We start from the raw sequence: 42,441 nt of genomic DNA, 5'->3' as shown, positions 1-42,441 counted from the left end.
CCGCCCCCCCCCCCCCCCCCGCCCGCCCCCCCCCCCCCCCCCCCCCCCCCCCCCCCCCCCCCCCCCCCCCCCCCCCCCCCCCCCCCCCCCCCCCGAGCCACCGACCGAGGACTCCCCCGTGACCACGCCCGGCCCCCGCACCTCCCCCGAGACCCCCGTCCCGCGCGCCGGCGCCCGCCAGTGGGCCGCGCTGGCGGTGCTGATGCTGCCGGTGCTGCTCATCTCGGTGGACACCACCGTGCTGAGCTTCGCCGTCCCGCACCTGAGCACCGCCCTGACACCCACCGGCACGCAGCTGCTGTGGATCGTGGACGGCTACTCCCTGGCCATCGCCGGGCTGCTGGTGACGATGGGCGCCCTCGGCGACCGCTCCGGCCGGCGCCGGCTGCTGCTCGTCGGCGCCGCCGGGTTCGGCGCCGTCTCCGCGCTCGCCGCGTTCGCCCCCTCCGCGGAGACGCTCATCGCCGCCCGCGTGGCCCTCGGCGTCTTCGGCGCCACCCTCATGCCCTCCACGCTGGCGCTGCTGCGCAGCGTCTTCCCCGACCGCGAGCAGCGGCGCACCGCCTTCGCCGTGTGGGCGGGTGCGTTCGCCGGTGGCGCCGCGCTGGGGCCCGTGGTCGGCGGGCTGCTGCTGGAGCGGTTCTGGTGGGGCTCGGTGTTCCTGGTCAACGTGCCGGTGGTGGTGCTGGTGCTGGTGCTGGTGCCGCTGCTGGTGCGCGAGTCGCGCTCGTCCGCGCCGGTGCGGCTGGACCCGCTGAGCGCCGCGCTCGCCACCGCGGCCATGACGGGCGTGGTCTACGGCGTCAAGGCGCTGGCCGACCACGGCCCGGGCGCCGCACCGCTGGCGGCGCTCGCGGTGGGCGTCGCGCTGGGCGTCGCCTTCGTGCGGCGGCAGACGACGCTGGCCGAGCCGCTGCTGGACGTCGGGCTGTTCCGGCTGCCGGTCTTCCGCACCGCGGTGCTGGCCAACCTCATGAGCATCTGCGGCATGACGGGGATGCTCTTCGCGGTCTCGCAGTACCTGCAGCTGGTGCTGGGCCTGTCGCCGGTGCGCGCGGGCCTGCTGCTGCTGCCGGGCGCGGTGGTCTCGGTGGGCGCCGGGCTGCTCGCCGCCCGGCTGGCCCGGCGCGCCCGCCTGGACGTGCTGATCGCCACCGGGCTGCTGCTGGGCACCGCCGGGTACGCCGTGGCCGCCACCCTGGGGCCCGCCGACGACGGGGCCGCCACCCGCAGCGCCGTGCAGCTGGCCGTGGCGTTCGTCGTGCTGTCCGCCGGCGCGGGCCTGGCCGAGACCCTCACGAACGACGCGATCCTGTCCACGGCACCCGCCGACCGCGCCGGCGCCGCCTCGGCGATCTCCGAGACGGCCTACGAGGTGGGCGCGGTGCTGGGCACGACGGTCCTGGGCAGCCTGCTCAACGCCGTCTACACGGCGCAGGTGCGGGTGCCGGCGGCCGCCGACGCCGGGCAGGCCGGGGCCGCCGCCGAGACCCTCGGCGGAGCGGTGGAGGTGGCGGGGCAGCTGCCGGGCGCTGCCGGCGCCCAGCTGCTGGACTCCGCCCGCGAGGCCTTCGCGCACGGCCTGGACACCACCGCCGTGGCCGGGGCGGTGCTCACCGCGCTGGCCGCGCTGGTGGTGCACCGGCAGCTGCGCCCGAGGGCGCGGGGCGTGCGCGAGGTGGGCGCCGGGGTCGTCACCCGCTCCGGGTCGTGAGCGCGGGCCCCGCGCCCCGCACGCGCAGGGCGAGCAGGACGACGTCGTCCTCGGCGGTGCCGGCGACCTGCTCGAGCAGCGCGTCGCACAGCGCCGCGGGGCCGAGGCCGGCATCGGTCAGGGCGCCCGCGGTGCGCGCCAGCCACGCCAGGCCGGCGTCGAGGTCGCTGTCGCGGCGTTCGACCAGGCCGTCGGTGTACAGCAGCAGCGTCGCACCGGGCGCCAGGTCGGCTTCGTGGTCCGAGCGGGGGGTGTCGGCGTCGACGCCGAGCAGGAGCTCGGCCTCGCTGCGCAGCAGCTCGGTGCGCCCGTCGGGGTGGATCAGCAGCGGTGGCGGGTGCCCGGCGTTGGACCAGCGCAGCCGGTGCGCCCAGGGGCCGCCCCGGCTGGCGTCCCGCTCGACGCTGACCACGACGGCGCTGGCCGGGGCCTGCACGACCAGGCCGCGCAGCGCCGCGTCCAGCAGCCTCAGCACCCCGGCGGGTGGTTCACCCACGGTGTAGGCGAGGGCGCGCAGCATGCTGCGCACCTGACCCATGGTCGCTGCCGCCTCCCGGTCGTGGCCGCACACGTCGCCGACGACCAGGGTCGTGTCGCCGCGGGGGGTGACGAAGCTGTCGCACCAGTCCCCGCCGACCCGGGCGTGCTGCGCGGCGGGGCGGTAGCGGGTGACCACGTCGAGCCCTTCGGCGTGGACGGGCTCGCTCAGCAGCGCCCGCTGCAGCGCCTGCGCCAGTTGCGCGGTCTGCTCCGCCTGCACCCGCTGCGCCTCGCGCGCCCGGATGCGGGCCAGGGCCTGCGCGCACTGCGCGGCGAAGGCGTCCAGGACGTCCAGCTCGGCGGGGGTGAAGGCCTGCGCCCGGCTCCAGCCGATCAGCAGCGAGCCCAGCACCACGCTCCTCGCCGCCGCGGGACCGGGGCCGGTGGTGGTCAGCGGCAGGCAGGCCCAGGCCTGGCAGCCGCTGTTGACGACGATCTCCTCCGCGCCGTGCCCGTAGGCCACGGTCTGCGCCCGGTCGCGCAGCAGGATGCGGCGACCGGTCGCGGCGCTCACCGCCGCCGGGAGGGGGCTGTCGAGGGGCAGGGTGGAGTACAGCACCTGGATCCGGTCGCCCAGCGAGGCCGTGATGGACAGGCGGACGACGTCGCCCTCGCGCACGGCGACGGCTCCCCCCTGGGCGCCCAGCGCCGCCAGGGCGCGGTTGACGAGCACGTCGGTCAGCTCGTCCACGTCCTCGGCCGCGGCCACGCGCACGGCGGCGTCGGCCAGCGCCGCCAGCTCCCGGGCCCTGGCGCGCTCGGCCTCGCGGGCGGCCCGCGCCTCGCGGACGCGGGCGAGGACCTCGGACTCCGCGACCATGGCGCGGGTCCGCCACCGCTCCTCGGCGCGGTGCCGCCGCCGGCGGGCCCGGCGGTCGTGGACGTGCTCGGTGGTCTCCTCCACGCGCTGGAGGATCAGTTCGACGTCCCCGGACTCGTCGAGGACCGGCACGGCGAGCGAGGACCACCGGCGCTCCGCGGCCCGGCCGTCGCGCGGGTCGGCGACGGCGTAGGGCTCGCCGGGCGGCACCTCGGGGGCGCCGGTGGCGAGGACGTGCTCGAGGCAGCGCTGCAGGCGCTGCGCACCGCCCCGGCCCAGCACCGCGGGACGGGGTGGGAAGGCCTCGAGCACGTGGCGGCCGGCCAGCTCACCGGCGCTGACGCCCACCAGGCGCGCGTAGGCGGGGTTGACCTGCACGACCACCAGGTCCGCGTCGAGCAGCAGGTGCGGGGTGGGCAGGGCGTCGAACAGGCGCAGGTCGTCCGGCTGCACGTCCACCCCTACCCGCCGACGCTCAAGCACTCACTCCCAGCGAACCACTCACCCTCAGTGAACCCGCCCGTGCCGCGGACCGCACGCGCGAGCCCGGTCGGGCAGCTCCCCGGACCGGGCCGTCACCGGGGGCCGGGGCCGGCGGGGCGCGGCAGGAGGGTCGCGGCGCGGCGGCGGTGCAGCTCCTCGGCGGCGCGCAGCTGCTGCTCGGCGCGGCGGGGCAGCTCCCGCACGGCGCGGGCCCGCTCGTCCTGCTCCCCGGTGGCCGCACCGACCGTCTCGACGACGTCGGCGAGCACCCGCGCGGCGACCTGGCGCCGGTGCATCCCGGCCAGCAGGTCCTCCAGCTCCAGCAGCGCCTGCACGGCGTCCTGGCGGGCGGAGGGCGGGGTGGGCAGCCGGTCCACGACGGGCAGGCGGTGCAGCAGCGGCAGCAGCCGGGAGGCGCGCGAGGAGGCCCACCCGAGGCCGAGCACGGCCCAGTCGGTGGGGACGCCCAGGCGGCGCACGGCCGCGCGGACGGTCGCGCGGTCGGCGGCGACCTGCCGGCGCAGGTCGGCCAGCACCGTGCGCTCGGCGGCGAGGTCGGGGTCGCGGGAGGCGCGGCGCAGCTGGTCCAGCAGGGCGCTGCTGCGGGCGAGCTGCTCGTTGAGGTAGGCGGCCAGCGCCGGGTCGACGGCCGGGCGCGGGGTCCGCAGGCGCATCAGCACGCGGGTGACGCTACGGGGGTGCGGCCGGGCGGTCGAGCGCGGGGGCTGAGCAGGGCTGAGCAGGGCTGAGCAGGGCTGAGCAGGGCTCAGCGGGGCCCAGTGTGGCTCGCGAGGGGGCTCGGTGACCTTCACCCATCCGGGTGGCGGAGCCCGAACGGGTGGAAGCACACCCCAGCAGTAACGTAGCGTGCATTTATAGTCACTAACAGCTGACACAGGGGGACGGATGGACAGCGCCCAGGGCGGTCTGCTCATGACCGAGGGACCCGCGGTCGACACGACCGTGACGCTCATGACCACGACCGGCACCACCGACACCGGGCACCGGGTCCACACCGGCACCGTCCGCTCCTGGACGGCCGGGGTCGCCGGCCTCGTGGTCACCAGCCACGTCGCCGCCGACCCCGGCACCGTCGAAGCCCTCGACGGCCAGCGCGTCTGGGTGAGCACCGAGGCCGGTGAGCCCGGCGCCGTCGTCCCGCACGCCGTCTTCCAGGCCGTCGCCCAGGCCCACCGCACCGACGAGCTGGCGCTGACCGGCGTGATGCTGCTGGCCGCCGAGACCCGCCGCGGCGCCGTGCGCGTGCCCGCCTCGCTGCCCGTGCACCTGACGACCACCGAGGGCGTCGCCGACGCCCGCACCGTGGACCTCTCGCGCAGCGGCCTGCGGCTGGAGACCGACGACCTCCCCGCCGAGCGCACCGAGGTCGACATCGCCCTCGAGCTGGGCACCGGGCTGGAGGTGCACGCCCGCGGCGAGGTCGTGCGCGTCGACGACGAGGCCCGCGAGGCCGTCGTGCGGTTCGTCCAGATGGACCGGAGCACCGCCGAGGTCCTGGAGCGCAGCGTCCTGTCGCAACTGGCGAAGCGGAACCCGGGTTCCTGACCCCCCACGCGCGCCGGTGGCCGGGCGGCCCCTCCCCCACCCGGCCACCGGCGCACCCGGGACGGGCACGGGACCCGGCCGGGACGACGGCGTCCCGCAGCGGGACCGCCGGCCGGTTTGGCGGGACGACCAGGGGGTAGCGGACGAGTGCGGCGCCGACCGCGCCGCGACACCGACGCGCGATCCGACCAGGAGGCGACGACCAGTGGCCAACGTCCCGCAGCCCGTCAACGACAACACCATCAAGGTCCGTCAGCTCAGCCACTACCAGTTCTCGTGGGTGGCCGGCGAGCCCGGGCAGAACGGCACCTACACGCTGCAGCTCGTGCTCGACGAGGGCGCCTGGGAGGAGGTGCTCACCCTCACGGCGGACGACGCGGACGCGCTGCAGGACCTGCTGGAGAACACGAAGGTCGTGCACTACGACATCGAGCGCCGGACGCTGATGTTCGGGGTGACCCCGGCGGGTGAGTGAGCCGGACCGCGCCTGAGGCGGCGGCCCGGGGAGTCCGCGGGCGTTCTTCCCCAACACTCGAAGCCCCCCGGGCCGCCGACCCCAGTCCACCACGGACCCGCACCGACGGCCACCCCCGCCGGGCGCGGCCGTCGGGGCGCGGCCGTCAGTGGGCGACGGTGAACCTCCGGCGCCGGTGCGCCGCCCGCTCCACCTCGTCGGCCACGGCGATCGCGAAGTCGTCGCCGGAGATGGACGAGACCCCCGCCTCGTCCGTCAGCAGCACGTCGCCGCCCGTGCGGTACGACCCGGTGCGCTCGCCCGGGGCGAAGGCGCCGAAGCCGGCGGCGGGGCTGACGTAGAACCAGTCCAGGGCCTCGTCGGCGCCGCGCAGGTCCTCGAGCACCTCGGCGGCCTCCTGCGCCTCGGGCTTGAACTCCTCGGGGAACGCTTCGGTGTCCAGCAGGCGCGGGCCGTCCTCGGACACGCGCAGCGACCCCGCACCCCCCACGACGCCCAGGCGCACGCCCTTGCGCTGCGCGAGCGCGGCCACGTCGCGCAGGACGCCGCGCACCTCGCCGGCCAGCTCCCCGCGCGGCGCCAGCGCCGACACGACGACGTCGCCGGCGACGACCCGCTCCAGGAAGTCGCGGTCCAGCACCGAGCCCGCGACGTGCCGGACGCCCTCGCTGGCCCGCTCGGGGACGGTGCGGCTGACCGTGGTGACCGCGTGACCGCGCGCGGCGAGCTCACGGGCGATGCGGCTGCCGGCGTACCCGGTGCCGCCCAGGACCGTGACCCTTGCCATGCGTGCGCCTCCTCGTCCGGGTCCACGGTGGACCCGCACGGCCACCGTAGGAGAACGCGTCCGCGCCGGGAAGGACGCCCGCGCCGGTGGCCGCGGGAGCGTCGGCTCCCCCGGCCACCGGGGTGCGGGGCCTGCGGGAGGGGTCAGGCGGGGGTGGAGGCGTCCGCGTAGCGCAGCACCGCGCCGATGCCCTCGACGAGGTCGGGGCGCTCGGCGACCAGCTCGATCTCGGCGTCCGAAGCCGCCAGGGCCCGCACGATCGCCGAGTCGGCGCGCACCTCGACCGGTTCGCCGTCGCCGCCGAGGGCGCGCACCTCGTCGGCGGTGGTGCCGATCTCCAGCGGCGAGGCCCCCACCCACAGGGTCCGCGAGTCCGCACCGGGGTCGGGGTCGTCGCGCAGCAGCACGGTGCGCACCTGCCCGCGGCGCAGCGCGTCCACCACGGGTGCCAGGCCCTTGACGGCGCGCCCGCCACGGCCGACCTCCTGCTCGAACTCGTCGACGACGGCGTCGCGACGGCGCCGGCGCACCTCCTCCAGCGCCTCGGCGACCGCCGCGTTGAAGGACTCCTCGTGCACCCCCGCGTGCCGGCTGCCGCCGGGCACGTCGACGAGCAGCTCCAGCACCGGCTTGCCGGCCTTGCTGCGCAGCGACGCGGCGGCCTTGGTGTCACCGGTCAGCAGGACCACCTCGGGGTGCTCGCGGCGCACGATGTCCCCGAGCTCCTCGGCGACCGCGGCGGCGTTGTGGTCCCAGGAGTCCTGCACGGCGTGCTGGTAGCGCAGGTGGGCCCAGCCGCCGCCGGGGATCTTGTGCAGCAGGTCGTGGCCGGCGGTGACCTCGCGCACCTCCTCGCTGCCGCGGGGCGCGTCGGAGCTGGTGACGGTGATGTCGGCGCCGGCGCGGTCCAGCTCCACGAGCACGTACCGCACGTCGTCGGCCAGCGAGCGCACCAGCGGCATCAGGTGAGCCACCGGGCCGGTGACGGCCTCGTCCTGCGCGGGCGGGTCCGGCAGCAGCACGTCGATCTCGAGCCCGGCGGCGGAGGCGATGAGCCCGCGCCCCACGGGGCCGCCGACCTCCGGCGGGGTGGTGGCGACCCCGTCCAGGACCGCCAGGGCGGCCTCGGGGGCGCCCTGGCCGGCGAGCGAGTCCCGCGCGTCCTTCCAGCGCAGGTCGATCTCGTGAGCGCCCTTCTCGCGCGTGCGTGAGACGTCGACGTAGACGCACACGTGGGGGCCGGGATCGGTGGCGACGGGCTTGAGCCAGTCCAGCTTCACGGACGTGTCCTCCTCAGCGAGCTTCGACAGGACGTGTTACCCGGTCTTACCCAGCGTGGCGGGGGTCAATCCCCCGACACGCCCCCCGCGGGCCCGGTGTAGAACCACCGCCCGCCGGCGCGGCGGAACGCGGACACCTCGTGCTGCACGTCGCGGCGGCCGCCGGCGCGGGCGTGGGCCTCGAACTCCACGGTGCCGGTGTCGTCGAACGGCCCGCCGGCGGTCGTGGCGAGCACGAGCAGGCGCCGCCAGCGGGTGCCGCTGCCGGTCAGGTCCAGAGCGGCGGGGCGGGTCGCCGGGTCCCAGGTGCGCAGCAGGTACGGCTCGTCCTCGCGCACGAAGGCGCTGTAGCGCGAGCGCATGAGCGCCTCGGCGGTGGGGGCGTGCTCCCCGGTGAGCTCACCGGCGTGGTACCGGCCGCAGCAGGCGGCGTACGGCTCGCCCCAGCCGCACGGGCAGGGCGCCTGGGCGTCGACCTCGCGCACGGGCGGTCAGGCGCAGATGTCGTCGGTGGCGACGCGGGCGGCGATGGTCGGGCTCGGGGCGGCCGGGGCGGCCGGGGCCGCACCGGTGACGCGCGGGCGCACGTCCACCACCGAGTACGCCGCGCTGGACACCTCCACGACGACGGTGCGCCCGAGGCCGTCGTCCACCTCGGTGGGCGCACCACCGAAGGCGGCCGCCACGGTCGCGGCGCTGTCGGCGCGCTGGGGGCCGTGGCGCACCAGCACCGGCGCGGACGGGTCGGTCGCCTCGCCGTCACCGGCTCCGGCCACCGCGAAGCCGACCCCGGCGAGCGCCTCGGAGACCGCACCGGCCGTGCCGGCGGGGGCGCCGACGTTGAGCACCTGCACCGTCACGTCGCCCGGCGCCACCACCAGCTGCGAGGTCGCCGACGGGTCGGCCGTGGCGGTGGGGGTGGCCTGCGCCGCGCCGGCGGTGTCGGTGCGGATGCGCTGCCACAGGTCCTCGGCCGCCGCGGTCCACTGCACGCGCGCCTCGTTCGGCGGGTACGGCTCGGTGGGGACGGTGACGAAGCGGACGCCGCCGGCGGGCAGGTCCCGCAGGCTCTGCGCCAGGTCCACCAGCTGGCCGAGCTCGGCCAGCTCGGGGTCGGTGGTCACCGACTCGGTCGCCGCGTCCAGGAACGAGTACAGCCGGTCCGGGCGCAGCAGCATCTGCGAGCTCGTGACCTGCTGCACGATCGAGGACATGAGCGCCTGCTGGCGCTCGATGCGGGACAGGTCGGAGCCGTCGCCGATGCCGTAGCGCACCCGGGCGTAGGCCAGGGCCGTCTCGCCGTCGACCCGGTGGGTGCCGGCCTCCAGGTGCAGGTTGGCCCTCTCGCTGTCGATGTCCTGCGGCGTGCAGATCGTCACGCCGCCCAGGGCGTCGATCATGGAGCGGAAGCCGCTGAAGTCCACGACCGCGTAGTGGTGGACGTAGACGCCGGTGAGCGCCTCCACCGTCCTGATGGTGCAGGCCGCCCCGCCCTCGGAGAACGCCGAGTTGAAGATGTCGACGTGCGCCTCGACGGTGCTGCCGTCCGGGGCCGTGCACTCGGGGATCTGCACCACGGAGTCGCGGGGGATGCTGACGAGGGTGGCGCTCTCGCGGTCGCCGGCCAGGTGCACCAGGACCGTGGTGTCCGAGCGGGCCCCCGGGTCGGCCTCCACACCGCCGTAGACGTCGCCGGTGCCGTCGGCCAGGGCGCGGGTGTCGCTGCCCATCACGAGGATGTTCACGGGTGAGGTCTCGTCCGCGCCGGCGCCCTCGTCCGGGCGCTGCCCGAGCAGCCCGGTGACGTCCTGCGCGGTGATGTTGCCCTGCAGCCGCTGGTAGGCGTAGACGCCGCCGGCTCCCGCGGCCAGCGCCAGCACCACGAGCGCGACCGCCGCCACGCGCAGCACGCGCCGGGCCGTGCCGTGCTCGTGGCTGGCGTGCCGGCCCCGCGGGCGCAGGCCCGCACCGGGCACGTCGGCGCGCGGCGGGGTGGGGCCGGTCGTGGTGGGCACGCCCCCACGGTACGGCGAGCACCGGACCGTCGCGGTCCTGATCCCCGGGCTCACGCAGCGCGTGCGCAGCGCGTGCGCCACGTCTTCACAGGGCGGCCCCGCGGGGGCGGCCCGGCGGGACGCGTCAGGCGCCGCCGACGGTGCCGTCGTTGATGGCCAGCCGGTCGGCCAGGAACGGGAAGACGACGGTGAAGCACAGCAGCACCAGCCCGGCCGCCGCCAGCAGGCTGATCAGCAGCCGCAGCCACCACGGGCCCGGCAGCAGGCGCCACCACCACGCGTACACCCCGGCCCCCTCAGCCGACCGCGGCCAGCGAGGCGGGCGGCCCGGCGGTGCGGTCCTGCACCGACTCCAGCAGCGCGTGCACCACGTACCGCTCGCGCGCGGAGTGCACGGGGTGGCAGGCCGTCATGGTCAGCCACGCCTCGGTGGGCTCGGCGCCCGGCCGGCCCGGCACGGGCGCGATGACCTCCACCTGCTTCGGGGTGACGACCCGGTGCGAGCGCACCCGGTACGTGTACCAGCGGTCCGCGGTGGCGACGACGACGGCGTCCCCGGGCTGGAGGTCCGCGATGAGGTGGAAGGGCTTGCCGTAGGTGACGCGGTGCCCGGCGAGCGCCAGGTTGCCCGCTTCGCCGGGCATCGCGGTGCCGGCGTAGTGGCCGATGCCGCCCTTGAGCTCCTCGGTGCCGGTGCCCTCCACGACGGGCACGGCGTAGTCGGCGCCGAAGCGGGGCACGTAGACGACGGCGAAGGCGTCCCCGGCGGGCGGGGTCCGGTCCACGTCCGGCACGGCGGGCTGCGCGGGAGCGCTCGCCGCCGGCGCGGGCGCGGCGGGCGCGGCGGGCGCGGCGGCCCACTCCTGCTGGAGGTCCGCGACGGTCGCGGCCTGGGCCCGCGCGCTGGTCAGGTCCGTCCAGTGCAGCTGCCAGACCAGGAACAGCAGGGTCAGCACGCCGGCGGTGACCAGCAGCTCGCCGAGGACGCCCACGGCTCGGCGGATCACGCGGCGACCCGCGCGGTGTCGAAGCCGGTGGGGCCGTCGAAGGCGGGCAGCACCAGGGCGCCGGCCCCCTCGCGGGCGTCGACGGACCAGCCGAGGCCGTACGCGTCGACGTACTGGCGGTAGACCGCGACCTGCGGGCTGGCGGCCAGCGCGGCGGTCAGCGCGGCGGGGTCGCCGATCGCGGAGATCGCGTAGGGCGGGGAGTAGGTGCGGCCCTGCAGGACGAGCACGTTGCCCACGCACCGCACGGCGGAGGTGGACACCACGCGCTGGTCCATGATCGACATCGCTTCGGCGCCGCCGGCCCAGAGGGCGTTGACGACGGCCTCGACGTCCTGCTGGTGCACGACGAGGTCGTCGGGGCTCGCGGAGGCGGGACGCACGTGGTCGGGGGCGTCGTCGAGGGTGACGGTCACGCCCGGGCCGGTGACGGCCAGCGCACCGGAGGCGGTGCCGAGGGCCGGGTCGGCCAGCGGGTCGACCAGCGGGCCCGCCGGCGCGGCGGCCGCGTCGCTGCCGGTGCTGAGCGCCTCGACCTCGGCGCGCAGGTCGCCGACGCGGGCGGCGCGCTGCTCGTTGAGGCGGGAGCGCTCGGCGACGAGCGCGCCCAGGTCGGCGGTGTCGGAGCGCAGGTCGGTGCCGCGGGAGGTCAGGGCGCTGGTGGTGAACAGCAGACCGGCCAGCGCGAACACGCCGGCGACGGCCGTGCGGGCGCCCGCCCTGCGCAGGGTCCGTACGCGCACCTCTCCCCCTCCCCCACCCCGCTCACGCGCCGCACCCGTGGTGCGACCGTCCGCGAGGCCTGCTCGCACTACGCTAACCGTGCGAACCGCGTGCTCCTGCACCACCCGTCCCGACCCGGAGGTTGACGTGCCCAAGTCCCGCCACGAGCGCGATCGCGACGAGGAGGGGGCCGCCGAGGGCACCGGTGCGACCGCGGAACAGCCCGCCGGGGACGCGGCCGCGGAGGCCCCGAAGCGCCGTCGCCGCCGCGGCGGCGAGGGCGACGAGACGGACCGCGCGATCAAGGCGCGCAACCGGCTGACCCCGCGCTGGTGGGTGGCGGTCATGGTGGCCCTGATGGTCCTGGGCCTGCTGTGGATCGTCGTCTTCTACCTCTCCAGCGCGCAGTACCCGGTGCCCGGCTGGGGCAACTGGAACCTGGTGGCCGGTTTCGGCCTGGTGCTCGTGGGCTTCGCCATGACGACGCGCTGGCGCTGACCCACCCCCGACGCGGAGGGCCCGGGACGCGGACCGGCGTCCCGGGCCCTCCACCTTGTGAACGCTGCGTAGTCAGTCAGCTACTCACGGCACTTCCCCTGGGAAGGTCACCCCTGTGGACAGCTGGGGGTCGCCTTGTGGACCGCTGGAGGACACCGCGGGGGACGAGGACCCCGCTGTCCACAACCTTTGTCCACCGGTTCGTCCACAGCCTGTGGATGACTGTGGGAAACGAGGGATCGTGTCCACACCCGAACCCACAGCAGGTGGACAATCACAGCCTGTTCGCACAGCTGTGCGAACAGGCTGTGGACAGCCGACCGGGGCTCGCGGGCGTCAGACGACGGCGTGCGAAGCGGCGTACACCAGCAGGGCAACCACGACCGCCGCGACGGCGGCCAGCCCGCCCCGCTGCGCGTGCGGGCGGCGGCGGGTGCGCACCAGCAGCGTGGCGACCAGCACGCCCGTCACCAGCCCGCCCAGGTGCGCCTGCCACGAGACCCCGCTGATCACCAGGCCGAGCACGAAGTTGATCGCCACCAGGGCCACCACCTGGCCGGTCTGCCGGCCCAGGTCGCGGTTGACGACGACCAGCGCCCCGAACAACCCGAACACCGCGCCCGAGGCGCCCACCAGGCTCGTGTTCGCCGTCAGGGGCAGCAGCAGCGCCCCCACCGCACCACCCAGCGCCGAGAGCACGTACAGCGCCGCGAAGCGCGCCCGCCCCAGCAGCGGTTCCAGGTAGGTGCCCGTCAGCCACAGCGCGTACGTGTTGAACAGCAGGTGCAGCAGCGAGGCGTGCAGGAACGCCGACGTCAGCGGCTGCCACCAGGTGCCCGCGCCGAAGCTGTTGGCGTAGCCGGCGTCGTTGACCAGCGGCAGGTAGTAGTAGACGTCCGCGGGCACGACGTAGCGCGCGGCGAACATCGCCACGCACACCACGACCACGGCCTTCGTGACCAGGGTGCTGCGGCCCCGGACCGCGCCCCCGAAGGCCGTGCGGGGCTCGCGCACCGAGCGGTTGCCCTCGGTGACGCAGTCCACGCACTGCACCCCGACCGCGGCGGGGCGCTGGCACTGCGGGCAGGCGGGCCGCTCGCAGCGCTGGCAGCGCACCCACGACTCGCGGTCGGGGTGCCGGGGGCAGACGGGGACCCCGGTGGAGGTCTCGTTCGCGGCGTCGCTCACGGTGCGCCCAACGCTCCGGGAGCCGTCACCGTTCGCACCGTCCGCGCTGGGCGGAACACCACCGGGGTCGGGGTCCGGCCGGGATCAGCGCTCGACGTCGACACCGGTGATGACGACCGCCTCGCGGGGGGCGTCGGCCGGGCCGGTGGGCACGCTCGCGATGGCGTCCACGACGCGGCGGCCCTCCTCGTCGGCGACCTCGCCGAAGATGGTGTGGCGCCCGTTCAGGTGCGGGGTCGTGGCGACGGTGATGAAGAACTGCGAGCCGTTGGTGCCGTGACCGGCGACCTTGCCGGCGTTGGCCATGGCCAGCAGGTACTTCTTGTCGAAGCGCAGGTCGGGGTGGATCTCGTCGTCGAACTGGTAGCCGGGGCCGCCGCGGCCGTCACCGCGCGGGTCGCCGCCCTGGATCATGAAGCCGTCGATGACGCGGTGGAAGGTGAGCCCGTCGTAGAAGGGCTCCGTCTTCGTCTCGCCGGTGGAGGGGTCCTTCCACTCCTTCGTGCCCTCGGCGAGGCCGACGAAGTTCGCCACGGTCTTCGGGGCGTGGTTCTCGAACAGCTCGATGCGGATGTCGCCGTGGTTGGTGTGCAGGGTCGCGCGCATGCGGCTCATCGTCGCACGGGGGCCCCGGGCCACCGCACGCTGGCGCGGACGGCCCGGCTGCGGTGGGATGGCGGAGGTGATCGTCGCCCGGGCACGCTCCCGGGCCCCGGGGCGTTGGCCCGGGCGGGACGAGGATCGAGACGAGGATCGAGACGAGGAGGAACGGATGTTCCTGACCAGGAGCCGGCCCGGCAAGATGACGCAGGTCCGCGACCAGGGCACGGCCCTCGCGGAGAAGGCCCTGACCGAGAAGGTGGCCCCCGCCGTGGAGAGCGCCAGGACGTGGGCGACCCCGCACGTGGAGACCGCGCGCACCTGGGCCACCCCCCACGTGGAGACCGCGCGCACCTGGGCCACCCCCCACGTGGAGACCGCGCGCACCTGGGCCACCCCCCACGTCGACACCGCGCGCACCTGGGCCACCCCCCACGTCGACACCGCGCGCACCTGGGCCACCCCCCACGTGGAGACGGCGACCCAGCGGGTGGGTCCCGCCGTGGAGACGGCCCGGGAGAAGCTCGACGAGCTGCTGCCCCGCGTGGTCGACGCCGTGCAGGAGGCCGCCGAGACCGCCCGCACGGCCGCCGACGCCGCGGTCACGGCCGCCGCCCCCGCGGTCACGGCCGCCACGACCGCAGCCGGCACCGCCACCGCTGCGGCCGCCAAGAGCGCCAAGGGCGCCGCCGCGGCCGCCAAGGGCGCCGCGGCCGTCAAGGGCGCCGCAGCCGCCAAGGGGGCCGCCGACGGCACGAAGGTCGCCCGCGAGCGCAGCGCCGGTGCCCTGGCGGTGCTCAAGGGCGAGGCGACGGCGAAGAAGGCGGGGAAGTCCGGGAAGGGCCGCAGGTTCCTGCTGGTGCTGGCCCTCGCCGGGGCGGGCGCCGCCGCGTTCAGCGCGGTGCGCAGCCGCAAGCAGGAGGACCCGTGGGCCACGCCGGGCGCCGCGTGGACGCCCGCCACCCCCACGAACGAGCCCACCGCCACCCCGGCCCCCGTGCCGGACGCGCCGTCCGCGGGCGCCTCGCCCGCGGAGGCCACCGAGGTCCAGGTCGGCGACCTGCCCGACGAGCCCCCCTCGAACGCCGTGAAGAACTTCGAGGAGGCCACCGCGCCCGTCGAGGACGACGGCAAGAAGGACTGAACCGCGACGAAGGCCCCCGCCCTGACGGGTGGGGGCCTTCGTGGTGCCGGGTGGAGGCGAGGGGACTCGAACCCCTAACCCCCTGCTTGCAAAGCAGGTGCGCTACCAATTGCGCCACGCCCCCGGGGGTACCGCGCTCAGCGCACGGTGTCGGTGGCCTCCGCCCAGAGGTCGCGCTCGGCCTTCGCCGACGCCTTGCGGCGCCACGCCAGGGCGGCGCCCGCCACGGCGGCCACCAGCAGCAGCTTCTTCACGCGTGACCTCCACGAGGTGTCCAGAACGGCCTCGAACGTTAGCACGGGGCCACCGGAGCGCCGCGGATCACAGCACCCTCCGCCGCCCCGGCCCGCCCGCACCGCTCAGGTCCGCGCCGCCCGCGCCGAAGGGGGGACGACCCGTCACAGGCAGCGCAGAGGACCATGAGCACACCGCACCCCGCCCCGCCCGGGCCCGGCACGAGCGCCGCGGCCCCGCGGGAGCGCGCCGGCCCGCGCACCGCCGTGGTGCACGAGTGGGTCGCCGCGCGCGCCGGCGCCGAGCAGGTGTTCGAGGCGCTGGCCGGGACCTGGCCCGACGCCGACCTGTACGCCCTCAGCCGCGCGCCCGGCGCGCAGCTGGACCTGCAGGGCCGCCAGCTGCGCACCACGTTCCTGGACCGGCCCGCCACCCGCGAGCGGCGCGCGCTGACCCTGCCGCTGATGCCGGCGGCCTGGCGGGCGCTGGGCCGCGGCGACTACGACCTCGTCGTCACCTCCCACCACGCGTTCGCCACCTCGCACCGCCTCACCCGCCCCGGCGGCACCCACCTCGCCTACGTGCACACCCCCGCGCGGTACGTCTGGAGCCCCGAGCTGGACGGCCGCGGCACCTCGCCGCTGCTGGCGCCGGCGCGGCGCGCGCTCGCCGGCGTGGACCACCGTGCCGCCGCCCACCTGAGCGGGGTGGCCGCCAACAGCGCCGAGGTCGCCCGCCGCGTGGAGCGCTTCTGGGGCCGCGAGGCCACCGTCGTGCACCCCCCGGTGGACGTGGCGCGCTTCGCCCCCTCCCCCGCCGACCGCGACGAGCTCGACCTGCCCGAGGGGTACCTGCTCGCGCTGGGCCGCTGGGTGCCCTACAAGAACCACCTCCTGGTCGTCGACGTCGCCGAGCGGCTGGGTCGCCCCGCCGTCCTCGCGGGCGCCGGTCCGCTGGCCGCCGCCCTGCGCGAGCGGGCCGCGGCCGCGTCGGTGCCGGTGCTCGTCCTGGAGCGCCCCGGGGACGCGCGGGTGCGTGAGCTCCTGCGGCGCGCCGCCGCACTGGTGTTCCCCACCTTCGAGGACTTCGGCATCGTGCCCGTGGAGGCCATGGCCTCCGGCACGCCCGTCGTGGCGCTGGCCCGCGGCGGCGCCGCCGAGACCGTCGTGGACGGCGTCACCGGCGCCCTGGTGCCCGAGCACCACGCCGCCGCCTACGCGGAGGCGGTCGCCCGCGCCGAGGCGTGCTCCCCCGCCGCCTGCCGCCGGCGGGCGGCGGGCTTCGGGCCGGAGCGCTTCCGCGAGCAGGTCCGGGCGTGGGTCGCCTCCCACGTCGGGGGGCGCTGACGTGGAGCTGTTCCTCGGCGCGGCGCTGGCCGCCACGGGCGCGCTGGTGTGCGTAACCGCCGGCGACCGCACCCGCCTGCTCGTGGCCGCCTTCCTCGCCGTGCCGCAGGTGTTCGCCGGTCCGCTGGGGGCGATGTCCCTGCCGCTGAGCCAGTGCTGGGTGATCCTCGCGACGCTGTGCTGGCTGCTGGAGCGCAAGGGCGTGCCGCTGCGCGACCCGGTGCTGCGGGCGGTCCTGGCGCTGGCCGTCGTGCAGGTCGCCGCCGTCGCCTGGTCGCCCGAGCCGCTCGTCGGCGTGCTGGAGGCCGCCCGGCTGGCGTCCTTCGCCTTCCTGTACCTGCACGTGGTGCGGGTGGAGCGCGAGGACCCCCGCGGCGCGGGCGGACCGCTGCGGGTCGTCCTGGCGTGGGCGCTGGTGGCGGCCGTGCTCGTGTGGGTCTTCCGCCTCTCGCCCGGGCTGGAGACGGCGTTCCTGCGCTCCCCGCTGGCCGTCGCCGTCGCCGGCCCGGACGTCATGGCGGCGTTCTGGGGCGAGGGCGCCAACAACGTGGTGGACCCCGCCAAGGCCGGCGGGTTCTTCATCAACGCCAACGTGGCCTCCATGTTCTTGGGGGTCGCGACGTTCGCGTTCCTGGCCCTGAGCGTGGACGGCCGCCGGCGCCGGTACCTGCTCGGCGCCCTGGTGACCTGGTCGGCCACGTTCGCGACCGGCTCCAAGACCGCCGCCGCGCTGGCGCTTCTGCTGCCGGTGGTGGTGCGGGCCGTGCACGTGCTGGGACGTCCCTCGGCGCGCTGGTTCCTGCCGCAGGCCGCCGTGGTCGTGGCCGGCGGCGCCTGGATGCTGCCGCGCCTGCTGGAGCGGTACGTGCCCGCCTACGCGGACGCCTCCTCCGAGAGCCTCGCCAGCCGCGCCCCCATGTGGGACGCGGCCCTGCAGATGTTCCGGGACCACCTGCTGCTGGGGCTGGGGCACGGCGGCTGGGGGCGCACGATGGAGCTGTACGCGCACCTCGGCGTGGACGCGCTGCCACCGCACAACCTCCTGATCGCCGCGTGGGCGTCCACCGGCCTGGCCGGGGTGCTGGTCCTGCTGGTGCTGGCCGCGACCGTCCTGCACCGGCTGCTGGCCGTCGTGGTCCGCCGGGCCGGCTCCCCCCTGGCCCGCACCGCGGGGTTCGCCCTCGGGGCGTGGCTGTGGGCGCTGGTGCACGGCATGGGTGACAACACCGCGGTGTACGGGGAGGCCAAGTCGATGATCCTGCTGGCGCTGCTGCTGGGCGTCGTCACGGCCCGCCAGGACGCGGGGCCGGCGGTCCCGCCGGCCGTCGAGGCCCCCGCCCGGAGGTCGGCGTGCCCCGCGTAGCGGTGCTGCGCCACCAGCTGGGGGTGGCCTCCGAGCCGTTCGTGCTGGAGCAGGCGCGCCGCTTCACGCGCTACGAGCCGGTCCTCGTGGGTCGCGACCCGCTGCCCGCGGACGCCGACCCGGGCCTGCCCGTCGTCACCCTGGCGCAGCGGTGGGGGGCCGGCGCCGCCGCCGGGTACGCGGCGGGTGCCCTGTCCTGGCCGCTGACCCGGGTGCTGCGCGAGGTGCGCGCCGACGTGGTCCTCGCGCACTTCGGGGTGGAGGGCGCCCACGCGCTGCCCAGCGCGCAGCGCGCCGGAGTGCCGCTGGCGACCGTCTTCCACGGCTTCGACGCCACCTGCACCCGCGCGGCGCTGCTGCGCGCGCGGCGCGCCTCCTGGGTGACGTACGTGCGCCGGCTGCCGCGGCTGGCACGGCACGGCGACCTGTTCCTGCCCGTGTCCGGCCACCTGCGCGAGCGGCTCCTGGCGCGCGGCTTCCCCGCCGACCGCACCGTCACGCACCACCTCGGTCTGGACCTCGGCAAGGTCCCCGCCGCGGCGCCCGCCGGGGACGGCCGCACCGTCGTGCACGTCGCACGGCTGGTGGAGAAGAAGGGCACCGAGCACCTCCTGCGCGCCGTGGCCCTGCTGGCCGCGCGCGGCGGCGACGTCCGGCTGGTGTGCGTCGGCGACGGTCCGCTGCGCGGCGCGCTGGAACGGCTCGCCCGTGAGCTGGGGATCGCCGGCCGCGTCGTCTTCACGGGGGCGCTGGCCAACCCGGACGTCCTCGCGCACGTCACCGCCGCGAGCGTGCTGTGCCTGCCCAGCGTCACGGCACGCTCCGGCGACCAGGAGGGCCTGGGCCAGGTGCTGCTGGAGGCCGGCGCCCTCGGCCGGCCCGTCGTCGCCACCGCGCACGGCGGGATCCCCTCCGCCGTCGTCGACGGCGTCACCGGCCTGCTGGTGCCCGAGGCCGACCCGGCCGCGCTGGCCGGGGCGCTGGCCCGGCTGCTGGACGACCCCGCCCTGGCCCGCCGCACCGGGGAGGCGGCGCGCGCGCACGTGCTGCGCTCCTTCGACGTCGCCCGGCAGACCGGCCGGCTGGAGGACCTGCTCGACGGGGTGCTGGCCGCCCGCGGCGCGGGGGGCGGGCGGCGGTGAGCGGCCGCCTCGTCGTGGTGACCCGCGGGCTGCCGCTGCACGGCACCGGCGGCATGGAGTCCGTCGCCTGGGACGTCTCCCGCGCCCTGGCCGCAGGCGGTTCCGCCGTCACCGTGATCACCACGGCCGTGCCCGGCCACCCGGCCACCTCGACGCTGGAGGGCGTGGACGTGCGGGCCCTGCCGGGCACCGCTCCGGGGCGCTACTCGCGCGCCTGGTGGGGCGCCTCCCGCCGCGCGCTGGAGGAGCTGCTGCGCGCCGGGCCCGTCGCCGGCGTCCTGTCCGTCAGCGCCGGGGCGTTCTCCTGCCTGGACGCGGCCGCACCCGCCGGTGCCCCTCGTCCCCGGTTCGTCCTGCAGGCCCACGGGACGTCCGTGGCGGAGCTGACCTCGAAGCTGCGCAGCGGGTCCGCGCTCACCGCGCTGTCCGGCGTGCGCAACGCGCGGGCGCTGCTGCGCGACGCGCGCACCTACCGGCGCTTCGACGCCGTCGTGGCGGTCGGGCCGGCCGTGGCGGCGTCGCTGACCTCCCCGCCGCTGGGGCGGCTGGTGCGGATGCCGCCGGTGCGCACCATCGCCAACGGCGTCGACACGTCGGTCTTCCGGCCCGACCCGGACGCCGCTGCCGCGACCCGGCGCGAGCTGGGCGTGCCCGCCACGGCGCGCGTGCTGCTCGCCGCCGGCCGGCTGCACCCGCAGAAGAGCCTCGACCGCGCCCTGCGCGGCCTGCACGAGCTGACGCGCACCCGCCCCGACCTGGACCCGCACCTCGTCCTCGCGGGGGACGGCCCCGACGAGGGGCGGCTGCGCGCCCTGGCCGGGCAGCTCGGCGTGCGGGACCGGGTGCGCTTCACCGGCCCGGTGCCGCGCGAGCGCGTCGCGCGCCTCGCCGCGGCCGCCGACGTCTCGCTGCTCACGTCCCGATGGCGCGAGGGGCTGCCGATGGCGGTGCTGGAGTCGCTGGCGTGCGGGACGCCCGCCGTGACGGCGCTGACCACCGCCGTCGTGGCGGGCGCCGGCGACGCGGTGACGCGGGTGGACGCCGCCGACGCCGCGGCGCTGGCCGCCGCCACCGCCGGTGCGCTGGACCGCGCCGCGCGGGACGGGCGCACCGGCAGCCTCCTGCCGGCCCACCACGAGCTGCGGCGGGTGGCGCGCGAGCACGAGCGGCTGCTGCGGGGCGCCTGATGCGCTCGGCCGTGCAGCGGCTCTTCTGGGGCGGGCTGGCCGGCAAGCTCCTCGGCCTGGTGCGGGAGGTGCTGCTGGCGGCCGCCTACGGCACCGGTGCGCCCGCCGCGGCCGCCCGCGTCGCGCAGACCGCCACCCTCGTGCCCGTCGACCTGTTCACGGCCGACGCCCTCAGCGCCGGGTTCCTGCCGGTGCACGCCGAGCTGCGCCGGCGGGACCCCGCCCGCGCCGCCGCGCTCTTCCACGGGCTGCGCGCGCTGCTGCTGGCGGTGGCGCTGGTCGTGACCGTCGCGCTGCTCCTGCTCGCCGGCACCGTCGTGGACCTGCTGGCGCCCGGCCTGGACGGGGCCACCGCCGGCACGGCGGCCACCTTCCTGCGCGTCATGGCGCTGGGGGTCCCCAGCTACCTGCAGTTCGCCCTGCTCAGCTGCCTGGAGGCCTCGCACGGCTCGTTCCGCCTCTCCAGCGCCCGTGCCACCGTCCAGAACGCCGGGATGGTGGCGGGGCTGGCGGTGGCCTGGTGGCTGTCGGCGCCCGTGGCGCTGGCGTGGGGGTTCCCCGCCGCGTACGTCGCCCTGCACGTCTGGGCGCACCGCTCGCTGCGCCGCCTCGGCCTGCTGCCGCCGGCGCGCCGGGACCGGCGCGACGCGCGCGCCGCCCTGGCGCAGCTGTGGCGGCGGGTGCGTCCCCTGCTGCTGCTGCCGGTGGTGCTGCAGGCGTCGGTGGTGGCCGAGCGGGTGGTGGCGTCCCTGCTGGGGGACGGCGTGGTCGCCGCCGTGGACTACGCCCGCTTCATCGCCACCACGGGCGTGAGCCTGCTGGCGGTGCCGCTGGGCCTGGCGGGTCTGGCGGTGCTGCCCGGCCTGAGCGCGACCGCCACCCGCGAGCGCCTGGAGCGGCTCGTGCCGGCGGTGCTCGTCGTGGTGGTGCCGCTGTCGGCGGTGCTCGCGGTGGACGCCGGCGGGGTCGTGCACGTGCTGTACGGGCGCGGCGCGTTCGACGCCTCAGCGGTGGCGACGTCGGCGCAGGTGCTCACCGGCTTCGCCGTCGGGTTCTGGGCGCAGGCGGTGTCGTACGTGCTGGTGAAGGCGCTGAACGCGCGCGACCGCAACCGCGCGGCCGTCACCGCCCTCGTCGCCGGGCTGGCGGTGACGCTGGCCGTGGACCTGACCCTGCCCGCGGTTCTGGGGCCGGTGGCGCTGGGCCTGGCCGTGTCGGCGGGGGCCGTGGTCACCACGCTGCTGGCGGCGCGGGCCCTGGGGGTGGGTGCCGTGCTGGTGCGGTGCGCGGCGCTGTGCGCGCCGGGGGCGCTGCTGGCGGGGCTCGCGGCGGCGCTGGTGGGGGCGGCGGTGCCGGGGACGTGGGCGGGTCTGGTGCTCGGCTCGGCGGCGGCCCTGGTGGTGTGGGGGCTGCACGTGGTGTGCGTGCCCGCGCTGCGCCGCGCGCTCGCCCAGGTGCTGCGGCGCCCCCGGCCGTGACGTCCGCGGGGAGTCCGCGGGGAGGCGGCGGGGAGGCGGCGGGAGTCGGCGGGGGTCGGGGCTCAGCGGGTGAGCAGGCCGTCCAGCAGCCCGCGCAGCTGCTCGCCGCGCGAGGCCCAGTCGTGCCCGGCCGCCGCCCGCCCGCAGCGCAGCACCCGCTCGGCCCGCTCGGCGGCGGGCGCCGCCAGCAGGTCCAGGACCCGGCCGGTGAACGGCTCCGCGCCCCGCTCGGTCCACACCGCGCCGGGCAGCGCGCGCACCGCGGGCAGCGGCGTGCTCACCACCGGCAGCCCGGCGGCGAGGTACTCGTACGTCTTCAGGGGGCTGATCCCCTCCGTGAGGGGGGTCAGCCGGTACGGCACCAGGCCGACGGTGGCCGCGGCCAGCTCCCGCGCCAGGTCCTGCGGGCCGAGCGGCCCCGCCACCTGCGCGCCCTCGGCCAGCAGCTCGCGCCACGCCGGGTGCCCCGTCGTGCCGGGTGCCACGGGGCCCAGCAGGCGCACGCGGGCGGTGCCCCGCAACCGCCGCGCCAGGCCGGTCAGCAGCTCCAGGTCCACCTTGTGCGCGGCGAGCGTGCCGGCGAACACGGCCACCGGCTCGCGCGGCGCCGTCCGCCGGGCCGCGGCGCCCGCGAACAGGTCCACGTCGGCGACGTTGGGCAGCAGCACCGGGCGCGCGAAGCCCTGCCGGCGCAGGTGACCGGCGACCGCGTCGCTGGTGGCGACGGCCAGGCCGGCCGACGCCGCCAGCCGCCGCTCGGCCGACAGCAGGCGCCCGCGGTGCACGCCGGGGTTCTCGTGCAGCAGGTCCACCAGGTGGTAGGCGGTGGCGTCGGCGAGGGCGGGCAGGCCGTACGTGAACGGCGTGTAGGTCCACAGCACCCGCGGGCCGGGGTGCTCGGCCCACCGCCGCACCTGCGCGTGCAGCAGGCGGGCGTTCAGCGCCCGGGTCCCCGGCCCGTGGTGCGGCACGAGCCGCGGTGACAGCACCCCCGCACCCGCAGGGACCGGCCGCGGCGCGCGGGACGGGGTCTCGCGCAGCGCCGCGGGGAGCAGCCGACGCAGCACCCGGCGCGCGTCGCCGGGACGCAGCCGGCGCGTGCCGGTGCCCTCGGCGAACACGACCGGCCAGCGCCGGGCGAACGCCGCCACGGCGCGGTGCTGGTTGGTGGCGACGGCGGCGTCCCAGTCCGCGGTGCCCAGCACCAGGACGAGGGGCTCGCCGGCCCTCACCGGCCCGCCGCCGCGACGACCTGCACGACCGTGCGCAGCAGGATCTTCACGTCCAGCCACAGCGACCAGTTCTCGACGTAGTGGTTGTCGTAGCGGGCCCGGTCGGCGATGGAGGTGTCCCCCCGCAGGCCGTTGACCTGCGCCCACCCGGTGATGCCGCACGGCACCCGGTGGCGCCACAGGTACTCCTCGTGCTCGGCGCCGAAGCGCTCCACGAAGTACGGCCGCTCCGGCCGCGGGCCCACCAGGGACATGTCGCCGCGCAGCACGTTCCACAGCTGCGGCAGCTCGTCCAGGGACAGGCGGCGCATCCAGCGGCCCAGCGGGAGCAGGCGGTCCTCGTCCACGCTCCAGCGCGTGGCGCTGTCGTCGGCCGCGGCCCGCACGCTGCGGAACTTCAGCAGCTCGAAGCGGCGGCCGGCCAGGCCCACGCGTTCCTGGCGGAACAGCACGCCGGGCCCGCCCTCCAGGCGCAGTGCGAGGGCGAGCAGCCCCAGCAGCGGGCTCAGCAGCGCCAGGCCCGCCGCGGACACCACCACGTCCACGCCGCGCTTGAGGCGCCACGTCGGCGCCCGGAACGCCGGGCGCCGCAGCCGCAACAGCGGCACCCCCCGCAGCACCTGCACCAGCCGGTGGGTGCTGACGACCTGCCAGTAGCGCGGCACCGCGAAGATCTCCACGTCCAGGCCGTGGCAGGCGCGCAGGACGTCGACGACGACGGGCTCGGGCACGTTGGAGTACCCGATGATCACGACGCAGGCCTCGTGCTCACGCACCAGGCGCGGCAGGTCGGCGATCCGGCCGAGCACAGGCAGCGGCCGGGAGCACGGGGGCAGGCGCGGCTCGTCGTCCACGAAGCCGACGGGCAGCAGGCCGTGCTCGCGGCGCGCCAGGACGTCCACCAGCTGCGCACCCAGCCCGCCGCAGCCGACGACGAGGGTGCGGCGGGCCACGCGCCCGGTGCGGCGCACCGCCTGGACCAGCACGTACGCACCCGCGCGGGCCAGGACGACGAGCGCGGTCTGGGCGGCCGCGAACCGCAGCAGCGGCCCGTCGACGAACCCGGCCCCCAGCACGACGTCGGCGATGGAGGTGGCCCCCAGCGCGGCGACGGCCGAGGCCAGCAGCAGCGGCAGGTCGTCCAGGGCGCTGGGCTCCAGCCGGGGCCGGTACAGGCCGGTGAAGGCGTGCACGGCCAGCACGGACACCCCGAACACGCCCAGGCCCGGGTGCCGCAGGCCGTCGGCGAGGCCGGGCAGGGCCAGGTCCGCCAGCAGGACGACCAGCACGCAGGCGGCGTCCACGGCCAGCAGCAGCGCGGTCAGCCGCGAGCGCGGGGCACGCGCGCCCCCCGGAGCCGCGTACGGCGTCCCCGGGACCGGTGGGCGGGCTCCCGCCGTCGGCTCTCCGGTCAGCGTCACGTCGTTGCTCCTGGTGCGTCGGGCCGTTACCACACGGCTGGGAGTTCCCTCCGTTTCCGTCGGCCGGGCGGCGTGTCGACTTGAGCCGAACCCGGGGCGGGTCCGGTTCAGGTGGCCCGCCGCGCAGCCGATGGGTGCTCGTCCGCCCCGTCAGGCGCCCCGGACCACCACCCGAGCCCCAGGAGCACCGAGGAGCACCGCCCGATGGAGCTGGTCGACTACCTGCGCGCGCTGCGCAAGCACTGGGTGCTGGTGGCGCTCGCGGTGCTCGTCGGCCTGGGCGCGGGGGGCGGGTCGACGGCGCTGAGCTCCCCGCTGTACCGGGCGGACTCCCTGCTGTTCGTCTCCATGCACGACGGCGGCGGCGCCGTGGCCCTCATGCAGGGCGGCATGTTCACCCAGCAGCGGGTGCAGTCCTACACGGGCGTGCTCACCAGCCCGAAGGTGCTGCAACCGGTGATCGACGAGCTGGACCTGGACACCACCGCCCGCGCCCTGGCCGCGCGCGTCGGCTCCAACGCCCCGCTGGGCACCGTCCTCATCGAGGTCACCGTGGAGGACTCCTCCGCGGAGCGTGCCGCGCGGATCGCCGACTCGGTCGCGAAGCACTTCGGCACGGCCGTCGCGGAGCTGGAGCGGCCCTCCCCGGACGTGGTCAGCCCCGTGCGCGTCAGCGTGCTGCGTCCCGCGGAGGTCCGCGAGGAGCCCATCGCCCCCAGCCCGTCGCGCAACCTCGTGCTCGGCCTGCTGTTCGGGGTGAGCGCCGGGACGGGCCTGGCGGTCCTGCGGGAGGTGCTGGACACCACCGTGAAGACGACGGCCGGCATCACCGGCATGGGCACCCCGGTGCTGGGCACCACCCTGCTCGGGGAGTCCGGCGAGAAGCCGGAGCTGATCGTGGAGCACGCGCGCACGCCCCAGTCGGAGGCGCTGCGGCAGATCCGCACGAACCTGCAGTTCGCCGACGTGGACCACCCCCCGCGGGTGGTGGTGATCACCTCAGCGCTGCCCGGGGAGGGCAAGAGCACCCTGGCGGTGAACCTGGCGCTGACGACGGCGCTGGCGGGGGTGCGCACGATCCTCGTCGAGGCCGACCTGCGGCTGCCGAAGGTGGCGGAGTACCTGGGCGTGGACCGCAGCGCGGGCCTGACGACCGTGCTCGCCGGCCGCGCCGACGTGGACGACGTGCTGCAGCCCTACGGCGACTCGGGCCTGTCGGTGCTGGCCAGCGGGCCGATCCCGATGAACCCCTCCGCGCTCCTGGGCTCGCGGCACATGGCCGACCTGCTGGACCGGCTGCGCGAGCGCGCGGACCTGGTCATCGTGGACAGCCCGCCGCTGCTGCCGGTGGCCGACGCGGCGGTGCTGGCCCGGCAGTCGGACGGGGCGATCGTCGTGGTCCGGCACGGGCGCACGACGCGCGACCACCTGACCCGGGCCCTGGAGCGGCTGCGGGCGGTCGACGCCCGGGTGCTCGGCGCCGTCCTGTCGATGGTGCCGGCGCGGCGCTCGGAGTACGCCTACCCGTACGACTACGGGTACGGCTACCAGCCGGAGACCGCCACCGACGCGGAGCCGCTGCTCACGGAGCGCTGAGCCGCCGCGCGCGGCGGGGCGGCGACGGCGTCGAGCACGTCCTCGACGGCCGCGGCCAGGCGCTGGGCGGTGCTGCGGTGCTCGGCCTCGGGGCGCAGGTGCACGTCGGCGACGTCGTCGGCGGCGGGGTCGGCGGGAGCGGTGGGGCCGCGCAGCGCGGGGGCCGCGGCCAGCAGGGCGCGCCAGCCGGCGGCGGGGTCGGCGTCGGCGCGGCCGGGCCCGCAGCGCGGCAGGGCGGCGGCGATGCGGGCGAGCTCGGGCAGGGTGAACGTGCGGCGCTGGGCGGCCGGCAGCAGGTCCACCACGGCGGCGCGGTGCTCACGGGTCATCACCAGCACCGCGTCGGCCTCGTGCACCAGGTGCTCGTCGAGCTGACGGGCGGTGGTCCCGGCCGGCGCGGTGCCGGTGACCTCCGCCAGGACCCGCGCGGTGGTGGGGTCCACGCCGTGCCCGGTCAGGGCGCGGGTGCCTGCGCTGCCCACCCGCACGCGCGCCGCGCGCGGGCCGAAGCGCTCGTCGAGGCGGTGGCGCAGCAGCGCGGCGGCCATCGGGGAGCGGTGGACGTTGGCGGTGCAGACGACCAGGACGGTGAACGCCGCAGCGCTCACGGGGCCATCTTCAGCATCTGCCTGCGCTCGCGGAGGGCGGCCAGCAGCGCGGTGGTCTCCACGTGCCGGTCGCCCTGCAGGATCGACTGCTTGGCGGCGGACTGCGCGGCGGCGGAGACCTCCTCGTGGCTCATCCCGCTGGCCGTGGACGCCACCCGGGGCCACTCGACGGCGCTCAGGTCGAACCCGCGCAGGCGGCGGAGCACCACCTCGTGCACGACCCCGGTGGTGGGCAGCGGGTAGTCCAGCAGGGCGTCGAAGCGGCGCAGCACCCAGCGCTCCAGGAGCTGCGGGCGGCAGGTGGTGGCGACGAGGACGCTGGTGGAGGTGTCCTGCTCGAGCAGGGCGGTGAAGGCCCGCAGCACGTCGCGCAGCCCGGCGCCGCGCTCCGGGCCGGGCGGCTCGGCCAGGGCGTCGAGGTCGTCGAAGAGGTACACGCCGCGGGTCTGGGCGACCAGGTCGAAGACCAGGCGCAGCCGGGCGACCGCGTCGTCGGCGGGCGCCTCGGCGAGGGCGTCGAGGCGGACGGAGAACAGGGGCAGCAGCATCTCCCCGGCGAGCGCCTCGGCGGTGAGGGACTTCCCGGTGCCGGGCGGGCCGGTGAGGAGGAGCCTGCGCACGGGTTCGAAGCCGCGCGCGAGCAGCGCCTCGGCGCGGCGCTGCTCGGCCAGGACGCGGTGCAGGCGGCCCATGACCTCCCCGCCCAGCGCCACGTCGGCCAGCCGGGTGGAGGGCTGCTGGACGGTCAGGACCTGGGCGAGCTCCCCGCGGGGCTGGGCGACGGGGACGGGGCGGGCCGCGACGGCGCCCGGTGCGCCGGCCGGCCGGTGCGCACCGGTGCGCCCGGCGTCCAGGAGGGCGCGGACCTCCTCCGCGTAGCGGGTGCGACCGGTGCGGGTGGCGGCCTCGGCGACCTGCAGCACCACGGAGCGGAAGCGGGTGTCGTCGCCCAGGCTGTGGCTCTCCACCAGCGCCTTGACCTGTGCCGCCGTCGCCATCCGCCCTCCCTCGAGTCACCAGGAGCCTACAGGGGGTGACACAGGGGTGCCGCCCGCCGGAGCGAGCGTCCCGGGACGCGGAGAACCCCGCACCGGAAAGGTGCGGGGTTCTCGAGAGGTGGGCCTAGGAGGACTTGAACCTCCGACCTCTTCCTTATCAGGGAAGCGCTCTAACCGACTGAGCTATAGGCCCGGAACTGCGTGACACGCAACGGTCCCCACTCTACCGGATCGCCGACAGTGCCTCCGACCAGACCGCCCACCAGCGGGGACGGCCCCGCGGGTCAGTCGTCGGACAGCGTCACGTCCAGGCCACCCACCAGGGCGGCCGACACGTTGTAGAGGAACGCCGTGATCGTCGACAGCGCCGTCAGCAGCACCACGTCGACGACAGCGATCACCGTGGCCAGCGAGAGCACCTTGCCGAAGCCCAGGTAGTCCAGCAGGTTCACGTCGACCTCGCCGCCCACCACGTCGCGCAGCAGGCCGTTGACGTCGGTGAACACGCCCATGCCGTCCAGGACGCTCCACACCACCGCCGTGGCCACCACCAGGGCGATGCCCACCGCCACCGACAGCAGGAACGACAGCTTCGTCACCGACCACGGGTCCACCCGCGCCAGCGTCAGCCGCACCCGCCGGGGCACCTCCACCGCCTGGGCCGGGCCCGTCCGCGCCGCCGGACGCGATTGCACAGCTCCACCCGCCTTCGCTGCCGAGCTGGCCTTCGGCGTCCCCGCCCCCGTGGTGCCGGGCGAGGAGGCCGTGCGTTCGGCGTGACTCACGAAGCGCCTCCGGGGTGGGTGTCGGTCTCGGCCGGGGGACCTCCGTCAGCCGATCCAGGAGACCGTACGTCATCCGACGGGTCCACGGCAGTGTCTGAGGGAGAAGGCGGCTCGTCCGCGCCCAGCGCGGCGGACTGGTCGTCACCGGCGCCGGCGACGTCGGTCAGCGGGTCGTCCACCCCCTCCACGGTGGCCTGCGAGACCTCCTCGGCGGCGACCTCCTCGTCCAGCACCCGCTCCGCGTTGCGGGCGACCGCGATGATCCGGTCACCGGGCTCCGGGCGCGCGAACGTCACGCCCATCGTGTCGCGGCCCTTGGCGGGCACCTCGTCCACCCGCGAGCGCACCACGCGCCCACCGGCCATGACGACGAGCACCTCGTCGTCCTCCGAGACGGTCAGCGCGCCCACGAGGTCGCCGCGCGCGTCGGCCAGCTTGGCGACCTTGATGCCCAGACCGCCGCGGCCCTGCCGGCGGTACTCCGCGATCCGGGTCCGCTTGGCGTAGCCGAGCTCGGTCACCACGAAGACGTCGAGCTCGTCCGAGGCCACGGCCATGGCCAGCAGCTCGTCGTCGCCGCGGAACTTCATGCCCGTCACGCCCGAGGTGGCCCGGCCCATCGGGCGCAGCGTGTCGTCGTCCGCTGCGAACCGCACGCTCATCCCCTTGCGGGAGACCAGGAAGAGGTCCTCCCCCTCCCCGACCAGGGAGGCCGCGAACAGCTCGTCGTCGACCTCCTCGCCGTCCGCGCCGGGGCGCTGGCGCAGGTTGATGGCGATGAGCCCGCCGGAGCGGTTGGAGTCGTACTCGCTCAGCCGCGTCTTCTTCACGATGCCGCCGCGGGTGGCGAGCACCAGGTACGGGGCCTGCTCGTAGTCCTGCAGGTCCAGGACCGCGACGATCCGCTCCCCCGGTTGGAAGGCCAGCAGGTTCGCCACGTGCTGCCCGCGCCCGTCGCGGCCGCCCTCGGGCAGCTCGTAGCCCTTGGCGCGGTACACCCGCCCCAGGTTGGTGAAGAACAGCAGCCAGTGGTGGGTCGTGGTGGTGAAGAAGTGCTCCACCACGTCGTCCTCGCGCAGGCTCGCGCCCCGCACGCCGCGGCCGCCGCGGCGCTGGGCGCGGTAGAGGTCGGTGCGGGTCCGCTTGGCGTAGCCGCCGCGGGTGACGGTGACGACGACGTCCTCGACGGGGATGAGGTCCTCGACGCTCATGTCGCCCTCGAAGGGCAGGATCTGCGTCTTGCGCTCGTCGCCGTAGCGCTCGACCAGCTCCACGAGCTCGTCACCGACGATCTGCCGCTGCCGCTCGGGCCGGGCGAGGATGTCGTTGTAGTCGGTGATGAGCCGCATCAGCTCGTCGTACTCGTCGGTGATGCGCTGGCGCTCCAGGGCGGCCAGCCGGCGCAGCTGCATCTCGAGGATGGCGCGCGCCTGGACGTCGTCGATCTCCAGCAGCCCCATGAGGCCCTCGCGGGCGAGGTCCACGGTGGCGCTGGCGCGGATGAGGGCGATGACCTCGTCGAGCGCGTCGAGCGCCTTCAGCAGCGCCCGCAGGATGTGCGCGCGCTCCTCGGCCTTGCGCAGCCGGAAGCGGGTGCGGCGCTGGATGACCTCGACCTGGTGGGTGATCCAGTGCTTGAGGAACGCGTGGATCGGCAGCGTGCGCGGCACGCCGTCGACCAGCGCGAGCATGTTGGCGCCGAAGTTCTGCTGCAGCTGGGTGTGCTTGTACAGGTTGTTGAGCACGACCTTGGCCACGGCGTCGCGGCGGAGCACGATGACCAGCCGCTGACCGGTCTTGCCGGAGGTGTGGTCCTGCACGTCGGCGATGCCGGACAGCCGGCCGTCGCGGACGAGGTCGGCGATGTTCATCGCCAGGTTGTCCGGGTTGACCTGGTACGGCAGCTCGCTGACGACCAGGCAGGTGCGCCCGGAGATCTCCTCGACCTCGACGACCGCGCGCATGGTGATGGAGCCGCGGCCGGTGCGGTAGGCGTCGCTGATGCCGCGGTGGCCCAGGATGAGCGCGCCGGTCGGGAAGTCCGGGCCCTTGATGCGCTGCAGCATCGCGGCCAGCTGCTCGTCGTCGGAGGCGTCCGGGTTGTCCAGCAGCCACTTCACGCCGTCGGCGACCTCGCGCAGGTTGTGCGGCGGGATGTTGGTCGCCATGCCGACGGCGATGCCGGCGGAGCCGTTGACGAGCAGGTTCGGGAACCGGCTCGGCAGGACGTCCGGCTCCTGCTCGCGGCCGTCGTAGTTCGGCGAGAAGTCGACGGTCTCCTCGTCGATGTCGCGGACCATCTCCATGGCCAGCGGCGCCATGCGGCACTCGGTGTAGCGGTACGCGGCGGCCGGGTCGTTGCCGGGCGAGCCGAAGTTGCCCTGCCCGTCGACGAGCGGGTAGCGCAGCGACCAGTCCTGCGCGAGGCGGACGAGGGCGTCGTAGATCGAGCTGTCACCGTGCGGGTGGTAGTTCGACATGACGTCGCCGACGACGCGGGCGCACTTGTAGTAGCCGCGGTCCGGGCGGTACCCGCCGTCGTACATCGCGTAGAGCACGCGCCGGTGGACCGGCTTGAGGCCGTCGCGCACGTCGGGCAGCGCCCGGGAGACGATGACGCTCATCGCGTAGTCGAGGTACGAGCGCTGCATCTCCAGCTGCAGGTCGACCTGCTCGATGCGGTCTCCGGCGGGGGGTTCGGTGGTGCTCTCGCTCACGGCGGGGTCCCTCTCAGGTCACGGGCTCTCGGGTGCTTGGTTCCACGTGGAACGGGTGGGACCTCACACGTCGAGGAACCTCACGTCGCGGGCGTTGCGCTGGATGAACGAGCGGCGGGACTCCACGTCCTCACCCATGAGCACCGAGAAGACGGCGTCCGCGGCGGCGGCGTCCTCGAGCGTCACCTGCAGCAGCGTGCGGTGCGCGCGGTCCATCGTCGTCTCGGACAGCTCGTTCCAGTTCATCTCGCCGAGGCCCTTGTAGCGCTGGACGGAGTTCTCCTTGGGCAGCTTCTTGCCCGCCGCCTTGCCGGCCTCGATGAGCGCGTCCCGCTCGCGGTCGGAGTAGGCGAACTCGTGCGGCGTGCCGCCGGACCACTTCAGCCGGTACAGCGGCGGCTGGGCGAGGTAGACGAAGCCGTTCTCGACCAGCGGGCTCATGTAGCGGAACAGCAGGGTCAGCAGCAGCGTGCGGATGTGCTGGCCGTCGACGTCCGCGTCGGCCATGACGATGATCTTGTGGTAGCGCAGCTTGTCGAGGTTGAACTCCTCACCGATGCCGGTGCCGAACGCCGTGATGAGCGCCTGCACCTCCTGGTTGCCCAGGGCCCGGTCCAGCCGGGCCTTCTCGACGTTGAGGATCTTCCCGCGGATCGGCAGGATCGCCTGGGTGCGCGGGTCGCGCCCGCGGGTGGCCGACCCGCCGGCGGAGTCGCCCTCGACGATGAAGACCTCGCACTCCGAGGGGTTGTTCGACTGGCAGTCCTTCAGCTTGCCGGGCAGCGAGTTGCGCTCCAGCAGCGACTTCCGGCTCGCCTCGCGCGCCTTGCGGGCCGCCTGGCGCGCCACCAGCGCGGAGTGCGCCTTCTTCGCGATGGTGTACGCCTCCTTGGGGTTGGAGGCGAACCAGTGCCCGAGGTGCTCGCGCACCTGCGCGTTGACGAACGTGCGCGCCGAGGTGTTGCCGAGCTTGGTCTTCGTCTGACCCTCGAACTGCGGCTCGGACAGCTTCACCGAGATGACCGCGGTCAGCCCCTCGCGGATGTCGGAACCCTCGAGGTTCTCGTTGTCCTTGAGCAGCTGGGGCTTCGCGGCCCGGGCGTACTCCTGCACCAGCGCGGTCAGCGCCGTGCGGAAGCCCGTCTCGTGGGTGCCGCCCTCGGTGGTGTTGATGGTGTTCGCGTACGTGAAGACCGCCTCGGAGTAGGCGGTCGTCCACTGCATGGCGATCTCCACGGAGATGCCCTGCTCGGCGTCCTCGGCCTCCAGGGAGATGATCGAGTCGTGCAGCGCGTCGTTCTTCTTCTGCGCGTTGACGTGCTGGACGTAGTCGACCAGGCCCCCGTCGTAGCGGTAGGTCACCTCGCGCAGGGGCGCCTCGTCCGTGGCCTCCGCCTCGGCCTCGTCCTCGCCCGTGGGGCGCTCGTCCTTCAGCGAGATCGTCAGCCCCTTGTTGAGGAAGGCCATCTGCTGGAAGCGGGTGCGCAGCGTCTCGAAGTCGAACGTCGTGGTCTCGAACGTCTCGTCGCTCGGCCAGAACGTCACCGTGGTGCCGGTCTCCGCGGTCTCCTCGCCCTTGGCCAGCGGCGCGGTGGGCACGCCGTCGGCGTACGACTGGCGCCACACGTGGCCCTGCCGGCGCACCTCGACGTCCAGGCGCCGCGACAGCGCGTTGACCACGGAGATGCCCACGCCGTGCAGGCCGCCGGACACCGAGTACCCGCCGCCGCCGAACTTGCCGCCGGCGTGCAGCACCGTCAGCACGACCTCGATCGCCGGGCGACCCTCGCCGGGCATGACGTCCACGGGGATGCCGCGGCCGTTGTCCTGCACCCGCACCCCGCCGTCGGCCAGCATCGTGACGCCGATGGTGTCGCAGTGACCGGCCAGCGCCTCGTCGACGGAGTTGTCGACGACCTCGTAGACCAGGTGGTGCAGGCCCCGCTCACCGGTGGAGCCGATGTACATGCCGGGACGCTTGCGGACGGCCTCCAGGCCCTCCAGGACGGTGATGGCGTCGGCGCCGTAGTCCGAGGACGGGGTGCCGTCGGCCGCGACGGCGTCCGCCAGGGACGGCGCTTCCTCCGGTGCGGGCGACTGCTGGTCGGGGTTGGTCGGCTCTTGGTCTGGCACGAGCGCGTGCTCTCCCTCCGCGTCGAGCGGCGCGGGGGCGGGCGCGCGGAGACGAGCCCCGAGACGCCGGGGCCACCACGACCGCCAGGTTCACGCCATTCTACCCCGCGCGGAGCCGTTGGACGCGTCAGCGGGCCGCCCAAGGCACCTGTGGCGCGCCGACCCCCCGGGTGCGGGGGGACCTACGCGCCACCACCCCCGGCAGCGCAGCGCCCGCTGCGCGGCCCGGACCCCGCTCAGCCGTAGGTGTCGCGCGGGCCCCTGCCACCGGGCGCCGCCCGGTGGCCCTTGCGCCAGGAGGGCCCCTGCGGTCCGCGCACGACGACCTTCACGACCACCCCGTGCCCCAGCTCCTCGTCCAGGCGCCGCACCAGCACGCTGGTCAGCAGCCGCACCTGCGTCGCCCACGCCGTGGACTCGGCGCGCACCACGAGCGTGCCGTCCTTCAGGCTCTCCGGGGCGCAGTGCCCCGCCAGCTCGGGGCCGACCACGGCGTCCCAGCGCCCGAACGCGCCACCCACCGCCACCGGCTGCTCCCAGCCCCGCTCGCCGACGAGCCGGTCCAGCGTGGAGCCCAGCGGCTGCGGGTCGCGCGCGTCCGGCCACGCGCCCGAGCGGGCCGAGGCGTCGGCCCGCCGCGCCCGCGCCGCCTCCCGGCCGTCGCCCGCCCCGCGCCCACCCCGGCCCGCGCGCCCGGGCCGCAACCCCTTGGCCGCGGCCGCCGCCCGCGCCCGGCCCAGCGCGGTGCGCGCGAGGTCCGCGCCCGTGGAGCCGGCCTGGTCCGCCTCCGCGCCCGTGGCGGGCTCGGGCAGGTCCACGCCGTCGGTGGCCGGCTCCTCCCCCGGCTGCTCGCCCGGCGCGCCAGGGGCGTCCGGGCCGCCGTCAGCCGCCACGGACGGCGCTGCCCGTCGTGACGAGGACCCGGTCCGCCCCCGCGCCGCGCAGCGCCTCCGGGACGTCCTCGGGCACCGCCGCGGTCACCAGGACCTGCTCGGCACCGGCGACGACCTCCGCCAGCCGTTCCCGGCGCCCCGCGTCCAGCTCGGCGAACACGTCGTCCAGCACGAGCACCGGACCTCCCGGATCGCTGGAGCTGTCGTCCTCCAGCAGCAGCCGGTAGCTGGCCAGCCGCAGTCCCAGCGCCACCGACCAGCTCTCCCCGTGGCTGGCGTACCCCTTGGCGGGCATCCCGCCCAGGGTCAGGACCAGGTCGTCGCGGTGCGGGCCGACCAGGCACACCCCCCGATCCAGCTCCGCCTTGCGCTGCTCGGCCATTGCCGCCAGCAGCGCGAGGCGCAGGTCCTCGGTGCCCGGCACCGCACCGCCCGGCGTCGTGGCCGCGCCCTCGGCCAGCAGCGGCAGGGAGGAGCGGTAGCCCAGCTCCAGCTCGCCCTGCCCGCGGCTCACCGCGCGGTACGCCTGCCCCGCCGGTCCGCGCAGGTCGCCCAGCAGGGCCAGCCGCGCCGCCAGCAGCTCGGCGCCCACGGAGGCCAGGTGCTCGTCCCACACCTCCAGGGTGGAGGCGTCCCCTCGCCCGCCGCGCAGCGCGGCACCGGCGGACTTCAGCAGCGCCGTGCGCTGGCGCAGCACCCGCTCGTAGTCGCTGCGCACCCCCGCCACCCGCGGCCAGCGCGTGACCAGCAGGTCGTCGAGGTAGCGCCTGCGCCCGTCCGGGTCGCCCTTGACCAGCGCCAGGTCCTCCGGGGCGAACAGGACGGTGCGCAGCACCCCCAGCACCTCGCGGGGCCGGCGCACGGGGGTGCCGTTCAGCCGCGCCCGGTTGGCGCGACCCGGCGTGATCTCCAGCTCGACCAGCGCCCGGCGCTCCCCGCGCACCAGCTGCGCGCGCACGACGGCGCGCTCCGCTCCCTGCCGCACCAGCGGCGCGTCCCCGGCCACCCGGTGGCTGCCGAGCGAGGCGACGTAGCCGATGGCCTCGACGAGGTTCGTCTTGCCCTGGCCGTTCAGCCCCGTGAACGTCGTCGTGCCCGGCCGCAGCTCCAGCTCCAGGGCCGGGTACGAGCGGAAGTCGACGAGGGAGAGGTGCGCGACGTGCACGCGCGCGGGATCAGTTCGTCGAGCCGGAACCCGAGGTGGGCCCGGCGGACGTCACCGCATGCCCGCCGAACTGGTTCCGCAGCGCGGCGACCGCCTTGATCGACGGGGAGTCCTCCTGACGGGAGGCGAAGCGCGCGAAGAGCGCACCGGCGAGCACCGGCATCGGCACGGCGTTCTCGATGGCCTGCTCCAGCGTCCAGCGGCCCTCGCCGGAGTCCTGCGCGTAGCCGCGCAGCTTGTCCAGCTTGGGGTCCTCCTCGAGGGCCTTGACCATGAGGTCCAGCAGCCAGGAGCGCACGACCGTGCCGCGCGTCCACGCCTTGAAGACCGCCGGGACGTCGCTGATGATCCCCTTCGCCTCGAGGAGCTCGTAGCCCTCGGCGTAGGCGTGCATCAGGCCGTACTCGATGCCGTTGTGGACCATCTTCGCGTAGTGGCCCGCACCGACGCCGCCGGCGTGCACGAAGCCCTCCTCGCGCGGGCCCTCCGGACGCAGCGCGTCGAAGACCGGCATGGCGATCTCCACGTGCTTCTTCGCGCCGCCGGCCATGAGGCCGTAGCCGTTCTCCCGGCCCCACACGCCGCCGGAGACGCCGCAGTCCACGTAACCGGTGCCGCGCTCGGCCAGGAGCTCGGAGTTGACCGTGTCGTCGGTCCACTTGGAGTTGCCGCCGTCGATGACGAGGTCGCCGTCGCCCAGCAGGGGGGCCAGGCTCGCCACGGTGTCGCGCGTGATCTTCCCCGAGGGGACCATCACCCACACGACCTTCGGCGAGGGCAGGGCCTCCACCAGGGCGGCCAGCGAGGGGACGTCCGTGACGTCCGGGTTGGGGTCGTACCCCGTGACCTCGATGCCCTTCTCGCGCAGCCGGGCGCGCATGTTGCCGCCCATCTTCCCGAGACCGACGAGTCCGATGTGCATCTGGACGACCCTTCCTTCCCCCGGCTGCCCGGGGGTCTGAGTGCGTGCCGGCTCAGCCGGCGAGGCGGACCGGCATCAGCAGGTACCGGTAGCTGTCGTCGTCCTCCCCGTCCGCCTCCGCCTGACCGGTGATCACGGCCGGGCGGGTGGACTGGGTGAACGACAGGCGGGCGTAGGGCGCCGACAGGGCCCCCAGCCCGTCCAGGAGGAACTGCGGGTTGAAGGCGATGGCGATGGGCTCGCCCACGAGGGAGGCCTCGAGGGCCTCCGTCGCCTGCGCGTCCTCGCCCTGTCCCGCCTCCAAGGACAGCACGCCGTCCTCGAAGCGCAAGCGCACGGGCGTGTTGCGCTCGGCCACCAGGGCCACCCGCTTGACGGCCTCGGTGAGGGCTGAGGTGGACACCACGGCGTGGGTGGGTGACTCGGCGGGGAACAGCGCCCGCACCTTGGGGTACTCGCCGTCCACCAGGAGCGAGGTGGACTGCCGGCCGTCGGCGGAGAAGCCGATGAGGTCGCTGCCGCCGTCGGCCAGGGCCATCCGCAGCGTGCTCGTGCTGCCCAGCGACCGGGCGACGTCCGAGAGCGTGCGGGCCCGCACGAGGGCGGCGGTGGAGAAGTCCGGGGTGCTGGGGTTCCAGCGCAGCTCGCGCACCGCCAGCCGGTAGCGGTCGGTGGCCAGCAGCGTCAGCAGGCCGCCCTCGATCTCCAGGCGCACGCCCGTGAGGATCGGCAGGGTCTCGTCCCGGCTGGCCGCCACGGTCACCTGGGCGACGGCCTCGGTGAACTCCGAGCCGGGGACGGTGCCGGACTCCTCAGGCATCGCCGGCAGGGAGGGGTACTCGTCCACCGACATCGTCAGCAGCGTGAACCGGCTCGCCCCGCAGGTGACGACGACCCTCGAACCCTCCGTGGTCAGGGTCACCGGCCGGTTGGGCAGGCTGCGGGAGATGTCGGCCAGCAGGCGCCCGGAGACGAGGACCTTCCCGGCCGTGCGCACCTCCGCCGGCACCTCGACGCGCGCGGAGACCTCGTAGTCGAAGGTCGACAGCCGCAGCGATCCGTCGTCACCGGCCTCCAGGAGCACGCCCGCCAGCACGGGCACGGGGGGCCTGGAGGGCAGGGCCCGGGCGGCCCACGCCACGGCGTCGGCCAGCACGTCGCGCTCGACCTGCAACTCCACCAGGCACCGCCTCCCGCCGAGTCCACCTCGTCCGCACCCACCCGCAGCACGGGCGGCTCCTGACAGTAGTGGAGACGGTCCCGGTCGGTGCAGGCGGCCGTCCACCGCTCGTCCACCGGTCCCCACAGGTCTTCCGGGGATCTCCCCGGCTCGTCGAGCAGCCACCGTCCCCAGCAGGTGTCCACACCTCTCGTGGGTTGACGGATTCATCAATGGGGGGATCCATCGTCGTCATCGCCCTTGTGCAGCCTGTGGACGAGCGGACGTCGCCGCAGGTCACGGGCGGATCGACCCCCTCCCGGGGGTGTGGACCAGCTGCGGACGGCCGGGCCTCCCCCTCCACAGGGCAGTGGACGGCCGGGGCGCCGTCCTCAGGCGTCCCCAGCCCGTCCCTGCACCGTCCACGCCTTGTCCACCGGGTTGTCCACCGATGGGGACACCACTGTCCACACGACTGTCCCCAGCGTGTGGACATCGGTGGACAACGAGTACCCGGCAGTGGGCAACTGTGGTCAAAGCTGTGGAGAACACGTTTTCCGTGGTGTTCCGCGGCGTCCCACCCCGCCGGGGACGTGAAAAGGCCCCCGCACCGACCGGTGCGGGGGCCTTCCGTGGTGCACAGGAGTGGGGACAACCTGTGGACGAGCAGCCGTTCCTGGGGACGGACGTCCCTCAGCGACGCCTCAGGCGCCGGCCTGCTTCTTGATCCGGTTGGTCAGCTCCGTGACCTGGTTGTACGTGCTGCGACGCTCGGCCATCTGCTGCTTGATCTTGCGCTCGGCGTGCATGACCGTGGTGTGGTCCCGGCCGCCGAAGTGCTGGCCGATCTTCGGCAGCGACAGCTCCGTCAGCTCCCGGCACAGGTACATCGCGATCTGCCGCGCCGTCACCAGCGTCCGCGAGCGCGAGGTGCCGCACAGGTCCTCCAGCGTCACGCTGAAGTACGAGGCCGTCTGACCCATGATCGCCGCCGCCGTGATCTCCGGCGTCTCGTCGTTGGGGATGAGGTCGCGCAGCACGATCTCCGCCAGCTGCATGTCCACCGGCTGGCGGTTCAGGCTCGCGAAGGCCGTCACCCGGATGAGCGCGCCCTCCAGCTCCCGGATGTTCGAGGAGATCTTGGAGGCGATGTACTCGTTGACGTCGTCGGGGACCTCCAGCCGCTCCCCGATCGCCTTCTTGCGCAGGATCGCGATGCGCGTCTCGAGGTCCGGGGGCTGCACGTCGGTGATCAGGCCCCACTCGAAGCGGCTGCGCATGCGCTCCTCGAAGCCCGACAGCTGCTTCGGCGGCAGGTCGGAGGTGATCACGACCTGCTTGCTGGCGTTGTGCAGCGTGTTGAAGGTGTGGAAGAACTCCTCCTGCGTCTGCACCTTGTTCGACAGGAACTGGATGTCGTCGATGAGCAGCACGTCGACGTCGCGGTACCGGCGCTGGAACGCCTGCGCCTTGTCGTCGCGGATGGAGTTGATGAAGTCGTTGGTGAACTCCTCGGAGTTCACGTACCGCACCTGCACCCCGGGGTACAGGTTCTGCGCGTAGTGCCCGATGGCGTGCAGCAGGTGCGTCTTGCCCAGCCCCGACTCGCCGTAGATGAACAGCGGGTTGTACGCCTTGGCCGGGGCCTCGGCCACCGCCACCGCCGCCGCGTGCGCGAAGCGGTTGCTGGCACCGATGACGAACGTCTCGAAGATGTACTTCGGGTTCAGCCGCGCGTTCTCGGTCTTGGCCCCCGGACGGCCCCGCGACGCCTGCCGGCCCGTGCCGGCACCGCGGTCCACCTTGAAGCCGGTGAACAGCAGGTCCGGGTCGGAGTCGTCCAGCGACAGGTCGTCCTCCCCCGCCGGGCCCCGGTGCAGGCCCGTCTCGCCCTCCAGCGCGGTCACGCGCTCACGCTCCAGGCTGCTCGCACCCTCGCCGGTGGTGCTGCCGCGGTGCTCCCCGGTCAGCTCCGGCGCCAGGGTCTGGCCGATGGAGGCGTCGACCGTGACGGCCAGGCGCACCGGCGTGCCCAGCTGCTCGCTGAGCGCGCGGGTCAGCGGCTCGCGGACCTTCTGCTCGATGACCTCCTTGGTGAGGTCGTTGGGCACCGCCAGCAGCGCGGTGCCGTCCAGGAGGCCCAGCGGCCGCGTCAGGCGGACGAACGCGCGCTGGTGGGGGGTCACACCCCCCTCGTCGAGCTGCGCGACCGCGCGCTCCCAGACGTCGGGGAAGTTGCCCCGGTCGGTCTCCACTCGAGCCATCTCCCGTCGTGCCCGGTCGTCCGTTCGACGGGCCTCGTCCACACCTCTGTCCACACACTGTGCACGACGACCGGGTAGGACGAGGCACCCCTTCACGCACCGGATCGGCGGGGGCGTCGGCAGTCGGACCGGACCGTAACAACGGCGGCGGTCGGCGTTCAAGTGCCGGCCGCCCGGCGGTCACCTGACCGGGCGCCCGCGCGGGCCCGCCGCCGGGACGGTCCGGTGACGGGGCTCACCCACCGCGCTTTGACCGGGGTGGGGCCGCCACCGTACCCTGCTGGGGATTGTGCTCCGCGGAACCTCCGGTGCGTCGAACCTCGGCCACCACCGGGCAGGACCGACGGCGGAGCCCCGGCCCTTCAGCGAGCATGGAGAACTGACGTGAGCAAGCGCACCTTCCAGCCGAACAACCGTCGGCGGGCCAAGACGCACGGCTTCCGCCTGCGCATGCGCACCCGCGCCGGCCGCGCCATCCTCTCCGCGCGCCGCGCCAAGGGCCGCGCGCAGCTGTCCGCCTGACCACCCCCACCACCAGGGGCACCCGGTGCTGCCCGCAGCGCACCGCCTGAGGTCACGGGACGACTTCACCGTCGCCCTGCGCCGAGGCACGCGCACCGGTACCCGGCGGCTGGTCCTGCACTGGGCGCAGACCGACGAAGCCCACCCCACGAGGGTGGGCTTCGTCGTGTCCAAGGCCGTGGGCAACTCCGTGGTACGGCACCGCACCCAGCGCCGGCTGCGCCACCTCGCGGCCGACCGGCTGGCGGTGCTGCCGCCCGGCGGCGGCCTGCTGGTGGTGCGCGCCCTGCCCGCTGCAGCGGACGCCACCTCCGCCGACCTCGCCGGGGACGTCGACCGGGGCCTGCGCCGCCTCGGGCTGACGGCCCGGTGACCCCCGACAGCGGCCCGGCGCCGCGCCCCTGGTGGCACCCCCTGCGCTGGCCGGCGCTGCTGCTGGTCGCGTTGGTGCGGACCTACCAGTTCACCGTCTCTCCCGTGCTGGGGCCGACGTGCCGGTTCTACCCGTCCTGCTCCGCCTACGCCGTCGAGGCGCTGCGCACCCGCGGCGCGCTCGTCGGCACCTGGTTGACCGTCCGGCGTCTCCTGCGGTGCCACCCGTGGAACCCTGGTGGCGTCGACCCCGTTCCGCCCAAGGGTCCCTCAGGGCGGGGACAGCACCGATGAGGGCACAGCCCGTCTCGAGAGGACAAGCCGCCGCATGATCGAGTTCTTCTACGACCTCTTGTACCCCATCCAGTGGGTCGTCGCCTGGATCATGGTGCGCTTCCACGACCTGCTCACCGCGCTCGGGCTCGACCCGGCCGGTGGTGCGGCGTGGTCGCTGTCCATCGTGGGCCTCGTCGTCGTCATCCGCATCCTGCTGATCCCGCTGTTCGTCAAGCAGATCAAGGCCATGCGCGGGATGCAGGTCATCCAGCCGGAGATGCGCAAGATCCAGCAGAAGTACAAGGGCAAGACCGATCCTGCCAGCCGTCAGGCGATGCAGCAGGAGATGATGGCCCTGTACCGCACCTCGGGCACCAACCCGATGGCGAGCTGCCTGCCGATCCTTCTGCAGTCGCCCATCTTCTTCGCGCTGTTCCACACCCTCAACGGCATCGGCAAGAATGAAACCGTCGGCCCTCTGAACGCTGAGCTCGTCGAGCAGGCCGACAACGCCACCATCTTCGGCTCGCAGCTGTCGGACATCTTCCTGCAGTCCTGGGGTCAGGACGGCGAGTTGAGCACGATCATCCTCACCGCGGTGATGATCGTGCTGATGTCGCTGTCGCAGTTCGTCACGCAGAAGCAGCTGATGGCGAAGAACACCTCCTCGGCGTCGATGGAGGGCAACCCGTTCGCGCAGCAGCAGAAGCTGATGCTCTACATCCTGCCGATCATCTTCGCGGTCTCGGGCGTCAACTTCCCCATCGGTGTCCTCCTGTACTGGCTGACGACGAACGTGTGGTCCATGGGGCAGCAGTTCTTCGTCATCCGCCGCATGCCGAACCCCGGCTCCCTGGCGGAGAAGGAGCTGCAGGCGCGCCGAGCCCGTCGCGCTGCCCGCCGCGGGCACCCGCTGCCCGCCGCGGAGACCGGGACCACCGCCACCGCCGACCACCCGACCACCGCGGCCGCGCCGGTGCGCCGCCAGCGTCAGCAGCCCAAGCGGGGCGGCAGCAGGGAGACCCGCCGGCCCAGCGGCTCGCGCAGCAACCAGCGCCCCGGCAAGCGCTGACCGACCGACCACGATCCACGAGGAGGACCACGGGTGAACGGCACGACCGGCGCAGTGGAGACGGACAGCAGCGAGACCGCGGCCCCGCCCGCGGCTGAACTCGCAGAGCGCCCCACGCAGCGGCCCGGCACCACGGCCAAGCGGCTGGAGGAGGAGGGCGACATCGCCGCCGACTACCTCGAGGAGCTGCTGGACATCGCCGACCTGGACGGCGACATCGACATCGACATCGACAACGGCCGCGCATCGGTCGCCGTCGTGGCCGACCAGGCCGGCACTCCCGCGCTCAAGCGGCTCGTCGGCGCCGACGGCGAGGTCCTCGACGCGCTGCAGGAGCTCACCCGGCTGGCCGTGCAGGCGCAGACGGGCGACCGCACGCGTCTGCTGCTGGACGTGGCGGGCCACCGCGCGGCCAGGCGCACCGCGCTGGTGGCGCTGGCCAAGGAGGTCTGCGCTCGAGTCCGCGCCAGCGGTGAGCCGGAGCGCATGGAGCCCATGGCGGCGTTCGAGCGCAAGGTCGTGCACGACGCCGTGGCCACCGAGGGCCTGACGAGCGAGTCGGAGGGCCAGGAGCCGCAGCGACGGGTCGTCGTGCTGGCGCCGGGCGCCGACACGGTGGAGGGCGCCGCGGACTGAGCGAGTCCGCACTCCCCGGCGGATAGGGTGGCCGGGTGCTTGATGAGGCTCCCGAGGGCGGTGGCGTTTCACGTGAAACG

The 42,441-nt window shown here is 75.4% G+C and carries 40 protein-coding genes and 2 tRNA genes; 16 read left to right on the top strand and 26 right to left on the bottom strand.

Going from position 1 to position 42,441, the window contains the following annotated elements; genetic code table 11:
- The first annotated feature begins 118 nt into the window (after positions 1-118).
- Positions 119-1,714, top strand: coding sequence for an MFS transporter (locus ACRYR8_RS12440; protein ID WP_432484857.1), 1,596 nt, complete (start codon positions 119-121; stop codon positions 1,712-1,714).
- Here ACRYR8_RS12440 and ACRYR8_RS12435 read toward each other — a convergent pair.
- Positions 1,695-3,527: a SpoIIE family protein phosphatase gene (locus tag ACRYR8_RS12435; RefSeq protein WP_432484855.1), complete on the bottom strand. Its 1,833-nt coding sequence runs from the start codon at positions 3,525-3,527 to the stop codon at positions 1,695-1,697. The genes ACRYR8_RS12440 and ACRYR8_RS12435 overlap by 20 nt on opposite strands.
- 122 nt (positions 3,528-3,649) lie before the next feature.
- Positions 3,650-4,237 carry a hypothetical protein gene (locus ACRYR8_RS12430; protein WP_432484853.1) on the bottom strand — a complete coding sequence of 196 codons (588 nt, stop codon included), beginning with the start codon at positions 4,235-4,237 and terminating at the stop codon, positions 3,650-3,652.
- Positions 4,238-4,463: 226 nt separating this feature from the next.
- On the opposite strand from ACRYR8_RS12430, the gene ACRYR8_RS12425 reads away from it, so the two are divergent.
- Positions 4,464-5,123, top strand: a complete 660-nt coding sequence (locus tag ACRYR8_RS12425) for a PilZ domain-containing protein (protein ID WP_432484851.1) — start codon at positions 4,464-4,466, stop codon at positions 5,121-5,123.
- Positions 5,124-5,328: 205 nt separating this feature from the next.
- Entirely contained in the window at positions 5,329-5,598 is a 270-nt protein-coding gene (locus tag ACRYR8_RS12420; protein WP_432484849.1) for a hypothetical protein, read from the top strand.
- Between the two features lie 145 nt (positions 5,599-5,743).
- Here ACRYR8_RS12420 and ACRYR8_RS12415 read toward each other — a convergent pair whose 3' ends face one another.
- The 7 genes from ACRYR8_RS12415 to ACRYR8_RS12385 form a co-directional block, all read right to left on the bottom strand.
- On the bottom strand, positions 5,744-6,385 hold the full coding sequence (locus tag ACRYR8_RS12415) for an NAD(P)-dependent oxidoreductase (protein ID WP_432484847.1): 642 nt from the start codon (positions 6,383-6,385) through the stop codon (positions 5,744-5,746).
- A gap of 143 nt (positions 6,386-6,528) precedes the next feature.
- A complete protein-coding gene (locus ACRYR8_RS12410) occupies positions 6,529-7,665 on the bottom strand; it encodes a baeRF2 domain-containing protein (RefSeq protein ID WP_432484845.1) in 1,137 nt (378 codons plus the stop codon).
- A 65-nt stretch (positions 7,666-7,730) separates the two neighbouring features.
- Positions 7,731-8,150 carry a YchJ family protein gene (locus tag ACRYR8_RS12405; RefSeq protein ID WP_432484843.1) on the bottom strand — a complete coding sequence of 140 codons (420 nt, stop codon included), beginning with the start codon at positions 8,148-8,150 and terminating at the stop codon, positions 7,731-7,733.
- Positions 8,151-8,156: 6 nt separating this feature from the next.
- The gene (locus ACRYR8_RS12400) at positions 8,157-9,680 is read right to left on the bottom strand and encodes an LCP family protein (RefSeq protein ID WP_432484841.1); all 1,524 of its coding nucleotides are present in this window, start codon (positions 9,678-9,680) and stop codon (positions 8,157-8,159) included.
- A 124-nt stretch (positions 9,681-9,804) separates the two neighbouring features.
- Positions 9,805-9,966 carry a hypothetical protein gene (locus ACRYR8_RS12395; protein WP_432484839.1) on the bottom strand — a complete coding sequence of 54 codons (162 nt, stop codon included), beginning with the start codon at positions 9,964-9,966 and terminating at the stop codon, positions 9,805-9,807.
- A 10-nt stretch (positions 9,967-9,976) separates the two neighbouring features.
- Complete coding sequence (locus ACRYR8_RS12390; RefSeq protein ID WP_432484837.1) at positions 9,977-10,687, bottom strand: class E sortase; 711 nt, start codon at positions 10,685-10,687, stop codon at positions 9,977-9,979.
- Positions 10,684-11,430 (bottom strand): DUF881 domain-containing protein, encoded by a 747-nt coding sequence (locus ACRYR8_RS12385; RefSeq protein ID WP_432484835.1) that lies wholly within the window; start codon positions 11,428-11,430, stop codon positions 10,684-10,686. The genes ACRYR8_RS12390 and ACRYR8_RS12385 overlap by 4 nt, the downstream gene beginning before the upstream one ends.
- A 127-nt stretch (positions 11,431-11,557) precedes the next feature.
- Between ACRYR8_RS12385 and ACRYR8_RS12380 the strand changes: the two genes are divergently transcribed.
- Entirely contained in the window at positions 11,558-11,908 is a 351-nt protein-coding gene (locus ACRYR8_RS12380; protein ID WP_432484833.1) for a cell division protein CrgA, read from the top strand.
- A gap of 336 nt (positions 11,909-12,244) precedes the next feature.
- Here the strand turns inward: ACRYR8_RS12380 and ACRYR8_RS12375 are convergent, their stop codons facing one another.
- Complete coding sequence (locus tag ACRYR8_RS12375; protein ID WP_432484831.1) at positions 12,245-13,096, bottom strand: rhomboid family intramembrane serine protease; 852 nt, start codon at positions 13,094-13,096, stop codon at positions 12,245-12,247.
- 84 nt (positions 13,097-13,180) lie between these two features.
- Positions 13,181-13,711: a peptidylprolyl isomerase gene (locus ACRYR8_RS12370; protein ID WP_432484829.1), complete on the bottom strand. Its 531-nt coding sequence runs from the start codon at positions 13,709-13,711 to the stop codon at positions 13,181-13,183.
- Between the two features lie 157 nt (positions 13,712-13,868).
- Between ACRYR8_RS12370 and ACRYR8_RS12365 the strand changes: the two genes are divergently transcribed.
- A complete protein-coding gene (locus ACRYR8_RS12365) occupies positions 13,869-14,840 on the top strand; it encodes a hypothetical protein (RefSeq protein ID WP_432484827.1) in 972 nt (323 codons plus the stop codon).
- Positions 14,841-14,891: 51 nt separating this feature from the next.
- On the opposite strand, the gene ACRYR8_RS12360 is transcribed toward ACRYR8_RS12365, so the two are convergent.
- Positions 14,892-14,964 (bottom strand) — tRNA-Ala (locus tag ACRYR8_RS12360).
- A gap of 13 nt (positions 14,965-14,977) precedes the next feature.
- Positions 14,978-15,094 carry a DLW-39 family protein gene (locus tag ACRYR8_RS12355; protein WP_242130002.1) on the bottom strand — a complete coding sequence of 39 codons (117 nt, stop codon included), beginning with the start codon at positions 15,092-15,094 and terminating at the stop codon, positions 14,978-14,980.
- Positions 15,095-15,259: 165 nt separating this feature from the next.
- Between ACRYR8_RS12355 and ACRYR8_RS12350 the strand changes: the two genes are divergently transcribed.
- From ACRYR8_RS12350 to ACRYR8_RS12330, 5 genes are read left to right on the top strand one after another with little or no spacing between them, the layout of a single operon-like run.
- The gene (locus ACRYR8_RS12350) at positions 15,260-16,420 is read left to right on the top strand and encodes a glycosyltransferase (RefSeq protein ID WP_432484825.1); all 1,161 of its coding nucleotides are present in this window, start codon (positions 15,260-15,262) and stop codon (positions 16,418-16,420) included.
- Position 16,421: 1 nt separating this feature from the next.
- Positions 16,422-17,783, top strand: coding sequence for an O-antigen ligase family protein (locus ACRYR8_RS12345; RefSeq protein WP_432484823.1), 1,362 nt, complete (start codon positions 16,422-16,424; stop codon positions 17,781-17,783).
- Positions 17,771-18,925 (top strand): glycosyltransferase, encoded by a 1,155-nt coding sequence (locus ACRYR8_RS12340; RefSeq protein ID WP_432484821.1) that lies wholly within the window; start codon positions 17,771-17,773, stop codon positions 18,923-18,925. The genes ACRYR8_RS12345 and ACRYR8_RS12340 overlap by 13 nt, the downstream gene beginning before the upstream one ends.
- The gene (locus tag ACRYR8_RS12335; protein WP_432484819.1) at positions 18,922-20,112 is read left to right on the top strand and encodes a glycosyltransferase; all 1,191 of its coding nucleotides are present in this window, start codon (positions 18,922-18,924) and stop codon (positions 20,110-20,112) included. Before ACRYR8_RS12340 ends, ACRYR8_RS12335 begins: the two co-directional genes overlap by 4 nt.
- Positions 20,112-21,590, top strand: a complete 1,479-nt coding sequence (locus ACRYR8_RS12330; RefSeq protein ID WP_432484817.1) for a lipid II flippase MurJ — start codon at positions 20,112-20,114, stop codon at positions 21,588-21,590. The genes ACRYR8_RS12335 and ACRYR8_RS12330 overlap by 1 nt, the downstream gene beginning before the upstream one ends.
- A 62-nt stretch (positions 21,591-21,652) precedes the next feature.
- On the opposite strand, the gene ACRYR8_RS12325 is transcribed toward ACRYR8_RS12330, so the two are convergent.
- Positions 21,653-22,822, bottom strand: coding sequence for a glycosyltransferase (locus ACRYR8_RS12325; protein ID WP_432484815.1), 1,170 nt, complete (start codon positions 22,820-22,822; stop codon positions 21,653-21,655).
- Complete coding sequence (locus ACRYR8_RS12320) at positions 22,819-24,243, bottom strand: sugar transferase (RefSeq protein ID WP_432484813.1); 1,425 nt, start codon at positions 24,241-24,243, stop codon at positions 22,819-22,821. Before ACRYR8_RS12320 ends, ACRYR8_RS12325 begins: the two co-directional genes overlap by 4 nt.
- A 204-nt stretch (positions 24,244-24,447) precedes the next feature.
- Here ACRYR8_RS12320 and ACRYR8_RS12315 point away from each other — a divergent pair, with 204 nt between their 5' ends.
- Positions 24,448-25,839, top strand: a complete 1,392-nt coding sequence (locus ACRYR8_RS12315; protein ID WP_432484811.1) for a tyrosine-protein kinase domain-containing protein — start codon at positions 24,448-24,450, stop codon at positions 25,837-25,839.
- Here the strand turns inward: ACRYR8_RS12315 and ACRYR8_RS12310 are convergent.
- The 11 genes from ACRYR8_RS12310 to dnaA form a co-directional block, all read right to left on the bottom strand.
- Positions 25,788-26,447 carry an arsenate reductase/protein-tyrosine-phosphatase family protein gene (locus ACRYR8_RS12310; protein ID WP_432484809.1) on the bottom strand — a complete coding sequence of 220 codons (660 nt, stop codon included), beginning with the start codon at positions 26,445-26,447 and terminating at the stop codon, positions 25,788-25,790. The two genes, ACRYR8_RS12315 and ACRYR8_RS12310, sit on opposite strands and share 52 nt — an antisense overlap.
- On the bottom strand, positions 26,444-27,445 hold the full coding sequence (locus ACRYR8_RS12305; RefSeq protein ID WP_432484807.1) for an AAA family ATPase: 1,002 nt from the start codon (positions 27,443-27,445) through the stop codon (positions 26,444-26,446). The genes ACRYR8_RS12310 and ACRYR8_RS12305 overlap by 4 nt, the downstream gene beginning before the upstream one ends.
- A 119-nt stretch (positions 27,446-27,564) precedes the next feature.
- Positions 27,565-27,638 (bottom strand) — tRNA-Ile (locus tag ACRYR8_RS12300).
- 91 nt (positions 27,639-27,729) lie between these two features.
- On the bottom strand, positions 27,730-28,080 hold the full coding sequence (locus tag ACRYR8_RS12295; protein WP_432484805.1) for a DUF3566 domain-containing protein: 351 nt from the start codon (positions 28,078-28,080) through the stop codon (positions 27,730-27,732).
- A gap of 146 nt (positions 28,081-28,226) precedes the next feature.
- Entirely contained in the window at positions 28,227-30,947 is a 2,721-nt protein-coding gene (gyrA, locus tag ACRYR8_RS12290) for a DNA gyrase subunit A (protein ID WP_432484803.1), read from the bottom strand.
- A gap of 63 nt (positions 30,948-31,010) precedes the next feature.
- The gene (gyrB, locus tag ACRYR8_RS12285; RefSeq protein ID WP_432484801.1) at positions 31,011-33,080 is read right to left on the bottom strand and encodes a DNA topoisomerase (ATP-hydrolyzing) subunit B; all 2,070 of its coding nucleotides are present in this window, start codon (positions 33,078-33,080) and stop codon (positions 31,011-31,013) included.
- A 236-nt stretch (positions 33,081-33,316) separates the two neighbouring features.
- Positions 33,317-33,973 (bottom strand): DciA family protein, encoded by a 657-nt coding sequence (locus tag ACRYR8_RS12280; RefSeq protein ID WP_432484799.1) that lies wholly within the window; start codon positions 33,971-33,973, stop codon positions 33,317-33,319.
- On the bottom strand, positions 33,963-35,138 hold the full coding sequence (recF, locus tag ACRYR8_RS12275; protein WP_432484797.1) for a DNA replication/repair protein RecF: 1,176 nt from the start codon (positions 35,136-35,138) through the stop codon (positions 33,963-33,965). The genes ACRYR8_RS12280 and recF overlap by 11 nt, the downstream gene beginning before the upstream one ends.
- A 10-nt stretch (positions 35,139-35,148) precedes the next feature.
- Positions 35,149-36,060: a phosphogluconate dehydrogenase (NAD(+)-dependent, decarboxylating) gene (gene gnd / locus ACRYR8_RS12270; RefSeq protein ID WP_432484795.1), complete on the bottom strand. Its 912-nt coding sequence runs from the start codon at positions 36,058-36,060 to the stop codon at positions 35,149-35,151.
- Positions 36,061-36,112: 52 nt separating this feature from the next.
- Positions 36,113-37,240 (bottom strand): DNA polymerase III subunit beta, encoded by a 1,128-nt coding sequence (dnaN, locus tag ACRYR8_RS12265; protein WP_432484793.1) that lies wholly within the window; start codon positions 37,238-37,240, stop codon positions 36,113-36,115.
- A 683-nt stretch (positions 37,241-37,923) separates the two neighbouring features.
- Positions 37,924-39,483, bottom strand: coding sequence for a chromosomal replication initiator protein DnaA (gene dnaA, locus ACRYR8_RS12260; RefSeq protein ID WP_432484791.1), 1,560 nt, complete (start codon positions 39,481-39,483; stop codon positions 37,924-37,926).
- Positions 39,484-39,867: 384 nt separating this feature from the next.
- Here dnaA and rpmH point away from each other — a divergent pair, with 384 nt between their 5' ends.
- The 5 genes from rpmH to ACRYR8_RS12235 all read left to right on the top strand — a co-directional run bounded on the left by rpmH (position 39,868) and on the right by ACRYR8_RS12235 (position 42,361).
- The gene (gene rpmH, locus ACRYR8_RS12255; protein WP_166610470.1) at positions 39,868-40,005 is read left to right on the top strand and encodes a 50S ribosomal protein L34; all 138 of its coding nucleotides are present in this window, start codon (positions 39,868-39,870) and stop codon (positions 40,003-40,005) included.
- A gap of 25 nt (positions 40,006-40,030) precedes the next feature.
- A complete protein-coding gene (gene rnpA / locus ACRYR8_RS12250) occupies positions 40,031-40,378 on the top strand; it encodes a ribonuclease P protein component (protein WP_432484788.1) in 348 nt (115 codons plus the stop codon).
- Entirely contained in the window at positions 40,375-40,671 is a 297-nt protein-coding gene (gene yidD, locus ACRYR8_RS12245; protein ID WP_432484786.1) for a membrane protein insertion efficiency factor YidD, read from the top strand. The genes rnpA and yidD overlap by 4 nt, the downstream gene beginning before the upstream one ends.
- A gap of 34 nt (positions 40,672-40,705) precedes the next feature.
- The gene (yidC, locus tag ACRYR8_RS12240; RefSeq protein WP_432484784.1) at positions 40,706-41,725 is read left to right on the top strand and encodes a membrane protein insertase YidC; all 1,020 of its coding nucleotides are present in this window, start codon (positions 40,706-40,708) and stop codon (positions 41,723-41,725) included.
- Positions 41,726-41,869: 144 nt separating this feature from the next.
- Positions 41,870-42,361, top strand: a complete 492-nt coding sequence (locus tag ACRYR8_RS12235) for a Jag family protein (RefSeq protein ID WP_432484859.1) — start codon at positions 41,870-41,872, stop codon at positions 42,359-42,361.
- The last annotated feature ends 80 nt before the right edge of the window (positions 42,362-42,441 follow it).

The sequence above is a fragment of the Kineococcus esterisolvens genome (assembly GCF_050871405.1).
GTDB lineage: Bacteria > Actinomycetota > Actinomycetes > Actinomycetales > Kineococcaceae > Kineococcus.
This window is presented reverse-complemented; position numbering and strand designations above follow the sequence as displayed.

Excerpts from the sequence above, each read along its gene's own strand:
- ACRYR8_RS12425 (WP_432484851.1), top strand. The coding sequence starts at position 4,464 with ATGGACAGCGCCCAGGGCGGTCTGCTCATGACCGAGGGACCCGCGGTC.
- ACRYR8_RS12415 (WP_432484847.1), bottom strand. The coding sequence starts at position 6,385 with ATGGCAAGGGTCACGGTCCTGGGCGGCACCGGGTACGCCGGCAGCCGC.
- ACRYR8_RS12370 (WP_432484829.1), bottom strand. The coding sequence starts at position 13,711 with ATGAGCCGCATGCGCGCGACCCTGCACACCAACCACGGCGACATCCGC.
- ACRYR8_RS12365 (WP_432484827.1), top strand. The coding sequence starts at position 13,869 with ATGTTCCTGACCAGGAGCCGGCCCGGCAAGATGACGCAGGTCCGCGAC.
- ACRYR8_RS12350 (WP_432484825.1), top strand. The coding sequence starts at position 15,260 with ATGAGCACACCGCACCCCGCCCCGCCCGGGCCCGGCACGAGCGCCGCG.
- ACRYR8_RS12330 (WP_432484817.1), top strand. The coding sequence starts at position 20,112 with ATGCGCTCGGCCGTGCAGCGGCTCTTCTGGGGCGGGCTGGCCGGCAAG.
- ACRYR8_RS12315 (WP_432484811.1), top strand. The coding sequence starts at position 24,448 with ATGGAGCTGGTCGACTACCTGCGCGCGCTGCGCAAGCACTGGGTGCTG.
- ACRYR8_RS12305 (WP_432484807.1), bottom strand. The coding sequence starts at position 27,445 with ATGGCGACGGCGGCACAGGTCAAGGCGCTGGTGGAGAGCCACAGCCTG.
- gnd (WP_432484795.1), bottom strand. The coding sequence starts at position 36,060 with ATGCACATCGGACTCGTCGGTCTCGGGAAGATGGGCGGCAACATGCGC.
- dnaA (WP_432484791.1), bottom strand. The coding sequence starts at position 39,483 with ATGGCTCGAGTGGAGACCGACCGGGGCAACTTCCCCGACGTCTGGGAG.
- yidC (WP_432484784.1), top strand. The coding sequence starts at position 40,706 with ATGATCGAGTTCTTCTACGACCTCTTGTACCCCATCCAGTGGGTCGTC.